The 44,269-nt window shown below is 70.7% G+C and carries 41 protein-coding genes; 11 read left to right on the forward strand and 30 right to left on the reverse strand.

Going from position 1 to position 44,269, the window contains the following annotated elements; genetic code table 11:
- The 6 genes from IF45_RS31640 to IF45_RS0127835 all read right to left on the reverse strand — a co-directional run.
- On the reverse strand, positions 1–1,557 hold a 1,557-nt coding region (locus IF45_RS31640), incomplete at its 3' end, for a hypothetical protein (RefSeq protein ID WP_037638656.1).
- Positions 1,558–1,559: 2 nt separating this feature from the next.
- Positions 1,560–2,186, reverse strand: coding sequence for a hypothetical protein (locus tag IF45_RS31645; protein ID WP_037638659.1), 627 nt, complete (start codon positions 2,184–2,186; stop codon positions 1,560–1,562).
- A complete protein-coding gene (locus IF45_RS0127820; protein WP_030310208.1) occupies positions 2,183–4,741 on the reverse strand; it encodes an ATP-binding protein in 2,559 nt (852 codons plus the stop codon). The genes IF45_RS31645 and IF45_RS0127820 overlap by 4 nt, the downstream gene beginning before the upstream one ends.
- Positions 4,738–5,307, reverse strand: coding sequence for a hypothetical protein (locus IF45_RS0127825; protein WP_030310210.1), 570 nt, complete (start codon positions 5,305–5,307; stop codon positions 4,738–4,740). The genes IF45_RS0127820 and IF45_RS0127825 overlap by 4 nt, the downstream gene beginning before the upstream one ends.
- Positions 5,307–5,570, reverse strand: coding sequence for a hypothetical protein (locus IF45_RS0127830; protein WP_107048055.1), 264 nt, complete (start codon positions 5,568–5,570; stop codon positions 5,307–5,309). The genes IF45_RS0127825 and IF45_RS0127830 overlap by 1 nt, the downstream gene beginning before the upstream one ends.
- A gap of 83 nt (positions 5,571–5,653) precedes the next feature.
- Positions 5,654–6,760 (reverse strand): conjugal transfer protein, encoded by a 1,107-nt coding sequence (locus IF45_RS0127835; protein ID WP_078842944.1) that lies wholly within the window; start codon positions 6,758–6,760, stop codon positions 5,654–5,656.
- Positions 6,761–6,969: 209 nt separating this feature from the next.
- Here IF45_RS0127835 and IF45_RS34485 point away from each other — a divergent pair, with 209 nt between their 5' ends.
- Complete coding sequence (locus IF45_RS34485) at positions 6,970–7,545, forward strand: helix-turn-helix domain-containing protein (protein WP_370443973.1); 576 nt, start codon at positions 6,970–6,972, stop codon at positions 7,543–7,545.
- A 212-nt stretch (positions 7,546–7,757) separates the two neighbouring features.
- Here the strand turns inward: IF45_RS34485 and IF45_RS33585 are convergent, their stop codons facing one another.
- The 3 genes from IF45_RS33585 to IF45_RS31960 all read right to left on the reverse strand — a co-directional run bounded on the left by IF45_RS33585 (position 7,758) and on the right by IF45_RS31960 (position 11,215).
- Positions 7,758–9,977 carry a type IV secretory system conjugative DNA transfer family protein gene (locus IF45_RS33585; RefSeq protein WP_030310213.1) on the reverse strand — a complete coding sequence of 740 codons (2,220 nt, stop codon included), beginning with the start codon at positions 9,975–9,977 and terminating at the stop codon, positions 7,758–7,760.
- A 333-nt stretch (positions 9,978–10,310) separates the two neighbouring features.
- On the reverse strand, positions 10,311–10,781 hold the full coding sequence (locus IF45_RS0127845; protein WP_030310215.1) for a hypothetical protein: 471 nt from the start codon (positions 10,779–10,781) through the stop codon (positions 10,311–10,313).
- Positions 10,778–11,215, reverse strand: a complete 438-nt coding sequence (locus tag IF45_RS31960; protein WP_051720747.1) for a hypothetical protein — start codon at positions 11,213–11,215, stop codon at positions 10,778–10,780. The genes IF45_RS0127845 and IF45_RS31960 overlap by 4 nt, the downstream gene beginning before the upstream one ends.
- Before the next feature lie 369 nt (positions 11,216–11,584).
- Here IF45_RS31960 and IF45_RS0127855 point away from each other — a divergent pair, with 369 nt between their 5' ends.
- Positions 11,585–12,514, forward strand: a complete 930-nt coding sequence (locus IF45_RS0127855) for a helix-turn-helix domain-containing protein (RefSeq protein ID WP_256671128.1) — start codon at positions 11,585–11,587, stop codon at positions 12,512–12,514.
- Positions 12,514–12,723, forward strand: coding sequence for a DUF397 domain-containing protein (locus tag IF45_RS31655; protein WP_037638663.1), 210 nt, complete (start codon positions 12,514–12,516; stop codon positions 12,721–12,723). Before IF45_RS0127855 ends, IF45_RS31655 begins: the two co-directional genes overlap by 1 nt.
- Positions 12,724–12,811: 88 nt before the next feature.
- Here the strand turns inward: IF45_RS31655 and IF45_RS0127865 are convergent, their stop codons facing one another.
- The 15 genes from IF45_RS0127865 to IF45_RS0127940 form a co-directional block, all read right to left on the reverse strand.
- A complete protein-coding gene (locus IF45_RS0127865) occupies positions 12,812–13,357 on the reverse strand; it encodes a hypothetical protein (protein WP_129854257.1) in 546 nt (181 codons plus the stop codon).
- 160 nt (positions 13,358–13,517) lie between these two features.
- Positions 13,518–14,750: an NUDIX domain-containing protein gene (locus tag IF45_RS34490; RefSeq protein WP_340642933.1), complete on the reverse strand. Its 1,233-nt coding sequence runs from the start codon at positions 14,748–14,750 to the stop codon at positions 13,518–13,520.
- A gap of 66 nt (positions 14,751–14,816) precedes the next feature.
- The gene (locus IF45_RS0127880) at positions 14,817–15,635 is read right to left on the reverse strand and encodes a DUF4097 family beta strand repeat-containing protein (protein ID WP_030310222.1); all 819 of its coding nucleotides are present in this window, start codon (positions 15,633–15,635) and stop codon (positions 14,817–14,819) included.
- A gap of 152 nt (positions 15,636–15,787) precedes the next feature.
- A complete protein-coding gene (locus IF45_RS0127885; RefSeq protein ID WP_037638665.1) occupies positions 15,788–16,213 on the reverse strand; it encodes a hypothetical protein in 426 nt (141 codons plus the stop codon).
- 67 nt (positions 16,214–16,280) lie between these two features.
- A complete protein-coding gene (locus IF45_RS0127890; protein WP_030310224.1) occupies positions 16,281–16,538 on the reverse strand; it encodes a hypothetical protein in 258 nt (85 codons plus the stop codon).
- Between the two features lie 75 nt (positions 16,539–16,613).
- Positions 16,614–17,762, reverse strand: a complete 1,149-nt coding sequence (locus tag IF45_RS0127895; RefSeq protein WP_030310225.1) for a hypothetical protein — start codon at positions 17,760–17,762, stop codon at positions 16,614–16,616.
- A gap of 190 nt (positions 17,763–17,952) precedes the next feature.
- Positions 17,953–18,570 carry a hypothetical protein gene (locus IF45_RS0127900; RefSeq protein WP_051720748.1) on the reverse strand — a complete coding sequence of 206 codons (618 nt, stop codon included), beginning with the start codon at positions 18,568–18,570 and terminating at the stop codon, positions 17,953–17,955.
- A 12-nt stretch (positions 18,571–18,582) separates the two neighbouring features.
- Positions 18,583–19,098: a hypothetical protein gene (locus IF45_RS31965; protein WP_051720749.1), complete on the reverse strand. Its 516-nt coding sequence runs from the start codon at positions 19,096–19,098 to the stop codon at positions 18,583–18,585.
- Between the two features lie 226 nt (positions 19,099–19,324).
- A complete protein-coding gene (locus IF45_RS0127910) occupies positions 19,325–21,550 on the reverse strand; it encodes a P-loop NTPase family protein (RefSeq protein WP_030310229.1) in 2,226 nt (741 codons plus the stop codon).
- Between the two features lie 105 nt (positions 21,551–21,655).
- Positions 21,656–21,898 (reverse strand): hypothetical protein, encoded by a 243-nt coding sequence (locus IF45_RS0127915; RefSeq protein WP_030310231.1) that lies wholly within the window; start codon positions 21,896–21,898, stop codon positions 21,656–21,658.
- A complete protein-coding gene (locus IF45_RS0127920) occupies positions 21,898–23,130 on the reverse strand; it encodes a DUF2637 domain-containing protein (protein WP_030310233.1) in 1,233 nt (410 codons plus the stop codon). The genes IF45_RS0127915 and IF45_RS0127920 overlap by 1 nt, the downstream gene beginning before the upstream one ends.
- Positions 23,127–23,414, reverse strand: a complete 288-nt coding sequence (locus tag IF45_RS0127925; protein WP_030310235.1) for a hypothetical protein — start codon at positions 23,412–23,414, stop codon at positions 23,127–23,129. The genes IF45_RS0127920 and IF45_RS0127925 overlap by 4 nt, the downstream gene beginning before the upstream one ends.
- Complete coding sequence (locus tag IF45_RS0127930) at positions 23,411–23,596, reverse strand: hypothetical protein (protein WP_030310237.1); 186 nt, start codon at positions 23,594–23,596, stop codon at positions 23,411–23,413. Before IF45_RS0127930 ends, IF45_RS0127925 begins: the two co-directional genes overlap by 4 nt.
- A complete protein-coding gene (locus IF45_RS0127935) occupies positions 23,593–23,901 on the reverse strand; it encodes a hypothetical protein (protein ID WP_129854256.1) in 309 nt (102 codons plus the stop codon). The genes IF45_RS0127930 and IF45_RS0127935 overlap by 4 nt, the downstream gene beginning before the upstream one ends.
- Positions 23,898–24,263 carry a hypothetical protein gene (locus IF45_RS0127940; protein ID WP_030310240.1) on the reverse strand — a complete coding sequence of 122 codons (366 nt, stop codon included), beginning with the start codon at positions 24,261–24,263 and terminating at the stop codon, positions 23,898–23,900. The genes IF45_RS0127935 and IF45_RS0127940 overlap by 4 nt, the downstream gene beginning before the upstream one ends.
- A gap of 211 nt (positions 24,264–24,474) precedes the next feature.
- On the opposite strand from IF45_RS0127940, the gene IF45_RS31970 reads away from it, so the two are divergent.
- On the forward strand, positions 24,475–25,245 hold the full coding sequence (locus IF45_RS31970; protein WP_030310242.1) for a GntR family transcriptional regulator: 771 nt from the start codon (positions 24,475–24,477) through the stop codon (positions 25,243–25,245).
- Positions 25,246–25,302: 57 nt separating this feature from the next.
- On the opposite strand, the gene IF45_RS31975 is transcribed toward IF45_RS31970, so the two are convergent.
- Both IF45_RS31975 and IF45_RS0127955 read right to left on the reverse strand, forming a co-directional pair.
- Complete coding sequence (locus tag IF45_RS31975; protein ID WP_051720750.1) at positions 25,303–26,142, reverse strand: hypothetical protein; 840 nt, start codon at positions 26,140–26,142, stop codon at positions 25,303–25,305.
- Positions 26,139–26,465, reverse strand: a complete 327-nt coding sequence (locus IF45_RS0127955) for a hypothetical protein (RefSeq protein WP_030310246.1) — start codon at positions 26,463–26,465, stop codon at positions 26,139–26,141. The genes IF45_RS31975 and IF45_RS0127955 overlap by 4 nt, the downstream gene beginning before the upstream one ends.
- Positions 26,466–26,617: 152 nt before the next feature.
- Here IF45_RS0127955 and IF45_RS0127960 point away from each other — a divergent pair, with 152 nt between their 5' ends.
- From IF45_RS0127960 to IF45_RS0127995, 7 genes are all read left to right on the forward strand, one after another.
- Entirely contained in the window at positions 26,618–26,926 is a 309-nt protein-coding gene (locus IF45_RS0127960) for a helix-turn-helix domain-containing protein (RefSeq protein WP_030310248.1), read from the forward strand.
- A gap of 174 nt (positions 26,927–27,100) precedes the next feature.
- Complete coding sequence (locus IF45_RS0127965) at positions 27,101–28,042, forward strand: hypothetical protein (protein WP_129854255.1); 942 nt, start codon at positions 27,101–27,103, stop codon at positions 28,040–28,042.
- Between the two features lie 14 nt (positions 28,043–28,056).
- Entirely contained in the window at positions 28,057–28,608 is a 552-nt protein-coding gene (gene tpg, locus IF45_RS0127970) for a telomere-protecting terminal protein Tpg (RefSeq protein ID WP_030310252.1), read from the forward strand.
- 2 nt (positions 28,609–28,610) lie between these two features.
- Positions 28,611–30,308: a telomere-associated protein Tap gene (tap, locus tag IF45_RS0127975; RefSeq protein ID WP_030310254.1), complete on the forward strand. Its 1,698-nt coding sequence runs from the start codon at positions 28,611–28,613 to the stop codon at positions 30,306–30,308.
- Between the two features lie 429 nt (positions 30,309–30,737).
- Positions 30,738–33,056 carry a DUF6884 domain-containing protein gene (locus IF45_RS31980; RefSeq protein ID WP_051720751.1) on the forward strand — a complete coding sequence of 773 codons (2,319 nt, stop codon included), beginning with the start codon at positions 30,738–30,740 and terminating at the stop codon, positions 33,054–33,056.
- Positions 33,057–33,093: 37 nt separating this feature from the next.
- On the forward strand, positions 33,094–33,807 hold the full coding sequence (locus IF45_RS0127990) for a ParA family partition ATPase (RefSeq protein WP_129854254.1): 714 nt from the start codon (positions 33,094–33,096) through the stop codon (positions 33,805–33,807).
- Positions 33,804–34,835, forward strand: a complete 1,032-nt coding sequence (locus IF45_RS0127995) for a hypothetical protein (protein WP_030310259.1) — start codon at positions 33,804–33,806, stop codon at positions 34,833–34,835. Before IF45_RS0127990 ends, IF45_RS0127995 begins: the two co-directional genes overlap by 4 nt.
- A 156-nt stretch (positions 34,836–34,991) precedes the next feature.
- Here IF45_RS0127995 and IF45_RS0128000 read toward each other — a convergent pair whose 3' ends face one another.
- The 4 genes from IF45_RS0128000 to IF45_RS31670 form a co-directional block, all read right to left on the reverse strand.
- The gene (locus IF45_RS0128000; protein WP_030310261.1) at positions 34,992–35,534 is read right to left on the reverse strand and encodes a hypothetical protein; all 543 of its coding nucleotides are present in this window, start codon (positions 35,532–35,534) and stop codon (positions 34,992–34,994) included.
- Positions 35,535–36,153: 619 nt separating this feature from the next.
- Positions 36,154–37,062: a prolipoprotein diacylglyceryl transferase gene (locus IF45_RS0128005; RefSeq protein ID WP_030310262.1), complete on the reverse strand. Its 909-nt coding sequence runs from the start codon at positions 37,060–37,062 to the stop codon at positions 36,154–36,156.
- Positions 37,063–37,281: 219 nt separating this feature from the next.
- A complete protein-coding gene (locus IF45_RS0128010; protein WP_129854253.1) occupies positions 37,282–38,382 on the reverse strand; it encodes a TniQ family protein in 1,101 nt (366 codons plus the stop codon).
- Positions 38,379–43,331, reverse strand: coding sequence for a DNA cytosine methyltransferase (locus IF45_RS31670; RefSeq protein ID WP_037638669.1), 4,953 nt, complete (start codon positions 43,329–43,331; stop codon positions 38,379–38,381). Before IF45_RS31670 ends, IF45_RS0128010 begins: the two co-directional genes overlap by 4 nt.
- Positions 43,332–44,269: the final 938 nt, after the last annotated feature.

Raw genomic sequence — 44,269 nt, forward strand, 5'->3', positions numbered from 1 at the left:
AGCTGGGGGGGCTGGGGCAGGGGGCCTTTGACGTGGCACGCGGGTGAGGATCACGGCGGGGTCCTCATCCGAGGCGCCTCCGCCGCCGGGGAGCTGAGGCAAGCCTCCGCCTCCTCCGCCTCCTCCACCGGGCCGAGGACGCCGGCGCCCGGGGAGAGTGCGTACAGGCTGGTGATCAACGCCGCCGTCGCGGCGGCGCCCGCCGCCTCGGTTCAGCATCTTGGAGAAGAGGAGGACGCCCAGCATCCCGGACGTGGTGCCACGGACGCCGAAAATTTGGGCAATGACCGCCCGGAAGTTCATCCCGACGATGGCGGCGGCGATACTCAGGCCACTGCCAGGGAGCCACCCGTACACACCGAACATCTGCGTCGAGGCGGCCTGGACGGAGAGCACCGCGCCGAGGACCAAGGTCGCGATGAGGCTTTCAAGGGTCCGCGCAAGGAGCTGATCAAACCAGGCGAGGCCCCACTCGCGGGGGCGGCCGGGGATAACCCACAGACACGCAAAGATCACGCCCGTCAATAGCAACATGAGTGCGCCGAGGAGGCTCGCCAGTGAGGTAAAGGCGAGCATCAGGACCAGAGCCGCGAACAGAATTACTGAGATCAGGGCTGGCACGGTGACCATGATCCGGCCAATAGGGTTATGCCCCTGACGCCAATTAACGGAGTCACCCCCGACCGCTTCCTCGGTTACGGTCTCTTGCAGCCACTCTTTACGCTTGTCTACGTCGGTGCCTTGGTCAAGCAGATCCTTGCCGTACTTCTTGCAGACTTCAAATGAGCCGAATTCTGCGACGCACCATGGAGTCGCAACATACGCGCGCCACACGGCGTCACTCGACTTTCGGAGGGCGTCGTCCCGGCCGTTACCACTGAATTTCGGCTCATGGTCCAGCTTGAACGGGAAGTCGCCTGTCCCGTCGCCGAGACCTTGCGACGTCGCGTTCATGGTGACGCTCGACCCGATCTGACGGGCGCTGTCGATACCGCCAACCCAGGTCTGAGGGCTACTCAGGAGGGAAACCGAGACCACGCCGGCAATCAGCACCCAGGCGATCTGCGAGAGCCCCCCGCCTCCACCGCCCTTCCGGTGCTGAACGAACGCCACCAGGCCGCCAACGGCAAGTGCGCTCGGGAGGAGCGTCACAGTGAGGCCCTCGGCGGCCCCGCCGATACTCTTGGTGATGGCGTTTTCAAGTTCCGGAATGGTGGTCAGTTGAAAAATCCACCTAACAACAACGATGCACGCCGTACCTAGTACGGCAATCAGGCCCATGCAAATATCCGCAATGGTCTCGGCCATCGGGTCGAGAACATCCCAGGTGCCGAAATCGGAATCTAGCCGCCACAGAGACGGATTGCTATACGTCTCATATAGAGTTCCCTGCCCTTCGGGCACTTTGGAATCAGGCGACGGCATTAGGTCACCGATTCCCGTCGGGTCGATATCCTCGGCGTGCGCCTGTCCCGCAAAAACCATCAAGGTGGTGAAGGCGAACAGTAGCGGTGTCAACAGGGTCCGCAGCCGCGGCAAGTTGTAGTAGACGAGCACCGTTATCCCCCTGACAGAGCGGTGCGGACCGGCGAGCCGTGCCCCATGTCGCCCTCTTGTACGTCCTCGTGCTGGTCGATGAGCCAGGCCCCGCCCTGCTGGACCAGGCGCAGCGCGCGGCGGGTGGTGGTGGCGTCCTTGTCGGGCCACTTCACGGTGTAGGTGACGAGCACGCCGTACCCGGCCGGGTGGTCCGCGACGGCCGAGACCTCGACGACGTCCGAGGCCGAGACGGGGCCGATGTCGGCGCGGTCCGGCCCGGTGGGCGTGCGGGAGGCGACGGGTTCGGGTGTCGAGCCGTCGGCGTACGTCGGCGGGGAGAACGACGGCGAGGGGCTCGTCTCGCTCGGGTCGGGCGTGGGCTCGTCCACGGTGAGCCGGTCGGCGCACTCCTCGACCGTGCCGCCGCGCAGCCGCGAGGAGCTGAGGCCGCAAGCGGTCTTCCTGTCCTCTCGGTTGGCAGCCTCCTGGTACTGCTTGGCCACCTTCACGAGCGCGTCGTCCTTCGGGGCCTGCTGCCCGCCGGCACTCGGATTGCCGCCCTTGGTCCCGCCATCACCGTCCGAGGAGCATCCGGCAAGGGCGAGGATGCCGGCGGCCAGTACGGCGGCCGTCGCCGTGCGCTTCATGCGTCCACCTTTTCCATGCTCACGGGGGCGTCGTCGGCCGACTGGTCGGCCGCCTTGGGCGAGGTGTCGAGGAGGGCGAGGAGCTCGGCACTCGGTACGTCCCACTGGACGGTGGCGCAACTGAACCGACGGTCGCGGATCACGCAATGGCCGTGCCGGATCTCGCCGTCGGGCAGGAGGCCGACGGACTGAATCAGGGCCCGGGTGTGGGCGTCCTTGGGCAGGCTGAGGAGCTCGGCCAAGGCGTTCTGCTGCTCGCGGGTGGTGAGCTGGAACCCGGCCACGGTGGTGAGCTGTTCGAGGACGCCGACCATGGAGACGAGCGACTCGGGGTCTTGCGTGTCCAGGAGGAGCGACGTCGCCAAGGCGCGGCCCACTCGGGCGATGTACTGCAAGAAGCTTGACCCCTCCCGCGTGGCGGTGAGGACGTGGACCTCGGGGACGGCGACAACCTTGCGCAGGCCGCGCAGGTCGCGGCGGCCCGCGGTGGTGACGCCGAACGCCAGCATGGAGTGCATGAGGGCGACACTCAGGCGCTTCATGGGGGTCCAGTCGCGGCGGGCCTCCTCGGGCTGGGGCAGGGAGAGGCCCGGCATCTGCACGACGAAGATCCCCGGTTCAGGACTAATGGGCGATCCGGCGCCGGTCGGGCGGCCCATGAACGGCGCACCCAAGGCGTTCTGTGCGAGCTCGTACAGGGCCTCACCCGCCTTGCGGCCGAGCTCATCGTCCATCTGTCGCAGGTACTCGATCACCTTCCAGGTGGCGGGGTCACCCTGGCTGATCACCTCGTTCACCGCGCGGGTGATGGGAGTCTCGGCCCCGAGCTCGCGCAGCCACTCGGGGATGGCGACGGAGAGTTGCGCCGGCACTTCGCCTCGGGCGACGTCGACACCCTCGGACGCCAGGAGCGTGAACAGGTCGACGGCCCCGGCGAACTTGGGGCCGGTCTCGATGAGGTGAGCGTTCAGACCGTAGCGGCGAGCCGCGGTCACCAGGCCGCCAAGGTCACCCTTGAAGTCCAGCGCGAGGGCGTAGGAGCCGCGAAATCCGGCGTCGAGGAGGCTCAACATCATGGCCGTCGTCTTACCTCGGCCACTCCTGCCGACGAACGCCGTCGTCGTCGCGTCGCCCCTGTCGCTGCCCGCGGTCACATCGTTGCGGAAGACACCGGGCGTGCTGCCGGTCAGGTACCCGACGATGGGGCCGCGATCGTCGCCGACCTTGGCGCCGCCCCACCACCAGGAGCCGGACAGGGCCGTGACGTCGCGGACGTGGCCGAGGTCGGGCACCCGCAGTTGGTCGCCCGGCTGCATTTCGAGCCAGAGCTCGCGCTGTTCCTCCTCGCCGACGGTGACCTCGATCCCGAACCCGCCGTAATGCGTGGTCACCGCGTCGATGCGTGCGCGGAGGTCTTCGAGGGACGTCTCGCTCGTCACGATCACCCGGGGGTGATCGTCGACGAGGGTCACGTCCTCACGCCGCATGTCGCGGGTGAGCTCAGCCATAACGTCTTCGGTCTCCTCGATGTCCCGGCCGGGGTCCTCAGCCGACGCCTTCGAGGCACTGCGGCGCTGTTCCTTGGCCGACCGGCGGGCCTCATCCACCTTCTTGAGGGCGTCGCGCTTGGGCATCACGCGGAACCGTACGGACGCCTCAGGGCTCACGGGCTGGATGAGCGCGGCCGGGTCGAGGTCCGGGTCGAGGTGGGCCTCGTCGATTTCCGGCACGTAGTTGATCTCGGAGAGGACGCGCAGCCACTCGCCGTTTCCGGGACTCTCCATCTGCTCGGGGAAGCCGCTCATCGTCAGCACCGACACCCAGGCCGTCACGTCGCCGTGGGCGTCGACCACCCGCAGGTGATCGGGGTGGGGCAGGATGCGCCCGCGCGTGAGGGCGGCGAGCTTGGCGCCCGCGATGACGCCGGCACGCGGGGCGGGGAGCGGCGTGCCGCGGTGCTGCTCACGGCTGATCATCCATGCGAGCATCTCGACGGATGCGGGCTGCGCCTTCCACGGGGAGGACTCTAGGCGGCGGCCAAGGCGGCGCATCTGCGCGTCGAGGCGGGCGAGTTCACGGGAACCGATGGTCGAGGAGTTGAGGCCGAGGCCGCCCTCGACACCCCGGCGGCCGAGCTTCTGCGCCTGCCCGGCGCGCTCGGTGAGGCGCACGCCGAGGAGGAGGTGACGCGTCGGCAAGGCGATCTGTTCGAGGCGGCCGACACGGATCTGTGCCCACTCCTGCCAGTCCCCTGCGGTGAACATCTCGGCAGCCTCGGCGGCGTAGTCCTCGGCGTGCAGCGGAGACCACAGCACCCGAAGGTGACATTCGTGCCCGGCGAGGGTGCGGGCGAGGGCCGAGTTCGCGGCGTCGAGTTCGCCGTCGCGGGCCGTCTCAGACATGAGGTCGGTGTTCGAGGAGGCGAGGACGTACCACGCTTCCGTGTGGCTGTCGGTGATGACGAGGCCGTCGGACAGGGCGACGTACTGCGGCGGCATCGCCGAGCGGTCACCGCCCACCCCCAGGAACGTCCCAACCTTCTGTAGAACCTTCACGACATGTTCCCCCTGTACTGCTGCGTTGCCTTGCGGCCGTACGCCTTGCCGACGGCGTCAGGGCCGTACAGGCGAGGGCGCGCGGAGAGTCGGACCGGGGCGCCGGCACCGGGCGGGACGGACTCCTCCTCGCCGAGCCAGCGCTCGACGAGCGGGCCGAGCGGCGACTCGGCGAGGAGCTCGGTCTTACCCGCCCACCGGGCGCGGCGGCTGATCCACTCGCTCCGGTTGGCGGCGCGGCGCCCGGCGCTGATGATGGGCCGGTGTCCGATGACGAGGTACCGGACACCGATCGACCACCGGGTGATGTTCCATCGGCGCTCGACTATCCGGGATCGCTGCGTGCCGTAGACGACGGTGATCAGCGGGGGCAGGAAGTAGAGCGTAAACGTGATCTTGGAGGGGAGGCCGAAGAGAAGCACCAGGGGGCCGGTCCACAGGGCGTAGAGCACGAGCCCCAGGACCAGGGCGCGGCGGGGCGCCCCTTCCCCCAAGTCCATGCCGAGCAACTCGTGCTGCTTGGTCTCCAGGTCAAAATGCCTGGTGTACGTGTGCCCTACGCGCATCAGGCAGACCCCGAGACCTTGCCCCATACACCCGTGAGGAAGCCCTGTACAGCGTCGGGGGCCCAGATGATCGCGCCGACGAACACGGCGGCCACCCCGAGGGTGACCATCTCTCCCCACTCCTTCTTAAGGAAGTGCCCGAGGGCCCTCACCGCGAGGAACGCGGCGAAGAGGTTCCCGACCACAATCAAGATCCAGTCTTTGAGCTCCGCCCCGGTGGTGAGTGGCGCGGCGAGCTCGACGAGGCGGTGCACAGGTTCCACGGGTTCCCCCTTGTACGTGAACGGTCAGGTGCATCATGAGGTATGACGGTTGCTCATGATTTGTGAGCTGGGGGCATGGCGGGTCAGGTGGACCCGCCCCGGACGTCGTCGACCTGCCACCGGTGGGCGTCCGACGTCGACACCCGCGTGATGGTCACGCGGTAGACCTGCTCGACTGAGGCCCCCGCGAGGGACCAGGAGACGAGAGCGGTACCGGTACGAGTGTCACCGCCCCCGGAGTCCGCGGACCAGGAGACGAGGCCCTTGTACTCGACCCCAGCCGGGAGCGCCGGCACGCTCGCACCCGGCGCTGTAACGGCGTCGGTGTCGCCCGCAGCGTACGCGGCAAAGAACTTGTCGACTGCCCCCTCGGTCTGCGTGCTCAACTCGGGGTCGGTCTGCGTCGTGGGCGTGTCCGGGGCCTTGGGCCCGTGCTCGGGGATACCCACGAGGCCCGGCCGCCCAGTGACGGCGATCTGCCCGGAGCTCTCGACGACCGGCACGTCGAGGCCGACCCACCGGGCCGGTTGCTCCGCAGGGGCGGGCGCCTTCTTCTTGCCCTTGGCGGGTTCAGCCTCGATCACGGGGCGGAGGAGAACCTCGACCCGTACACGCGCCTGGCCGTTCTTGGCCTCGGTGACCGCGCCCGGCTGGACAGCTAGCACATCTTGGTGGCCGCGCCCGTCCCATCCCATCGTGGCGTCGGCGTCCGGGGGGAGAACCGAAGCGAGGAGCTGCTCGCGCTCCTCGGCCTTGCCCTCGTCCCACCCGAGGTAGGCACGGGCGAATCGCGCGGCGACGGCCTGCGCGGCCTCGTCGGGGTAGGCCGCCTCGGCCTTCGCGGCGGGCGCCTTGGGCGCTGGCGCCTTGGGCGGGATGACCCAGGCTCGCACTCCGGTGATGGCGGCCAGGACGACGACGAACCAGACCAAGCCGCGGCCAAAGCGCCTCGCGAACACGGCTCCTGACCGTTCGTCCTGCGGCGTCCACGGGGTGCCCGAGGGAGGTCTCGACGGCGCGGGACGGGTGCCGCTTTCCGCGCCGCCGGTGGCGGTCTGCTGCCGCAGCTCGGCACCCGCAGACTCCCACGGGTTCACTGGCCGGGGTGGCGCAGCCTCGGCCTGTTGGGGCGCACCCGTCGTCGACTTCTCGCCGGCCTCGCCTTTGCCGCTCGGCTCCGGCAGGCCCATAACCTTTCGGGCAATTCCACCGAGTGATCCCACTTTCAACCTCCCCCGTGCTTGGCCCACTTGGGCACTTCTAAGCACATGATGAGCGACCTTATGCCGTTCCCGATCACAGCGTCAAAGAACTTGGTAACGCTCCGTGCACGCTCCCCTGAGTCGACGTCGGGGCGGCTACAGTCCCGGCAACACATCAACGACACTGGGGGCGATCGGTGCGCATCCGCAGCAAGGTGCTTAGGAAACTTCGCCAGGATTGCGGGATGACTCAGGATCAGTTGGCTTCGGCCTTGGGGTGCTCACGGTCTGCGGTATCGGTTTGGGAAACAACCGGACGACTCCCCCGGCCTGACCGGCTGCACCTCCTTGCCAATACACTCGGCGTATCAGTAGCCGATCTAATCGAGACCACCGAATCAATTTCACTGGTATCTCTACGCCTTACTGCTGGAATGCTCGCAAAAGATGTTGCCCACGCACTTAAAGTCTCGCAGTCGACGTATTGTCATGTCGAGCGCGGCCGACAGAGAGTCCCCTCGCGCTGGTTCCCGATTCTTTCCCAAGCCTTTGAAGTACCGGAGGAATTGCTCGCACCTTTAAGAGAGGAAACACCCACCACGGACGCGAACAGGGGCGCCAAGCAAATATTTGCACCCCCGTACACGTCTCCTTTTTCACTCTTAAGCGCAGCTCCTTCGAATGGCGTCGATTGCAGTCCAGGCCCTGCCGTCCAGAATCACGCCGCGGGGGCCGGAGTCACTCCACAAGGAGATCACGCTCCATACTCCTAGCATGCTCATCGCTGCATCAGCGATTATCGCTCGCACCCACTCTCAAATATCCGATAGGCGGGATGGGTGAACGTCTTTCGCCATCCGCCGCGAAGAGGGCGGGGGGGGCAGCCTGCCCATCGCCGCATTGGCGCAGATTCACCCGTATACCAGCTCGACCGAGAGGAAATCAGCCCCCCTCTATCAGGCCGGTGCTCTCATTAGCGAGATCGTCACGGGCGATCTCCTCCACAAGCACTAGGAGCCTCCGCAGCTCCCTTGTTCGCCTCGACGTTTTTTCGCGGCGGCGGCGCGGGATTGTTCTTTTCCTGCCACGCCTGCCATTCCGCAAGCCACGCCTTGAGCTCCTCCTCGCTGTAAAAGGAGGTCTGCCCGTCGGTGATTCCTGCCGGCGCCTTGATGCCGCGCTTTTCGCCGCGCTTGAAATAGGTCCGAATGGTGCTCGGCTTGTGTGGGATGATGCCGCGCTCAAATGCCTGGGCGAGGCTGTACGTCTCGACGACGTCCTCGGCCTGGTCCTCGGTCTCGGCCGGGACGAGCTCGGCGCCGGCACCTGTCGCGCCGCCTGTCGTGCCCCCTGTCGTGAGGGCTGCTGTCGCCTCCTGTGAGCTGGGAGAACCCCCAGTGATCCCCCTCGCTCCCGTGGTGCCGACAGGGGGGAACGCCGCAGGCCCGTACTTGCCGCCGGGGAGAAACGCGGCCGTCGCCGCGGTCGCGTTGACCTCGTCGAGGACGTCGGGGGTAATCCACGGGGCCATGGCGCCGGCATCGAACCATGCAGGGGCCTGCCCGCACGCCGAAAGGAACTTCCCAACCTCCGGAGTGATGTAGCTCGGCTGAATCTCCCGTACATACAGGTAATCGGCGCCGGGGTCCTTCTTCTGGTCCGAGTAGGCCCCGCGCCCCTTGACTTCGGTGTCGTATCCGAGAACAGGGGTGCTTTGCCCGAATGCCACACCCCACGAGACGCGGTCCTGCTGTCCGACAGCAATTTTCGTGCCGATCTGGGCACGCTCCATCGTGCCGCCGAAGAAGGCGTTGGCGAATTGCTGCGTCCCGACCACGACGCGGTGATTCGAGGATCTTCCTTGCAGGAGGATGATGGAGAGCCAGTCAAGGAAGGGCGGGGTCCCCTTTCCCTTCAGGCCGTACCGCCACCACGTATATGCGAGCTTGATCAAGGTCGGCAGCTCGTCGACCACAAGCGTGCGGGGTACGAGCTGGGCGCGTAGCGCCGGATCGGCACCCTTCTCCATTGCAGCTTCGGCGGCCATCATCGACGTAAGAAACTCGGCGAATGCCGAGATACATTCGCGCACCGTCTTGTGAATGCGGACGCCTGAATACCCTTCCGCCTCGGCAAGGGAATTGCGCTTTGTATCGAGAATATCGATCATCTCGCCATTCATGCGCCCATGCACGACCGGGATGTAAAGCACGGTCGATTTACCGGAGCCGGTAGCACCGGCCACACCCCAATGCGGCGTAGCGGACTGCGTCTGAATGATCGCGTCGACAATCGAATCTCCCTCGATTGTGAGGCCGACAAAAACGCGGCGCGGGTCTCCGGTCGACTTCCAAGGGACATATTCGGGGAGAACGGGTTTCGGTGCAGGCTTAGGTGCGGGGGTCCACTGGACGTAATGCTCCTTGCCAGTGCGCTCCCAGCGGGGAACCCATTCACCGGGAACCCTCTCCTCGATAATTCGCTCGATTGCCCCGGTGGCCTCGGGGCCGCCGATCCACCTCGCCGGAATGCGCAGCACGATTCGAGCGCCATCCGCGCGCATGTCGTCCGGCACGGAAAGCCACCGAGAGCGCGGTTCCGCGTCCTCCATTCGGAGGACCTGACGCACAGCCACCCACACGCCGGGACCGTAGATTTGTCCATCTGTCCACGTGGGGCGGACGCGCCACCAGCCCAGTCCGGCCGGGCTGGTGAGTGCTGCAACCAAGACCGTCAAAGCGATTACGTAAAGGGCGAGTTCAGTCTCGGCGGGGAATCGCCACCAGCCCCAGCCGAGCGGGATCGGGGCAAGGCGAGCCGTCGAGCGGGCGGCGTACGGCCACCGGGACCACGCACGCAGGACACGCCAGATGCCCGCGAAGGTGCCTCCGAGGAGGTGCACCGGGGCGGTGACCGCGCGGGCGGCGCGGCGGGCCTTGGACTTGTCGTACGTAACGGCGGCCGGGGCGCCGGGGCCGGCGCCGAGCTGCTCGACCGGGGTCTCGGCAGCCTTGTCGTCAGGCAGGGGCGCGCCAGCCCGCCACCACGTCGCCTCGCTGCGGGCCTCGCCCGTGAGCTCGCGGCCGGTGATGTACCGGCCGATGCCAGCGGCAGCGGCGCCGAAGACCTTTTCAACGCTGCGATTGAACTTCTCGCGGTCCGCCGGGGTTCCTTGGTTGGCGAGTACCGCGACGACGACCAGCACAGCGAAGAGACCGCCTCCGCCAAGGCCGAGCGCGCCGCCTGGTAGTCCGTCGACGAGGTCCCTCGGGTCCGGTAGGGCTTTCACGCCTCCCCCTCTCTGTCCGCACGCCCGGCAGGCGTGCCCTGGTGATCCTCGCGTACTGCCGCACCGGAGCACCGTCGAGGTTTAGGTCGAGGCCGTCCTCCAGGAGGAGCACTACCTCGGCCGCCGCCGACCCGCCGTCGCTCCTCGGTCGGGCCGGGGACACGAGTCCGCCCCCGGCCCGGCCGAGGAGCGACGGCGGGTCGGGGGCGGAACGGAGAGCGGCAGCCGTGGGGGCGGCGCGCGCCGCCCTCACCCGGGCTCGCTCTGGGGCGGGGGGAGCGGGCCAGGGGTCGGGAGGCCGATGACGGCATAGACGAGGGGGCCGGCGGGCAGGGGGAGGTGCCCGGCCCGGCGGGAGAGGGCCTGGACGACGGGCTCCTCGGAGGGGGCGAGCCGGCCGTGGATGCGGCCTCGGAGCGCCGTAACGCTGATGGCGGCGTGCTCGCGGTCGAGGGAAGCGGTCACGATGTAGCGGTGGGTGGCCACTGTCGCCATGGTGTGGGCGGTGAGGTGGTATGCGAGGCTGCTGCCCCACTCGGGAAGGTAGGGGTCGGTGGACCAGGTGCCCAGGGCGATGCCGGCGCTCCAGGCCGACAGCGTGTGCTGCTCCTCGTCGTAGGCGTCGACCGCCCACGTCCGGTGCCGTGGGACGGCGATGTAGCGGGCGAGGATGCGCCGGGTGATCTCCCGGAGGTAGCTGGGCGGGGCGGGGTGCGTCATGAGGCAGCCTCAGAACTGGCAAGAAGGGCGGCGCGGAGCGCGGCCGGGTCGGCGAGGGTGGGGTGTGCGGTGGGCGGGGTGTGCCAGCGGGCACAAACGGGCTGGTGGGCGTGCGCGGGGTTGGCGACGCCAAGCCAGAAGCCAAGGCCAAGGCAAGTGGTGCCGGGGACGTCCCAGGTGGCGGCGGTACCGGGCGGCATCAGGATGTAGGCGCGCTCAACAGGGGTGTCGACGAGGACGGGCGCGGTGCGCCAGGGGGCCTCGTCACCGGTGACGTCCAGGAGGCGCGCGGCGGGGAGCGACACGGCGTCCCACCGGTGCCCGGCGGGGATCAGGGCGATACGCCGGGGCGTGCTCCACTCCTGCCAGACCTGGGCGGCGGAGGGGTGGGCGGCGGCGAGCCACCATGCGCCGGCGCTGGTGCCCGGGGTCACTGGTGGCCCCAGGCGGGGCACGCCCCGCAGACCCGGACCGGCCACCCGAGCAGACCGCCCTCGCGGCAGAGGGTGTACGCGTATCCGCCCGGGCGGAGGCCGGTGGTGCTTCCGCAGCGGGCGCACGCCAGCCCGTGCAGGGCGGCGTCATATGTCGGGCGCAGGTTGGCCGAGTTCAGGACTCGGCCTCGGATGTCCCGGGTGGTGAGGCATGCAGGCATCGGCTCGATCCCGTCGCAGGCAGAGGGTGGGGACCGCGATCACGCGGAGCGCTGGCACGTCACGGCCCGTGTCTACCGCATAGGCTGCCATTGAATTTCAATCAGAGGTACCCGAATGAATGAACTTCACTGAAAAGGGGACGCGGGGATGAGCGCGCTGACCGGGCACGTACGCTTCGCTCAACCGAAGTACGAGGAGGGGCACGCCGTGGCGCAACAGGTCGGGCCAGCGGGCCGCATGCAGATCGGCCGGGCACTCTTCACCCTGCGGAACCGGGCCGGGCTCACACAGACTCAGGTTGCCGCGGCGGCCGGGGTGAGCGTCGGCACCGTCAATCGCTACGAAGGGTGGCAGGACCGCTCGAAACTGCGCGTGCCGACGGTGCGGGCCATCGCGGACGCCTGCGGCGCCACGGCCGAGGAGCGCGACAGCCTCACGCGTCTGGTCTCCAGCCAGGAGGACGGCTGGTGGCTCGATCACCCGGCGTTGCCGGACATCTTGAGCCCCCTGGTGAGTTTTGAAGCGTACGCAGCGTACGAGCACGTGTGGGCAAACCGGCTGGTTCCAGGCTTGCTCCAGACTCCCGCGTACGCGCTCGCGCTACACCGGGCAGCTCAGCCACGGACGGATGAGGAGACCATCCGGGCCACGGTCGATGCCCGGATGCGGCGACAGAAGATCCTGACGGAGCGCTCGCCGCGCTTGCATCTGTGGGTGGTGCTGGCGGAGTCGGTTCTTACCGATGTGGTGGGGGACGGCGGCGTGATGAGGGACCAGCTCGACCACCTGGCCACGATGGCGGAGACGCCGGCGGTCGACCTTCAAATTCTGCCGCGCGGCAGAGGACATGTGGCCGGTAGCGGAGGGCATTTCGTTCTCTTGGGGCGGGATGATGAAGCGACTCCCTCAGCCTCCATGACGGTTGTCTACGTGGAGCTCCACCGCAGGGGCTTGTACCTGGACGCTCCCGGCGACGTGAGCGAGTACAAGATGATGATGGATTATTTGCGCTCGGCTGCGGCCGACACCGAGACCAGTAGAGACCTGCTGGCGCGTGCACGACAGGAGTACAGCTGATGACCACCCGCCCCACCCTCGCCCAGCTCGCGAACGCCCAGTGGCGGACGAGCACCTACTCGGCGGCCAACAACGAGTGCGTCGAGGTCGCGCTCGGGGCCGCGTGGGTCGGAGTGCGCGACACCAAGACCCCTGACGGCCCCGCGCTCCTGCTCTCCGGCCGGACGTGGACGACGGCCCTTCACGCAGTGAGCACGGGCACGATCTGAACCAAGCTGCCGGCCACGTAGCCGCCGAGCACGGAAGCGCCGCCCCCACATGTGGGGGCGGCGCTTCCGTGCTCGGCGTCGCTCGGCGTCAGTCCTCTTCCCCCGGGCCCGGGGGCTGGTACCAGGGGCGGTCGCGATCAGGATGGAGCGGGGGCTGGTCCGCCATGTGCGGGACGTCGTCCACTGGGCTGACGGCGCATGGCTTGCCGAAGTAGTAGCCCTCGGCCCACCGGACCGCCTCCCGGCGCGACCACTCGCGGCGCAGGAGGACGCTCTCCTCCGGTAGCCAGACGATCCAGTCGCCCGCGCCGGTGCGGCGCCGGTACCACAGGAGCGCGAGGACCAGGGCGACGACGGCCTCGACCGAGGCGCAGACCACCAACGCCGGGCGGGTTGTCGGCATGGCCCAGGCGAAGAGCAAGGCCAGCGCCGCGCCGACCATCCAGGCGGGCCAATAGGCGTACGGGCGCCGAGGCATCGCCCGCCGGAGGTATGCCAGGGAGCCAGCCAGCAATCCGGCGGCGACCCACACAGGGCCGGTGCTGCCGGTGCCGGCAGCGAGCACGACGCACACCACGGCCCCGGTGAAGAACCCGCCCGTCGCCCGGCGGTACTGGTCAAGGTTGTGCGTCATCCGGTTCCCCATTCACTCATCGCCGGTAAGACTGCCACGCCCCGGTGACAGGCAGGCACGGGCGGGCGAGGGCCTCCTCGTCCCCGCGTCTCCCACTGCCCACGCGGAATCGCCCGACCCCGCGGTGAAGGGTCGGGCGATTCCGCGTGGGCGCCTACGTTCAGGCGACGCCGTCCGGGAGCGGACCGCCCCGCTCGCCGCTCTGGTCGACCATGAGCATGTCGGCCGTGCCCGGAGCCTCGGGTGCGGCGGTGACCCGGTCGAGGATCTCGGCGTGATCGAAGGCCAGCGGCGGCAGGTTGGAGGCGGGCCACCAACGAGCCGTGCGGGCATCGTCCCCTGCGGCGAACGGAGTGCCGGCGGGGACCAGGGCGAGATAGGCCGTGGTGACGTACCGGCCACGGGGGTCACGGCCGGGCCGGTCGAAGACTCCGATCTCCCGCAGTTCAGCGGCCGGGACCTGGATGCCGGTTTCCTCGGCCAGCTCCCGGGCCGCCGCCGCGCGGCTCGTCTCGCCCTGATCCACATGGCCGCCGGGCAGCGCCCACGCCCCCTCATACGGCGGCCATCCTCGCTCGATGAGCAACACCTCGCCGGACGGTGTCATTGCGGCCACATCAGCGGTGTAGCGGATGTTCTCGGGCTCGGGTTCCTCGCTTCCCTCGGGCTGGGCGGCCTGTCGCGCGGGGGTCTGCTGCGGGGTCCACGGGAGCGGGTAGCCGTCCTCGACGGCACGAGGCACTAGGTGAAGATGCAGGTGGTACACGGTCTGCGTCGCGGGCTCACCCTTGCTCGTAATGATGTTGGCGCTCGGCTCCTCAGCCATCAGTTCCGAGGCGCACTCCATGACGCGACCCGAAACGCTCTTGTCGACGCCAGCGTCCTCGACGTGGTAGCGGGGGATGACGAGGGCATGCCCCGTGTTCACCCCGCCGCGTGGGCGGATAGCGAGGACGTCCCCCCAGTCCCGTAGAACGGTGGCCGGTGCGATCCCGGCCGCGATGGAACAGAACACGCACCCGGCGGCCTCGACCTTGCGCAGCTCCTCGGCGAGCTCGGCCTCGGCCTCGGCGATGCCCTCGACGGCCTCCTCGATCCCGGCCTCGGCGAGACGCCCGAGCACCTCGATCCGGCGGCGGGCGTGGGCGATCAGTTCGGCCGTGGAGACCGGCAGCGGGACCGGCCTGCGGCCACTGAGGTACTCGGTCGCCTCCTGTCGGATCGCGTCTGCCTTGTGCGGGTCGACGCCCTCTTGCCACCCGATCTCATTGCGTCGGGCGACGACGTCCTCGAACGTCATGCGCGCCGCAACGGCGACGCGCAGCCGGTCGGACTCGCGCTGCACGTCGGCGAGTTGGCGGTACAGGGTACCGGGGCCGGTGTCGGCGTTCATGGTGAAACCCTCCTTGGGATGCGAACAGCCGGGGCGGAGTCCCGCCCCGGCTGGGGTGTCGTACGGTCAGAACTTCTTGACGGTGCCGTTGCCGGCCGTGGCGCGAACGTCGAGGTCGGACCGGCCGCGCACGCCGTAGAGCTTGACGGTGCCATTGCCCGCCTTGATGTCGATGCGGCCGGTCGCCGCGGCGCCGACTACGAAGCCGACCGAGCCGTTCCCGGCGCGGACGCGGGCGGCGTTGCCGATGTGGTTCTCGACCTTGACCGAGCCGTTGCTCGCGTCGGCGTCGATCCACTCGGTGACGGTGCCGACCTTGATCGACCCGTTGCCCGCCTCGGCCTCGATGCGGCCGACAGTCTCTGCCTTGATGCTGCCGTTGCTGGACTCGGCCCGGATGGCAGCGACGGTGCCGTACGTGTGAAGGCTGCCGTTCTCACCGCTGTACTGGACACCAGACCCGGCGGGCAGGGTGACATGAACCTCGACACCGCGCGTGAAGCCCTGTGCGCCACCCCCGATGACCTGCCCGTTGACCACGGTCACGTTGCCGCTGTACCGCACGCCGTTGAAGTAGGTCGTGCCGCCGCCGAACGACTGGAAGGTGTTGCCCCCGAAGTTCGCGCCGTTCTGCTTGACCTTGGGGACGACGATGACCAGGCGTTCGGCGTTCTGCTGGATGCGCGCGCCGCGGGCGGCATCGGCGGCCGGGGAGTCGGGGCCGTCCTCGGTGAAGACGCGGACGCGGGCGACGGTCGCGGCGGGGTCGACGGTGACGGTAACCGTGCCGTGAGGGAGGGTGACGTCGGCGAGGACGGGGCCGGCGCCCGCTGCGGTGAACGTCTTCTCGGGGGTCATGTCGCGGGTGGTGATCTGGTTGTTCATGCGGGGCGATCCCTTCCTTCGGTGTGGTGCGGCGGGTCAACCATGGCACGACTTGCATCCCAAGTGCAAGTACAACTGTGAGTTGACTTGAAAGTGCGGTTTGGTGTTCGAGGGGCGGGCGGCGCCGCCGCCCGGCGGTCGAGCGGGTCGAGTCAGTCGCGGACGGCGAGGTACGCGGCGAATCCCTCGGCGAGGTGGTGTGCCGCCTGGTCCAGCCGGTAGGCGCCCCCGAGGGGGCCGCCGAGCTCGTAGAACGCGCCTTTCCCGGTGGCCTCGGCTGCCTTGCGGACCGGCCAACGGCGGTCGATCAGGTAGTGCGTGCTCGCGGACAGGGCAAGCGCGGCGGCCATACTGCGGGGGCGCAGGCCGAGGCCGAGGACGCGGTCCCCGACGAGAAGCGCCGCGGCCTGCGTGGCGGCGTACGAGGCCACGTGTCCCGCGAGGGCCTTGTGCCCCTCGACGCCGGGCTTGGCCTTGCGCTGCGCCTGGTGGTCGCTCTGCACCCAGTGGTCGGCGACGTCGGCGGCGATGCGCAGGAGAGCGTACACAGCAGGGAAGGCGGCGCGGTTGGCGGTCATGCCGGTTGTTTCCTTTCGACGTTGAGCGGGTCGGGGGCCCAGGTGGAGCCCCCGACGTTTCAGCGAGTCAGCTGTCCGCGGGGTCGGTGCGGTCAGTCGCGGCGACAGGGGCCGGGGTGCCCTCCTCCTCGGCGGGGAAGTCACGCAGCCTGTCGGCGCGACGCTTGAGCGCGTTCGTGGCAGCCGGGCGGAAGCGGAGCCAGGAGCGGCCGACGTTCCCGTGCTCGTCCTCGGTGTAGACGACGAGGACGGCACCCTTGGCGTCGGATTCGAGGTTGAAGAGGGTCACGGTGCCGGTGATCTCGACGTTCGGGTTCGGCTTCATGTGCGCTGGTCCTTCGGTTTGTTGGGGGCTGGCGGTCCGGGCCGGGGCCCCGAGTGGGCCCCGGCGGCGGCGCAGTCAGGAGGACTTGACGAGGTCCGAGGTCCACAGGGGGCGGGAGGCGAGGCCGCCGTCGCGGTGGGCGGCGGCGCGGACGGCCGGGATCTTGCGGGCCTCGGCGAGGGCCTCCTCGCGGGTCTGGCCGGGGACGTGGGCGAGGGTGGCGCCGGTCTTGTCGGTGATGAGCCACTGACCCTCGATCAGCTCGCCCATGTCGGGGAGCTCGGGGAGCGGCCCGAGGTCGTCGGCGAGGATGGAGCCGGTCGGCCCGCCGACGAGCTCGACGTCGGCGGCGGCCTTGCCGCCCGCACGGCGGTAGACCGACTGCACGATGCCGACGGAGGTCTTTCCCGTGGCGGGGTGGGTCCAGATGACGCACTGGCCGGGCCGCATGTGCTCGCCGTACTCGGTGGCGATCTCGTCCTCGGTCGCGCGGAGCGCGGCGGCGAGTCGGTCCTCGTAGGCGGCCTGCCGGTCGGCGCGCTCTTGGTCGACGGCCGCCTCGGTAGCGACGACGGCGGCGGGGGGCCGGGGGCCGATCTGCTCGGCGCAGTCGTCGCAGTGCGGGGCGTCGGTCCAGGGGCGGACGCCGTGGCCGGCGGGGAGCCAGGGGCGGACGCCGTGGCGTGCGAGGAGGTCGAGGAGTTCGGCGGCGCCGCGGCTGCGGGCGGCGCGGGTGGCGTGGTGGGCGTCGGATTCCTCGGCGAGGTCCGCCAGGAGCGCGGCGACGTCGGCGAGGTGGCCGAGGAGCCAGCGGGGGGTGGCGGTGCGTCCGCTGGTGACGTGCTGCCAGACCTGCCGGTACGGGGCGCTGTCGGCGTCGGCGTGAATTTCGCCGAGCTCGGCCTCGTAGGCGTCGCAGAAGCGCTTGGGCAGCGGGAGGAGGACCTCCTCGTCGATGGCCGGGGCCTCCTTGGTGGTGGCCGGGGCGTCGACACCGAGGGCCTCGTATCCGGCGGCGGTGAGCCGCAGGACGGGAACCTCCAAGCCGCCGTCGGCGGGAACCGTCTCAATGAGGTTGAGCGCGGCGAGGCGGGCCTCGGTGCGGTGGTGCAGGACGCGGAATCCGATCCAGCAACCGGAGGACCCGTTGACGCGGGCGGCGACGCGGCGGGGGGTCTCGTGGATGACCTGGAGGGCGGCGAGCTGGGGGGCGGTGAGCTTCAAGAGGGGTTCTCCTTCGGTGCGGTGTGTCGTGCTGTGGGTCGACAATGACACACTCACACATCACCTGCAAGTTGCACTCACAGTTGAATTCATTTTCGAATCACGAAGGGTACGCGGTGCCCCTCTCCGGGGTCCGTGACGGCCCCCCTCGGAGGGGGCATCGCGGACCCCGAAGAGGGGCGCGATCTGATCAGTCCTCAGCGGCGCCGGCGCCCTGCATCTTGCGCTCGTGCCGTCGCTCTCCGTAGGCGCCCGCCTCGCGGATGCCGTCACGGGCGACGCCGATCCCCTCGCGTCCGAGGCTCGATGCCGACTCGACGGCCGAGGCGCCGGCGGTGGCGATCTGTCCAGCGGCGCCCGCCACGGCAGCGAGGGCGCCGAACGCGGCCGTCATCGCGCCGCCCGTGGCCCGACCGGCAGGCTTGGGCGGCCCGGCCTTGGCGGCCTTCCCGTTCTTTGCGTCCGCGGCTGCGGCGGCGCGGGCGGCGGTCGAGTTGGCCGCGGCTGCGCCGACGGCGGCGAGGATGCCCTCAACCTTGGTCCCGTCACCGAGGGTGAGGCGGAAGCGGCCGGGCTTGCCCTGGGCGAGGATGCCGAGGTTCGCGGCGGTGAGCTGCTCGACGGGGAAGAAGCACTGCGCGCGGCGCCCGCCGCCCTCGCCGCGGTGCTTCTGCCCGCACGTCGCGGTGACGGTCTTCCCGTTCGCCATGAGGGTGAGCTCGCGCGGGGTGTCGCGTTCGCTGCGGCCGGGGCACCGGACGGTGCCGTCTCCGATCTTGAGGGGTCCACGGACCTTGATCGCGGTCATGGGTGGGGCTCCTTACTTCTTGGTGATGGCGGTTGCGGTGGCGGTGGCCTTGGCGAACAGGCCCCGGGCGGTGCTGGTGGCGGTGGCGGTGGCGGTGGCGCTTCCCCCGCCGGCGCATCGCTTGACCACGACGACGAACAGGCCGAGAACGACCGCCAGGACGAGCGCGAACTTGGCCAGGAGGACGAGAGAGGCAACGAGGGCGGCGAGGCCCTCGGCGAACAGGCCGAGGGCGTATGCGCCGAGGACCGAGGACCCGGAGAGGGACAGGGCCAGGAGCGCCGTCGTCTTGGCCCAGGCGGGGACGGGCGCGGCCGGGGCGGTCTCGGGGGCGGCGGCGGGGCCGGTGGACTCCATCTTGGAGACCAGGAGCCAGACCCGGGCGCCGTTGGGGGTAAGGGCCTCGACGGCGCCCGGGATGGGCACCGGGGACAGGTACGGGAGGGTCGTCGCCGGTACGGCCGCCTCGACGGGCTCGGGGCGGTAGAGGACCGGCTCGGCGGGAGCGGTGCGGGCGGTGACGTCCATCGGGGCTCGACTCCTTGCGCGCGGGGTTTCTGGGTGTCGGGGCGGTGTCCCGGGGAGTGGCTTTGCCCCTATTTGTGCAGGTCTGGGCGGTGTCTATGGGGGTGTCGGGCCCCTGGGCGGGGTGTCCGCTGGGGACACCCCGACCGGGGGGCCGACACGTCCGGGACACGTCCCCACCTGCGGTTTTGCGGCGGGGACACCTTCCCGGACACGTCGGTTCGTCCCGTTATGCACCGAGTACGAGCGTCAGGTCCGTGCGGCGGAATCCGCGGCCCTCGGCGCCCGCGAGGGTGCGCACCTTGACGCGGTCGAGGCTGCGGCCCGATCCGTCGAGGGCCTCCTCGATCTCGCGGCCGAGGCGAGCGCCGACGCGGCTCGACCACTGCTTGTCGCTCTCGCCGTCGCGCTGGCCCCAGTCGGCCGCCGGGTCCTGCTGGTGCAGGAGCCGGGCAATATCGATGCTGCCGAGCTCCTCGACCCCGGCCTCGTCGAACGCGGCCCGCATCTGGGCGAGGATGCCGGACACCGTCAGGAGGCCCGACGCGGCGTAGCCGGTGAGGGTGCCGGCCTCGATGCGCAGGGCCCGACCACGAGCGCAGATGACCTCGAACTCTCGCGGGGTGATCAGGTCGACTTGGAGCTTCTCAGAACCGGCCTCCTCGGCAAGGATGCCGACGCCGATCCGGCCCAGTCCGGCCGCAGTGTGCCCGCGCTTGGCCTGTCCGTCGCCGAGGATCATGTCGGACGACGTGTCGTCCACGGTGTGCACGCTGTACCGCTTGAGGATGACGTCGCGGAAGTCCGTCGGGACCGACTTCGCACTCGGACGCTGCGCCGCGGCCACGATGATGAGGCCGCAGGCCCGGCCGCGCCGGATCAGGCGGGCGAGCTTCTCGACGAGGGCGGCGAACTCCTTCACGCCGTCCTTACGGGCGAGGACCACGCCGAACGCTTCCTGAATCTCGTCGATCAGGAACATCAACACTGGCATCCCGTGCGCCTCGGCCATGGCGGGCGTCAGGCGCATGTCGGGGCGCTCGGCCTTGGGCATGCGCCGGATCTTGGCAAAGCGGGTGTCCATTTCCTCGATCAGCTCGTCGACGAGCTCAATGAACTCGTCGACGCTCCCGGGGTCGGCGCCGATGATCACGCGGTGCGCGATGTTTTCGAGCTCCTCCCAGTCCGCGCCGCCCTTGAAGTCGGCGAGGAGCATCCGGCACTGAGGGTCGAGGGCGCCCGCGGCGGCCGGTACTCGCATTGCCGAGGTCTTGCCGTAGCCCTGCGCGCCGCCGAACAGCATGGAGGACCAAAGGAGTTGGAGCGTCTTCCGCAGGCCCTTTCGGTTCGAGCCGTAGGGGACGCCGTCCCAGATGGACCAGCGGTCGGCGTCGACCAGGGGCGACGCCGGGGCGTCTCCGGCGAACGGCACGGTTGCCGCCACCCAGAGGATGACGTCGTTCGGGGTCTCCCCTTGCGTCAGGTCGATGCGTTCAAGCGACAGGCCCAGAGCTCCGGCGAACGCCTCGGCCTTGTTCTTGATCGCCTTGCAGACCAGACCGGCCGGGGTCTTGAACGCGACGGTGGTGTTCCCGAGGTCGTCCCGGGTGGTGAGGCCCACGGGCTTGATCGTCTGCTCGGACGACAGGAGCTTGATGTCCCGCAGGGCGTTGGTGATCCGCTCGTCAGTCACCGGGCCGTCATGGTCGGCGGCGGCGGTGCTGTCGAGGAGCGCGAACGCCCCATCGGGCGCCCGGCGGGCGAGCTCGCGGTGTCCCAGGACGTACAGGAGGCCAAAGAACGGGATCAGGGCCGGAGCGGTGAGGACCAGGCCCCAGGTCTCCCCAAGCGCAACGACGGCGGCGGCGTAGGAGGTGCAGCCGGTCAGGGCGTAGACGGTGACCGGCTCGCGGCGCCTCTGCTTGGCCTCCTTGCGCCGGTCGGCCCGCAGGTCGGCGATGTGCTCGGCACCGGCCTTGGCACGGCGGACCTTGTCGGCGAGCTCGCCGTACTCGGTGGCGAACAGGTACGACCAGGCGTCCCGGGCGCCGACGCGGGCGCCGATGGCGCTCGTCTTGATGAACCGCCACAGGTAGACGGGGCTGCGGGTGGCGTGGAAGGCGGCCGAGTTGAGCCACACCGCGCGGCGCTGCCGCCACACGCCCGGGTCGAGGAACGTCTCGGGGATGATCGGGCGCAGGCCGAGGGATGCGCGCTCGTCCTCGTCGAGCTCCTCCTCGTCGAGCTGCTCGAAGGTGCCGGCCTCGGCCGGGGCCTCCTCGACCTTGTCCAGCCGCACCGTGCCGGTGAAGACGTCGGCGACGCCGTTCTCGGTCTGCTGTGCGGCGGCCCGGGAGAGCTCGCCGAGGCGGAGGAGGGTCTCGGGGTCCTGAAAGGCGGCGAGGTCGACGAGCTGCGCCTCGCGCTCGGCGTGCTCGGTCTTGGTGGTGCTCATGCGGTGGTTCCTTCCTCAAGTGCGGGGGACCGTCGGCCCGGCCGCCGAGCGGGGGAGGGGCGGCCGGGCCGGGGGTGGATCAGTGGGCCGCGTGCTCGCGGGCGATCACTTCTTGCCCGCCTTCTCCTTCTTGGCGGCGGCCTCGGCCTTCTTGGTGGCCGCGCGGACCGCCGCCGCCTTGGCGGCGGAGCGGATCAGGGCCGGGCCGAACAGGACGAGAGCGAAGATCACGGCGCCGATGGCGGCGGACCACGTCCACCCGTTCTCGGGCGAGAGGGTGATCGTCGGGTAGATGCCGGCGGGGGCCGCGAGAATCAGGCGCCGGGGCGGGGTGAACGAGGCGCTCATCAGTTCTTCCTCTCGGCCTTGACCGCGTCACGGAGCTGCATCGCGTACCGGGTGTTGCCGCCCCCGATAGCCATGCGCACGTTGCTCACGGAGAGGTCCGCAGCGCCCCCGGGGAGAACATCCGCGAGGGAGCGGACGCGGTCGAGGTGGGTCTCGTCGAGAGGCTTGTTCGGGACCTTCGGAGCGGTCCGTCCGGCGAGGCGGCCGGTTACCCGCTTCCCTTTGCGCCCAAGGGTTTTCGCGGTTCGGCCCTCCTTGCTCGGCCCCCCATTCGGGCCCTTCCCGGAGCGGCGCGCGGCTGGGCCGTCGTCGCCGCCGTCACCGCCGAACACGTCGTCGAGGAGTTGCTCGACGATGAGCGTCTCGACGCCCACGCCGTGCGCTGCGGCGAGCGCCTTGCCCGCCTGGCCGCGGCGGGCGACGACACCGGCGGTGACGGCAATGTCGGCGCCGTGCGTGTCTCGCCACGCGTCCCGCCACGCGGTCTCGGTGTCGACGGTGCCGTACGGGTGCGCGGTCAGGATGTCGGTGTACCGGGCGTAGACGTCACGGAACCGGCGGCGGCGCTTGCGGTCGTGCCGGCGGCGACGCCGGGCCTCTTTGCGCTGGGCCTTGGTGCGGGTGGCCTTGGTGCCGTGTCGGCCCCACCCGCGGACCTCCCAGAAGAACACGCCCGCGTAGCTCGCGGCGGCGAGGACCCAGGCGAGCCACCCGCCGCCGGGCGCGTGCGAGTAGTTGATGACGGCGGCGAAGCTTGCGCATGCCCACATGACGACCCGGAACCGCCCGACGGGGCGGCCCTCGCGCTTGGCGCGCTCACCGCTCACGGTGGCGACCCAGGCCCCGGCCTCCAGCATCACGGCCAGGCACAGGCTGATGATCCCGGGGAGGTCCTCCCCGTTGAGGGCGCGGAGCTGGAAGAACAGGGCCGGGACGATGCCGCACGCCATGACGACCAGGGCGCCGACGGTGTCACCCTCCTTGCCGAGCTTGGCGGCCAGCTCGGCGCGGGCCTTCTTCCGCTCGGCCTTGCGGCGGGTCTTGTCCCGCTTGCGCTCGGCGCGGACGCGACGCTCCTCCTCGGTGCGGGCCTCGCGCTCCTTGCGGCGCTCCTCGGCGAGGGCGGCGCGCTCCTGGCGGGCGGCCTCAGCCTCGGCGAGGCGGTCGAGGCGGTCCTCGGCGCGGTCCGTCGCCCGGTCCCGGCGGCGCTCCTCGTAGAACGTCTGACTCATTCGGCGATCTCCTTACGGGCGGCCCGGCGGCGAGCCGTGAAGCACAGGGGGCAGTGAGGGAAGGGGTGCAGGCGGCCGAACCGGTCGGCGCGGATGCTCTCGGCAGCGAGGAGCGTCCCGACGACGGCGGCGGTGATGGCCTGTCCGGCGTGTCCGGCGATCAGCGAGACGACGAACCAGTCAGCGAGGAGGAACAGGACCAGGGCCCCGGTGGCGATGTGGTGGACGGCGGCGGCGAGTCCGGCGGCCGAGACGACGAGGACACGGCGGGCGACGGCAGTCATCGGGCGACCTCCTGCCTCTGGTGGCGGTCGAGGGCCTCGCGGTCACTGCGGCGGCGGTTCTCGACGGCCCAGAGCTCGGCGCACCGGGCGGCCTGGTGGACGTCGGTCCGGCGGGTGAAGCCGTGGGCGGCGAGGGTCTCCTCGGAGACGGCGCCGACCAGGGCACACGCGGCGGCGGTCATCGGGCCGTGCGGGGGGTCGGAACCGCGGGCACGGCCGGGGGTGCCGACGGAGCGGTGCGGGGGCGGGGAAACGTCGCGGCCACTCGAACGGCAAGACGGACGAGGATGGCGGCCCCGGCAAGGAGCGCAGCGGCCTTGGCCCCGGTCACCAGGGCGGTGAGGAGGGTCACGACGAGCGGCGCGGCCAGCTGGGCGAGGCCCGCGAGGACCAGGACCAGGACCAGGAGGGCAGCGGGGTGCAGCCGGTCGGCGGAGCCGAGGAGGGCGCGGGCCGCGCGGGCGGCGGAGTGGCGGGTGATCGTCACGCGGCCCACCGCCCGAGGCCCTCGTCGATCCCGTCGAGGTCGTACCCGGCGGCGTCGGCGCGCTCCAGCTCGTCGGCGAGGACGAGGAGGCGGCCGTACGAGCGGGGGATGTCGATGAACCCGGTGTCGATCATGTCGACGAGGGCGGTGACGCGGGCGTACTCGTCGCCGAAGGCGTCGAGGAGGGCGGCGGCGTGGGCGGCGTCGCTCAGGTCGTCGGCGATCTTGTACTCGTGGCCGGTGATGAGGTCGACGTCGAGGCCGATCACGGCGGAGAGGTCGAGGCGGGCCGCCTGGTCGAGGTGGCGGGCGGCGGTGGCGATTCGCGGAATCCTGCCGATTTCAGGCATGGTGGTGCTCATGCGGTCAACTCCCTTACTGAGTTCCCGCCAGCGGTCCCGTTGCGTCTAGCCACGCGCGGGGCCGCGCCCTTTCGGGCTTGCGGTGTACGTATCAGGTCGAACGCCATTCCTAGGATTGGCGACGCGAGATGACCATGACACTTCCACCGAGGGACTGTCAAGCATTCCTAGGAATGTGCTTCACTGATCCCACCCGACAGGAGGAGCGAAGATGCCGCCTAAGTGGAAGGTGCTCGCCGACGAGCTCGCGGAGGAGATCACCACGGGGCGCCGCCCCGTCGGCTCACCCCTCCCGCACATCACGGACCTGGTCACAGAGGGCCGAGGGTCCAAGGCCACGGTGAGCCGCGCGTACGGCGAGCTGCACGCGCGAGGGTTGGTGACCTCTCGACGCGGGCACGGCACGGTCGTGCGGGACCGCACCCGCGTACGCGTCCCCCTAAGCCGGTTCGACCACGTCCTCACCCCGGGCGGCGACCGCGGCCCGTGGGAGACGGCCACGGCAGCACAGGGCCTCGATGGCCGCATCGAGGTAGAAGCCCCCGCCGGCGAGCTCCTCGACGCCCCGCCGGCCGTCGAGGAGTACCTCGCCCTCCCGCCGGGCAGCTCCGCAGTCCGGCGCCGCCGCCGGGCCATGCTCGGCGTCGAGCCCGTCGCCCTCCAAGAGGCGTGGTACCCGCCCGACATCGCGCGGGCCGCAGGTCTGGACAGCCCCGAAAAGATCAAGGGCGGCGCACTCGGCGCACTCGTGGCCGCCGGCATCATCCCGGCCGAGGCGGACGAGCACGTGACCTCCGACGCCCCGACAGCCGATGAAGCCGCCCGCCTGGGCGTAGGAACTCAGGTCTCCGTCCTACGCGTCGACCGTGTCACCCGGGACGCAGCAGGCCGCCCTATCGAGCTGGTGCGGCTCGCAGCCGCAGCCGACCGCGTGAGCCTCCTTTACGCACCGCTCCCCCTCCAGGTCGACCCGACCGCCTGACGCGCACGAACCGGCGCCCGCCCCAGACTTGACGGGGCGGGCGCCGGTTCGTGCGCGTCAGGCAGTGTCCTTCGTCAGGGGGATTCGGGCCGTGGTCTCGACGGCAGCGACGGCCTGTTTGGGCAGCGTGAGGATGCCGCCGAGCAGAGTGCGCGCCTTGGCGTAGGCGGCGCGGCGCTCGTGCTCGCCGCCGGCGCCGTCGAGGGCGATCTCCAGGAGGGCGCGAGCGCGGGTGACGGTGGCACGCTCCTGGGGCGGCAGGTGACGCAGGCCGGCCTTCCGGGCGTGCTCGTCGGCAGCGCGCCACGCGGCTTTCAGATTGCTGACAGCCGGCCGGTAGATGTCGAGTTCGCCGCTCCTGCGGGCGTCGGCGGCCACATCCATGGCCGCGAGGAAGGCCACGGTCTGCGGCGTGGTGACATCGTCGAGCGCCGGGCGATCGAGGACGGCAAGGGGGTCGCAGAGGTAGGCGGCGTACGCGTCGAGCACCTTCTCGTGCTCCGCCTCGATAGCGGCCCGTCGCTCCTGCGCGACGGCATGGGCTGCGCGCTTGCGCAGCTTTCGACCGCGGCGCCTCCGGATGACCGCCCACAAGCCGACGATCCCGAAGGCCGCGACGGGAGCGCCGACCCCGAGGCCGAGGGGGAGCCAGAGGCCGGAATCGTCATGCGGCTCACCGTCGGTGGGCGCCGCGCCACCTTCCTCGGCCCCGCGCAAATCACCCAGCACCGCGTCTCGAAAATCGCCGCCGTTCGTAAGGACGAGGAGGGCCAGGCCGGAGAGCAGCACCACGCCACCGAGCGAGCGCCAGTCGCGAGCGAGCGTCGCCCTCAGTACGCCCACCATGGTCATCGCCATGATGATCAGCGTGAGGATGCGGGTCAGCCATTCACTCACGCTGCCGCGCTCCGGCCACCGCTTCGCCCAGTCTTCGCACCACCACGCCGCTTGGCCTTGACCGCTGCGGCCTTGGCCGCCCTGCGCTCCTCGGCGGCCTGTTCGAGCCACCCGGGGTGCGCCGCCTCGATCAGGGTCCGGAGGTACTGGTTCGCGATGCCGGCCTCGTGGGCGACTGCCGAAACGTGGCCGTACGCGGTCGACGTCATGGCGGCCTTAACTGCGGCGTTCAGCAGGGCCGTTTTGTCCTCCCGCGCTTTAGCCTCGGACTTCTCGGCCGCCGCGCGCAGCTCCTCGATCGTCTTCTTTGGTGTGTCAGCCATGCCCCGAGGATGACACGACCCCAGACCGACTACAAGTCTCACTTGTAGTCGAGTTGATTCTCTGGAAGAGTGTCCACCCGTTGGGCCCGGATCACCGGACCCTGCTAGCTGCCGTTATGAGCCCAGCTCACAAATAGTGAGGTCACCGCATCATGGGGAAGTTCGCCGCCACTCCGAGTACCAGCGAAGGCACGCTCCGGGTCACGGTCGCAGCTCTGATGCGCGCCTGCGGCGAGAATCAGACGTCGCTCGCCGCGGGCCTGCGGATCACTCAGGGGCAGGTCTCGCGCAAGCAGACCGGCACCGCCGCTTGGTCCCTCGGGGACATCGACCGCCTGTCCGCGCACTACGGCATCCCGGTCCCGGACCTCCTGTGCGGCCCGACGCACGCCGTGGGAAAGCTCTCCCACCGGCGGCTCGCCTCCGTGGTCGGCGGCTCACAGGAGGTCATCGCGATCTGACCGACACGTTCCGCACCTGATTTCACTTCCACACATGCGAAAAGCCCCGCCGGGGTCATAGGAGGTGGCTCTCCTGCCCGCCAAGGCTTCCGCATGGACCCTGCTCTAGGTCTACTGCGAGTGTACCCACGGTCTCCATGGCGAGACAGCGCAGAGGCCGGAAAGGCCGAAAGAGTGGCACCCCACCGCGATATCAGTCCGGATGACTGCCCCAATTGCCGCAAGGTGTTTGCGGCGCTCGAAGATCACCAAATCGCAGCATCCGAGATTTGGCTCACAACAGAAGAAATCGGGAAGATCGTCGGACTCAAGAAGAGGGCGACACAGGATCACCTTGCCCACCTCTTCGGGCAGGGCCGCATTGACGCGGACCGCCGCACGCCCCTCGTGAGCGGCATCGGGCAGCCACTGCTGACGGGCGCCCAGGAATGGGCCACGAACATCGTCACTCCCGACCCGACATGCGCACGCTGCCTCGTCGCGCTCGCCGGCATCGGGTGGGAAGGGCAGATCAAGATGGAGGATCTCGCCAAGGCTGCGGGAGTCTCCCTGCGCACCGCCGAGCGTCATCGCCCCCACCTCGTGAACGCGGATCTTGTCGCGTTCGCCCCGGTGCCAGTGCAGACGCACGACGGGAAAACCTACGGGCGCCGCCCCGATCGCTTCACCCTGATGAGCGCCATTCCCGCGCCGCGCCTTGAGGGCGCCGCGTGGGAGGCAGCCCCCGCGCGAGCCGAGGCCATCCTCGACCGCGTCCGCTGGTTCGTGAACGTCGAGCCCGAGGAGCGCGCCCTCGCGGTTCGTTCCGTGGCCTGGTGCCTGCGGAACGGATGGCCCGAGGAACCTCTCCTCAAGGCGTTGGACGCGTCACTCAACCGGCGGGCCTACCGTCCGGGTGGCTACCTGTCCAAGCTCCTGCGGAAGCTCCCGACGGAGTACATCGTCCCGGCCCGCGAGATGCACACCGGCCGGTCGGCGCCGCGCGTGGTCGACTGCCCCGTCTGCCGGAACGCCTTCCGCACCACACTGCCCGGTACCCCGCTGTGCGGCGGCGGGTTCTGCCACGAAGCCGGTAGGGGTTCCGCCCCGGCCGCCCCCGTCTTCAAGATCGCCTGAAAGGAGTCGTCACCATGGGGAAGATCCTCGACGCCATCAAGTCGCGGTTCCAGACTCGCGACATCCCCAAGACCACCTCGGGCCGCTTCAACGCGTTGATGCGGAAGGAGAAGGGCAACACGCAACGGGTGGCCGAACGCCTCGGCGTCTCGCGCCGCACCGTTCAGCGGTACATCAAGGGCGAGCGGAAGATCGACAACAGCCCGAAGGTCGTTGCACGCCTCGAAAAGGAGGTGTCCAAGGACCATCAGCCGAAAGTCCGCGCCAAGGCCCAGAAGGAGGCCAAGGAACGCGGTTTGACGGTGGAGACGCGCGCCCGGTTCGGGTTCAACGCCGCCGGCGGGAGCACGGACGACGCCCGGTTGAGGCGGCTCACCGAGGACGTGCCCGACCACCTCGTTGACGGGATCTTCGAAGCCCTGCGCAACGGCGACGAGGCCGAGGCACAACGGCTGATCGCCGAGGGTCTCGCGGAGGAGTATTTCCGCACCCCCGGCACCGATGCCGAGAGCCTGGGCGTCGAGTTCACGGACGTTGATTACATCGAGCTGGATTGGCGGAACTGACCATGCGCGAAACTCCTTACACCGCCCCGCTCGCCGTGCTCGACGCGGCCGAGGGTCGCCTCGTCGCCCACCTCCCCAACGTCCAGAGCTGCGCCGTACCGGCGGAGGTCACCGACCTGTCGTCGGCCGCCGAGTGGGCCCTCGCGTCCAAGTTCGGCGCCCCCGCCCTCTCGCAGTACGGGGAGGACGTCGGCCCGCTCCTGGTCCTCACCGAGTCCGCGGTCGAGGCCCTCGACCTGCCGACGGGGATGGACGACCGTAAGCGGCTGCGCGTGCCGGACGATCACCCCGCCGTCAAAGAGCTGGACGAGGCCGGGTGGACTCTGTCGCGGGCGGGCCTCGGGCCGTGGACGTTCCTTTTCAAGGGCCGCACCGAGGTTCACGTCGCCGTCATCCCCTGGGGCGCGTTCGACGAACAGATGCGGTGGGCCGTCCCCACGAACGACCCGGGGGCGCTCGCCTACACCCTGGGCCTGTACGCCGAGCGGGTCGTGAGTCCCGTCGGCTCGACCGCCGGTTGCAGCCTCGCCCTGATGACCGCCGTCCGGCCGCCCACCCGGGTCCAGTTCGACCGGGGCACCGGCCGGATGCGCCGCACCCCGGTTCCCGGCTCCCTGTCCGTGGCGATCGACCCGGCGCCGCCCGAGGCCCCGGACGAGCACCCGCTCGCCGCCGAGCGAACGCGCGAGGAGAGCAAGGACCCCGGACACGTCCTCGTCGAGGAGGCCCTCACTTGGTACCGGGAGCCCACCGAGGCCGAGGCCGCCGCCCCCTACGTCGTCGGCCTCGACGTGAACGTTGCGTTCCTCGCGGCTGCAAGTCGCTTGACGGTGGGCCTCGGTGAGGCCGTCTACACCGACGGCCCGGCTTTCGACAAGAAGATCCCGGGCGCGTGGCTCGTCGACTTTTCCGGCGCCGAGCTCCGCACCAAAGACCTGACCACGAAGCAGTGGAAGCGCCTTCCCGACGAGTTCCCCTCTCCGTTCAGCCCGGACGGAAAGCGGCCGACGGGCCCGGCCTGGTACGCGACGCCGACCGTGTCGTACGCGGTCGAGCTCGGGATCGAGGTCCGGCCGCTCGCAGCGTGGCTGCGGCCCGACGCCGGCGGATACCTCGACCTGTGGCACAACAGGTTGCGGGACGCCTACATGGACACCCTCGCTGATCTCGGCATCGTGGACGGCATGGACGAGGAGGCGTTCCTCGCGGGCATGGCGACGGTGAAGGAGCGCGACCCCGAGGCCGTCGCGCTCCTGTCCGCGATCAAGCAGACCGCAAAGGGCGGCATCGGCAAGATGCGCGAGCGGCCCCAGGGCAAGCGCCCCGGCAAACACGCGCCGTGGCCCGCGCTCAAGCGGCCGACGTGGCGGCCGGACATTCGCGCGGCGGTGATCAGCGCGGCCCGCGTCGGCGCCCACCGGAAGATGGTCAAGACGTGGAACCGGTCCGGCCTCGTCCCGCTCGCCGTCCTGTCCGACTGCGTGGTGTACCCGTCGGCGTACCCGACCGCGCGCGCCGTAGTCCCGCGCAAGGATGACGGAACGCCGCTTCCCGGCGGATGGCGCATCGGCCCGAACCCGGGCTACGTCAAGGAGGAGGGCGTCCGCTCGATGGACTGGTACCGGGAGATGACCGCCAAGAAGGCGAACGCGGCCCGGTTCATCAAGGAAGGTCGGGACGCCGCCCGCGAGGGCGAGTAGGCCCCTGCCCATCATCATCCGAGTGTCGACAGAAAGGGAAGATCATGACGGAAGAGGCCGCAGTCGAGAGCGCTCGGGGAGTCTGGCCAGAGGCGGAGGGATTCGAGTCCGCTCCCGGTGGTTGGACGTTCCGCGTTGGAGGCGGGTAGCTCGACGGCGTGGCGGAGGACGAGGACGTTTCCGAAGCTGATTCCCTCCGCGCTCAGGTGGCCGTCTTCTACGCCCTGGGGATCGAGCCCGAGGACGTGCAGAGCAACACCGCTCCCTAACCTGCGGGCGGACAGGCGGAGGGGCCCCGGCGTCTGCCGGGGCCCCTCCGCCTGCCTGCGGCTCGAATCGTGAGCGCAACTCACAGTACAACTTGTAGTTGACTTGTGTCTGTGGGAGGGTGGTCGGACGCCACCACCCCGCAGACAGGAGCCGCGTCGAATGCGCACCGAGTACGTCACCCGCACCCGAATCGCCGTAGATGGTCGAGGCGACGCCGAGGCTCGTCTCGACTTCCCCCGGGCCTCCGGGAAGGGCAAGGCCCGCGCTCGCGCCGTCCGGCGCCTCGCCGTGATTTACAAGATCGACGCCCGTCACCCGTGGCGGACCATGCACTACAACCCCGCCTCTCCGGACGCCCCGGCGCCGACGCCCGACGAGCTGACCCTCGAACTCAGCGGAACCCCCGAGCGGGTCGCCCGGTACCTGTCCGCCGTCCCGCGCTACCTCGCCGCCGTCGAGGCCCTCGCCACCAGGGCGGTGCGTGTCTACGGACAGTGGGCCCGCAGCGTGGCCGCAGAGGAGGCGCTCGAATACGTCGATGCCGGCGGCCGTCGCGCCTACGCTGCCCAGTTCCGCGCCGCAGCGTTCGCGGCCGGGGCCGACTATCTCGGGATCGCTTCCCTTCCTCCCCGAGATCTCGACCCGTCCCGTCCCATGTGGGACCAGGCCGCCCGCATCGTGTGGGACCTCGTCAAGGTCGAGACGCCGGTCAACCTGTACGCCATGCACGACGAGGCCGAGGCCGAGGAGCTCCTCGCCAGCGCGGACCGAGCCCCGGCACCGACCCCGGCCGGCGTCGCGTTCGAGCGCGAGCTCGCCGAGCTGCGCACCGCGCAGGGCCGCCGGTCCGTGGCTCTGTTCGCCGCGCTCGACGGCGAGGAACTCCCGAGCGTGGCCGGCCTCCCCGCCGTCGAGGAGGCCCCGGCCGAGGACGTCGTCGAGGGCCAGGAGGACGAGGAGCTCCCCGCGGTTCCGCTCACCCGCGTACAGCGGCGTTGGCTGCACACCGCCGCCGCGCACCCCGAGGGCCACCTCCCGGAGGAGGTCAACCTCCGCACGGTGCGCGCGCTCGGCCTCGCCGGATACGCCGAGTGGTCATCACCCGGCCCCTACTCCGGGCACCTCTCCGAGGCCGAGTGGAAGCCGCGCGGCGGCGAGGTTCGGATCACCGCAGCGGGGCGGCGGCGTGCCGAGCGCGAGGAGCGCGAGCTCGTCGTAATCGTGGCGTGCGGGGGTCGTAAGGCCGTGTACACCGAGGGGCTCCGCAAGGGCGAGCCGGTGATCGGCGCGCGGGCCGGTGAGCTCTACGTAGGGAGCTACCACCGTGCAGCGCGCCGGGCGGCCGACGTCCTCACCCGGGACGGCCGAGCCGGACGGGTGCTGATCCTTTCGGCAAAGTACGGGCTCGTCGAGTTGGACGAGTACCTCTCGACCTACAACCTTCGGGCCGGTGACCCGGGCACGGTCGACGGCGAGACGCTCCGCCGGCAGGCTCACGCACTCGGAATCTCGGGGGCGGCCGTGACGGTCCTCGGCGGCCGGGCGTACAGCGAGCTCGCGCGGGAGGTCTGGGAGGACGTCGTCGAGCCGCTCGCCGGGTCTCGGGGGATCGGTGAACAGCTCGGCCGCCTCGCCGACATCTACGCACCCGACCGCCACCAGGCCGCCGCCGAGGTCGAGCTCGTCGAGGACCAGGCCGAGGAGCTCGGCCTCGACGAGGAGCCTGTCGCCCGTCCCGCCGCAGTGCGGGCGGCCGAGGTCCGGGTCGAGACTGCGTCCGCCGCCCCTGCCCGCGTACGGCGTCACCGTGCGGGGTCCGGGCACCTGTCGCACCACCTGTCGCGCGGGGCCCTGTCGCGGCGTGTGAGCTGCGCAGACTCCCCCTTTCCCCTCCCTGCGGTCCGAACGCGACAAGGCGACGCCCTCCCGGCCTGTCACCCGTACCGGTGGACGTCCGCGCGTCCCGAGGGCAGGCTCTCGGTGATGCGGGACGGTAGGCGGATGCGCCCCATGATCGCCGCCGCCTCCGTCGCCCTGGTCCTCCTGACGGCCGGATGCGTGTCCGTCAATCCCCACGGGCCGACCCCCCGCCTCTCTCCCGCCGCCGCTCCTCGACCCGCCCACTCCCCGGAGCCCATCACTCAGGCACCGGCGCGCGAGGAGCTCGTCCGGGTGGGACCGGACCCGAGCTCGCCGCCGGCGCCCAAGCGGGCGGCGGCCTCCCCGCCCAGGAAGTCGGCGGCGGCGCCCGGTTCACCGAGGCGCTCGGCCGTCACACCTGCCGTGCCGCGCCGTACGTACCGGCCCGAGCCTCCTCGGCGCGTCCGGCCGGCGGCGCCTCCTCGTCGCGAGGTCCGCCCCCCGGTGCGCCGTCCGTCGACCGGCGGGTACGGCATGGCCGACGTCTGCCGGTCCGCGCACGGAGTGGCCGATCCGTCCCTCGTAGCTCTGTGCGGAAGCGCCTACGGCGGTAAATGAACGCTGCGGGCGGCCTCGCGGCAGATAGCCTTCCGCCATGCCAACAACTACGCACAAGCTCCCCACCGAGGGGGCACGAGTCGTGTTCATCGGCAAGGGCGGGTCGACCAAGACTCACACCCTCGCACACGTCCTCGGCCACTGGTCCCGTATGGGTATCCCCGTGGCGGCCGTCGACTCCGACGAGCCGGGAGAGGACGAGGACGGCTCGCTCGTCACCTGGAACCAGATGACGGGCGGGCGGATGGTCCCGACCAAGCACGCGGACGACGAGAGCCCTCTCACGGTCAAGGCGCAGTACAGCGCCCTGCGTCTGCCCGGCACGATCATTGAGGAGACGCCCGCGGAGGGCATCCTCGGTATCGACACCGGGTCGTGGGCGAACCGGCCGGGCGGGACGCATCACTCGGCGCTCGCGATGGCGTCCCTGGCCGTCCTGTGCCTCCAGCCGCACGAGGGCGAGCTCCACCGGTCCGCGTCGGTCTGGGCCGCACTCAAGCACCTTGAGGACACCGGCTCGCGGCGCCCCGAGCTCGTCGTCCTGTTCACCCGCGTACACCACAACGCGAAGTCGAGCGGGGAGGTGCGGGGGACGATGGAGCGGAGCGGGATCACGGTCCTGGACAACGCCGTACCGAACCAGATGGGTGAGGACGGGTACTCGCGGGCGTTCGGCAAGCCGCTGGAGCTCGTCGAGGACGACCCCATGCACAAGATCGCCGTTGAGATCCTGGGACGGGTGTCCCTGTGAGCCAGCCGAACGCCATGGATGCGATGTTCGGCAACGCCCTTGCCACGCGCGGCAAGGGGGCGGGGACGGGGACAGGCGCCCCTACGGCCGCGCCTGCGACGTTCACCGAGCCGGGCATCCCGGCGCAGTCGGCAGAGTCCGAGGCCGCGCCCCCCGCCATAGAGACACCGCCCTCGACCGAACCCGCCACCGAACCCGCCAAGGGTGCCGAGGTAGCGGTCCCGCCAATTGGCGGGAAAGCGTTCGATAAGAAATCGAACAAGGGGAAGGAGCGCGGACCACTCAACCCGGCCGAGGTCCTGCGCCTGAATCAGGCCGAAAGCCAGATCCGCGCGTTCGGCAAGGCCGCCGCCGCCGCCGGCGAGGCGTTCGACATGATCAAGAAGGACGGGCTCCACCATCACTACGGGCTCACCTGGGCCCAGTACACCTTGACTCATTGGGGACTGTCCGCCTCGCAGGCCGACCGGCTCATTGCCGCCGCGCCCGTCATGCGCGAGCTGTCCATCGCGAACGAGGGCACCGCCCGCGAATTCGTCTCGATCTACCGCGAGTGGGGGGCGACCTCGGCCCGCGCCATCTGGTCGGGTGCCAAGGAAGGCGCAGACGGCAAGCCAACGGCGAAGATCGCCAACATTGCCGTCAAGGGTGTTCTGGAGAGCACCCAGGGCGCCAAGAAGGCACCGGCCGCCGACAAGCTGTCGAGCCTGGCAAGGAAGGCCGTCACCCGGGCCGCCAAGGAGGCGGCGGCGGCAAAGGCGCTCAAGGCGCAGCAGGCCGCCGCCAAGCCTGCGGCCGAGGCCGTCACCCAGGACGCCGAGGACATCGTCGATGCCGAGCTCGTCGACGAGGAGGCGCCGGCGGGGGACGGGACGCCGTGGCGGATGGGCGAGGCCGCCGTCCGACGCTTCTCGGATTTCTTCGTAGCGCAGGCAGCGAAGACCGGACAGGAGCCTCACGAGGTCATGCTCGCCACACTCGGCCGACTCCAGAAGGAAGCGGAAGCGGCCGAGGCCGTCGGGGAGTAGCTCCTCACCGAACCCGCCACCCAACGCCGACGGCCCCGGATTCCTCCGGGGCCGTCGGCGTTCTGCGAGCGGGGCCGCTTGGCGGGTTCGGTCACGTCGTGCACCCCCTCGACCGAATCCGCCACGGGTCGAGCGTCGAGGAGCTGCCCCGCGGATTCAGCCTCGCGGCACCGGGCGCCCGATGTCGACGAGGAGGCCGTCGGGTAGTCCGTCCCTCATCCATCGTTCGGCGGTGGTGGAGATGAGGCCCTCGGCCCGGTACAGGAGAGGCCCGCTCGTCTCGCTCATGATGTGCTGCGCGGCGTCCGCACGGACAGGAAGACCGAGGTAAGCCCGTCCCGGCCGGGGCCACGTGAGATCCAGCGCCGCCCCGTCCGGCCCTGCACACCAGGCGTGCGGCTCCTCGCGTGCCCACTCGTCCAGCGCCACCCCCTCGACGTACGCGAGAGCGCCGTCCGATGCCCAGGCCCAGGACACGGCCTCGGTGAAGCACCGCCCGAGCTCACCCGGGGGATTGGCGCCGCCGGGCCACGGGGTCGGGGTAAACAGGCGCCCGTGCGCGAGGAACAAGGCGTTAAGGGTGCCGTACGCCCACCCCTCCCGCTTTCGGGCCGCCATGCGCACGGAGGCGAGGAGATACTCCTCCTCGGCCGTGCGCTCGGCCTCGGTGGCGCTCGCCGGACGGGCGGTGTCGGTCATGGGGGTGTCCTCCTGGGATCGCTGCGACGAGGAGAGTCTCCCCCTCACCGTGCACCCCGAGGAAGGCCGAACCCGCCACGGTGCGCACCGCCGCCGGCCGCGCGACGGGGCCGAGGGGGGAAACCACAGGTCGACCGAACCCGCCATCCCGTGCACCCCCCTGGGACCGAACCCGCCAAACCGTGCACCCCCTCACCAACTGCGGGTATGAGCAACACTCACAAGATGTGACCTGGGGACATAAGGAAGCCGCGCCCGGCCTCGTCGAGGTCGGGCGCGGCTGTCGTGGCCTACTCGCCGTAGAAATCAGGCAGCACGTCCCATAGGAATGGCTCCCCGTGGTAGCACTCGCAGCACGAACGACACGAGCGGCACAGTCGTGCCCGGCCGCCGCCGGGCACACTCCAAATGCTCTCCCCCTTGCAGTCCCGGCAATCGGGATGCCCGGTCGTGCCCGGGGGAAGGTGGTCCGCCGTGGACTCCCTCGGGGTGTTTGCTCGCCGCGCCTCGGGCACCTCGACTACGGACGGACTCCTCGCCTCGTCATCGCATCCGCAGATTGCGCCCTCGTCGTACATCAGGACGTCGCATTCCTCGTCGTGGTCGAGGGGATCGCGCCTCACCATGCGGAGGGCGGCGCGTTGTCGAGGTCGAAAGCCGGGGACCAGTCGGCGGCCGTGGGTTGCCGGTCGAGGTCGGTTGCCGGGATGCCGGGTGGTGTACTCGGTTCCTCCTCGGCTGAGTCGTCGTAGTCCTCGGCCGGGTCGACGTCGCCCTCGGGGACGTCGTCGAGGTGGTCGAGCTCCTCCTCCTGGCCCTCCTCGGCGAGCGGTCCCTCGTCGTCCTGGTCCTCGTCGCCGTAGAAGTCATCCTCGGGGGTCGGGTACTCGTGGGGATCGAGCTCGGCCTCGTCCTGGTCCTCGTCGAAGTCGGGGAAGTTCGGATGCCTGATGCCTTCGTACACCACGGTCGTGGTCCCGCCGGCATCCCTGGGGCGCCGCTCACCCCAGGGGATCGCGGGGAGCTCGACACCCGCCTCGGCCCGCTCGCCGCACTCCGTGCATTCGTAGATGTCCCACCACTCCGTCAGACCCCAGAGCGATCCCGGGTGGCGGTCGACGTGGACAAGGTGGCCTGTGCACTGTTGGTCGACGCCGTACGCCGTCCCCTCGCCCACGGGGCAGCGCTTCCCGTGGTGGCATCCGGTCCCTGAGCACCGGCACGGCCGGGCGGGGTCGACCTCGGGCCGCCACACGGCCTCGGCGTGAGCTCGCCGCCCGGGGGTGGCGTCGGCGGGGAGTGCGCGGACGCCGAGCTCCTCGGCGGTGATGCCGGGCGCGGCCTTGAGCTCGGCCGCGGTGGGCTGGAGTACGTACGCCACGGCGGGCGGTTGGGGCGCCGGCGGTTCGGTGGCGGCCGGTCCGGCTGCGGTCTCGGCCCTCACGCGCCTGAGTGCGTCCTGATACCCGAGGCCCTCGGCGAGCTGGAGCTCGCGCGCGGCTTTCTGTTCGGCGTTGCGCTTGGGCATACGACACCTTCCCGACCCGGGCCTCGGTCCCCACGCCACCCGCCCGGGGTACGGAACGGATCGCAGCTTGTTGACTCACGACCGGAATCCCGGGGGACCTTCGTACCGTCGGTGCCTCGGCGGCGTGGGCGCGCGGGCGGCGGTAGGGGCGGCGGTGTCTGCCCTCGGAATCACGGTATCGGACCGCGTCCGAGGGCGAGCACGGAACCGAACGGCGACCTACTTACGAGGCACCCCGGCGCACCCCGCGTAGGGCACCCATCGGCAGCTCGCCGCGCGTCCGTCGCACTGTGGGCAGACGGCCGAGGTCTCGGTGAGCGGAAGGCCGTAAACCCACATGAGGCAGGACGGCGCCCGCAGGAGGCCCGACTCGGTGGGGCGTTGGTGAAGGTCCGGAAGCCGGTTCCATCGGCGATCCGCGGTGGTGCGTCCTACCGGCTTGCTCGCCGGTTCGGTTCGGTGCTGCTCCAGCCAGTAGGTAAGCGGCGCCCGCTCGCGTCGGGAGATGACACCGGTCGGGGCGAGTTGTCGTCCCAGGCCCTCGACCCACTCCTCGGCCGAGGCGCCCGGCCGCCGGCGCTTCTCCTCCCATGCCCACATGGCCTCGGCCAGAGTGACCGCCTCGGGGTACACCACGACCGGGGCGGCCCGCCGGCGGTGCCGGGTGAGGCGGAGGGTGTCCTCGCGCTCGCGCCAGACCTTGGCGCCGACCTGTCCGGAGACCCACCACCACAGCGCGACTTGGTGAGCGTCGGCGAGGAGGGCGTCACCGGTCGGCCCCAACCGGTGCGCCAAGGCCCGGTGCCGTTTGAGTGCGCGGCCGAGCTCGGGGAGCGGCCCGGTGTCGACGAGGTACCCGCCGTCATCGCCTGCCATCCACCGGCGCCCGCACCCGCACGGCCGCCACCGGTGCCCGTGCGCCACCAGCCACGCCCCGGGTTCCATGCACAGGGGGCAGGCAGGCAGGGGGGCCGCGCCGGGTTCCTGCGGCCAAGGAGTGATGCGCCCCGCCTCGGTCTCGGCGATCCGGTCGGGCGTCAGCCCCGGCAGGACGCGGGCGAGTTGGTCGGCGTCGCGGTCCACCAGGAGCACCAGGCGCGCGAGCGCCTCGGCGGGGAGGTCGACCTCCTCGCGCCCCGGAGAGAGGCCGTCGTCGGGGAGTTCGTACCCATCGCCGAGCTCGTCGAGGAGCGCCGGGAGCGGTAGGCCGTTGGCCGTGGCCGTGCGCGCGAGGAACGATCCGGTGGTCTCGCCGTGGATGAGCGGGACGCGGATCGGGAGATCGTCCACGGTGAGGTGGGCGGGTGCCGGGTCGGTCATGTCGGCACCGTGCCACACCCCGGGTGCGCGGCGTGCGACGAGTCCCGAAGCGACCGAGGAGGGTTGTCTCTTCCTGATGTGCTCCTGTCAAATCCCCGGGAAGATGCCCACGGACGGGCCGGGGCCACCCCCGGGCCGAGGGGGGGCCCTCGGCTCCCGGCCCCGGGCGCCGTGGGCTGTCGTGCGCCCTGTCGCGTGGGTTGCCGCGTGGTCCCCTGTCGCGTGCTGTGACCTGCGCGAACACCCCCGAACCCCCCTGCGTCCGCGCGGCGCGACAGGGGGCAGGGGACAGGAGCCCCCGCAGCCGGCGCCGGTCCCCCGGTGGCCGCCGGGAGCGGCACCCGGGCCGAGGTGGCGGACGTCGTCGAGGCGGCGGCCGGTGCCTCGGCGGCGGCCGGGACGGCGGGGCGCGGTCGAGGCACGATGGCGACGTGCGGCGCCTCCGGGCGGAGGGTGCGGCGGTACAGGGCTTCCGCGTACGCCCGTGCCCGGAGCTCCCACTCCTCGACGTTGAGCGCGCGGCCGATGATGGCGGCGGCCACCATGGGGCACACGGCGTCGGCCGCCTGCTGCGCCCGGTTGCGGATACCGGCGCCGCGGCCCACGTGCTTCCACGGGTAGTCACCCGGGAACCCGACGAGTCGGCCGATGGTGGCCTGTGTAACCTTCTCGCCGCTCTCGTCGTCCTTCCATCCGTAGGCCGTGGCCGTGACGCAGGTCGACGGGCGGTCGGCGCTGAACGCGTTCCCACCCTTCGGCCGTCCGGTCTTGGGGTCGATGCCTCGTTGTCCCCGGGTGTTGACCGACCGGCCGCGCTCCCACCCGGCGCACTCGGCGAACGTCGTCACGGGGAACGCCTCGGTGGGGTGCACGCTCACGAACGGCGAGCGGGTGCGGTGCGCGGTGAGGAAACGGCGCTTCCGGTGGGAGGCCGCGCCGTAGCGGACGGCGTCGAGGGTCTCGGCCTCGACGGTGCCCCAACCTGCCTGTACGAACTCGTTGATCAAGCCGCGCTCGATCTCGGAGGGGAGCGCGCTGGACTGCTCGACGGCGACCCACTCGACCGACCCGCCCCGGGCGAGCATTGCCAGGGGCCAGACGACGACCTCGGCCATGAGACCGGCGCGCGGGTCCTCCAGCTCGGCGAGGGGTGCGCGGACTTCCTCCCACGTCTCCCCGGAGCGGGGCGCGTTGCCCGCGTCCCGGCCCTCGGCGTCCACCAGGGCGAGGAACCCGGCCGCCGCGCCCACGCCACGGACCACCGAGACGATGAGCTCGATTGCCGACGCGTACCGGCCCATGCGGAGACCGGCCGGGCTGAATGCCTGGCACGGGGGCGAAAGGATGATGCCGGTTACCCACTGGAGCGCCGAGCACTCCGGGTCGAGGTCTGTCACGCTCGCGCGGATCATTTCGAACCCTGCGGCCTCGGCCGTGGCCACCGCGCCGGGGTCGAGGTCCACGCCGACCATGTCCACGGTGGCACCCAGGACGTCACGGATGCCGACCGACCAACCGCCGGGGCCGTGGAACAGGTTGATCACGCGGGGCGCGTCCTTCTCCGGGGGCCAGAGCCACCGCACCGGCCACGGTCCCGCGTACCACCGGAGGAGCGCGAGCGTGTCGGCGTCGAGGGCGGCGAGACGCTCCGGGGTCATCGGGCCTGCCTCGTCGAGCCGACCGAGCGTGAGGGCCGCGCGTTCCCCTTTCGCCGCACGGGCGTACTCGCCTGCCCTCTCCTCGTCCTCCTCCTCGACGGCCCACGCGCACATGGCGACCCGCTCGACCGCCTCGAACGCCCACCCCTCGGCCGCCTCGTCGAGGGGGTGCTCCTCGGCGTACGCAACGAGGAGATCGGCCGCCGCCTGGCACTCGACGAGCGCCGGGTGACCGGCCGCCGCGTCCAGGGGGGCGACGTCCTCGGCCTCCTCCTCGGCAATCTCCTCGTAACTCACCGAGTCGCCCCACTCGGCCAGGACGTCAGCGGGGGACCAGTCCGCACGCGGGGCCTTGCGCGGCTTGATGATGCTGGGAGCCGGGGTCCACTTCGGGGCCGGACCTTCGGCCGCGGCCTTGATGATCCCGCGCACTTCGGCCTCACGGCCGCGCCGCTCCTCTACCCGGGCGATCATCAGCGCTTCCGCCTCTACCCGGCTCCGGATCGGACGCCGGTCCGCGTGCCGGACCTGCTCACCCTTGCGCCACTGCTTCGGGTTCTTGCTCAGGTCCGCCGGGTGCATCTGCTCGCGGGTGATGAACCACTCGCCCTTGTGCTGCGCCACCCGGAAGCCGTGGCCGCGCCATGAGGCCGTGACCTCCCACCGGTCCAGAGCCCCGGCGCCGGCTGCGCCCCAGCACAGCACCACCCGCGCGGAGTCGTCAGGGTTGCCCGTCCCGAGGACCAGCTTCGGGGCCTCCTCGATTGACGCGTCCGCGTCAAGTTCCCGGGAAAAACCCCCTACCCCAGCGGGGGCCTGTCGTGTTGTTGTCGTGCTCTCGTCAAATCCCTCGGAAAGCGCCGGTCCCTTGACCGACGGCGCGTCGTCCTGCCCCGGGTTGGTGATGGTCCGGCCGTCCCGCGTCCTCGAAAGGACCTGGTCGTACCGGCCCTTGACGTCGTCGATCGTGTGCGTGTTCCGAAGCGTCAGCGTCTTCGCGTTCGCGCGGACCACCACGTACGAGGCCGTATAGATCTTGCGGACCTCGACGACGTCCCCCCGCTGGAAGTCGGCCCGCTCCCACGGGCGGGACCGGCCGTTCACGGTCTCGGCGAGCTCGGCCTCCTGCCGCGCCTTCCGCGCGGCACGCTCCGCGCGCTCCGCCTCGGCCGTTGCCTCGATGGCCTTACGCGTCGCAGCGTCCCCCCGCGCACGGTCCCGCAGTGCGCCCCGCGCCGAGTGATGCCCCATCAAAATCGGCTGACCGCCAGCAAACCGGCCATAGTGCACCCCGGCCGCAGCGTCGAGACCCTCGGCCCGTCGCCGCGCCTCCGCCGCCTTTTCCTCCGCCTCCTCGACGCGTCGCCGCGCCCGTCGCACCGCCGCCGCCGCAGCCTCCTCGGCCGCGCGCTCCTCGTTCCGCCGCGCGGCGTCGCTCTCCGCCGCGGCGCCCCCCTCGATCTCCTCCGCCGGAACGGTCGACGTCGTGCCGCTACCGGTCGGAGCGTCACCGGCCGGAGACTCGGCCGCCTCGCCCGGCCCCTCCCACCCCGGGCGGGTGATGCGCAGCAGGAACATCGAGGGCTGAGGCCGCGCCCGCCCAGCAACCGCGCGCGCTTCCGGCGCGCGCTCCGCGCACTCCTGAGCCGACGGCGCGTCAAGTCCGAACCAACGCGCTACGGCGAGAGCGTCACGCGCGGCCCAACGAGCCGCATAAACGTCCCCACGCCCGTACGCGGACTCTGCGCGCTCTGCGTGCTGCTCGGCCTCACGGACCGCGCCCCGGGCACTGTCGTACTGCTCATCCGTCAACCCGTCCCACTCAATGCGCTGAGCGAACGCACGGACCGTGTCCAGAGCAGCGCGAGCCATGCCAACCGACACGGCCGTCCGCGCGTTCTCCTCTGCCCGCTCCGCCGCCTGCTCCGCATGGATGCCGTACACGCGCGCCATCTCGTCCGCCGCCCGCAGTACCGTCGCCGGACGCTCCTCGATCACGTACGCGATAGCGGCCCCCGTGACCTCACCCCACGTGCCGCACACGTCCCCCGTCGGAAGCGTCACGGTGTGTCCGCCGCCCGACTTGAAATGGAAGCGGAACGGGAACCGCTCACCACACACGGACAGTTCCGACAGCAAGTCGGAGCGTCGGAACTCTCCTTCGTAGCGGTCATCCAGCGACCGCGCTTCCATCGCTTCCGGCCACTCCTCCGCCGCCTTACGCGCACGCTCGACGTCCGCCGCACCGTGCGGAGCGACCGGCGCAGTGTCCGCCGTCTCTGCCTCCTCGCGCTCCGCCGGCTGCGCCTCCTCGCGCTCCTCCTCGGCCGGTCCGTCCGCCTCGGCGAGCGCGTCCTCGGCCGGTCCGTCCGCCTCGGCGAGCGCGTCCTCGGCCGCGTCCCAGTCACCGGCCAACATGAGCTGACCCGCGTCGACCCGCGCGGCATCCTCGGATTCCAGCAGGTACCCGACGCGCACCGCCTCGGCGTCGACCGTGCGCGCCACGGTCGACCCCGCGCGGTCGAGGGTGGCGAGCATGACCGCGCGGCACCCGCACTGACCAACCACGCACGCGCCACACCCGACGGACCGCGCGTGCGTCGCGCACCCCGTACGGCGCATGAAGCACCGGCACAGCGGGCAGACCCGACCGGCCGTTTCGCGCGCGGCCTCGGCCCAGTTCTGCGCCTCCTCGGCCGCCCCCTCCGCCTCGCCGAGGAGTTCACGCGCGGTGTCCTCGGCCTCGACCGCAGTGCGCCGGTAACCCTCGTCGAGACCCAGCTCTTCGACCGCGCGTGCCGCCGCCTGGATCGCGCGACGCTGCGCCTGCACCCGACGGAGCGCGGACTTAGCGCGCTTGACGCACTCGGGCGCGCGTCCGGCCGCGTCCTCCGCCTCCTCGGCCCAGTCCTCCGCCTCGCGCGTCGTGCGCGCGGCCTCGGCCGCTTCCCCTGCCTCGCACGCCTCGGCGTGGCACGCCTCGGCCTCCTGTACAGCCTTACGTGCCTCGGCGACCGCGTCCGTGATCTTGCTGGACGCGTCACGCAGCGTGGCGAGCCCGGCAGCCTCGACGTCCGTCGACGGGGTGACCTTCTCGACCGCGTCCGCGGCCTCGGACACCGCCTCGGCACCGGGCACAGCGTCCGGGGCGGACCGGTACCACGCCACGGTGTCCCGGTAGCCGCGTCCGGCCGTCGCCCACTTGCCCGCGCGCCACGTGTAGCGGCCCGTACGGGAGTCGGACGGCGTCGAGACAACAAGCGTCCACGCGTCCCCGTTCCGCTCGACCATGGCGCCCCACCCACGGGCGGTAGCGGTAGAGGCGAGCGCTCCCAGATTCCGGGGCGCACCGTTCGCAAGAGCCTCGGCAACTGGCATCGGGAGTGCGTTCGTGCTGGTCAAGGTGGGTTCCTTCCGGTCGGTCCGCCGTGCTCGGCGCGGCGTGTTTCGTTGTGGCCCCCACCCTAGATGAGTCGCAGGTGAACTACAAGTTCAACTGTGAGTCGTGTTGCGTGTTGGGCGGCCAAGGTGCCGACCCCGCCACGGGCGCACCGGCCCGACGGCGCATCCGCCCCCGCGCCCCTCGAACACCTCCCGCCACGCCAGCGGGTCACCCTGCGCCACGCGACCGTTAAGGGGCCTGCGCGCCACTCTCCCGGCCGTTCGGCACCCTGACCGACCGGGGAGGCGCCGGACGGGGCGCCAAAGCCGCTACGAGGCGCACGGGATGTTTCCCCTGGTAGCGGTAGCTGTGGACAACGCTGGGGAAAAGGGGTGCACTAGATGACGGTTTCGGTGTCTACCTGCGGCAACTCCCTGGAAACGGGGTCGAGTTGCCGAACCCGCCATACCGTGCATCAGATGCGGTAAGGGCTGAAACTTTGGTGTCGATCCTTACTCGAACAGCTACTTGGAAACCGTTGCCAGTAAGAGGAGTGCGGAAGTGATTGTTTCCGCTGGTCGGACCCGAACCCGCCAATCCGTGCACCTCCCCTCCTCTGTTCGATTTCCGCACTGTGGAAAAAGTGCGCACGGTTTGGCGGTTTCGGTGCTCAGTTCAGGGGGGTATCAGGGCTTGAGTGTGGTCGAAAATGGCATCTGACCTGCGGAAACGATCAAGATTGGTGGGGTGCACCGATTGGCGGTTTCCACCTAGTTCCCCACACTCAACAGAGAGCCGACGTCGCTGTCTCTTATACACATCTCCGAGCCCACGAGACCAGAGAGGA

The organism is Streptomyces albidoflavus (assembly GCF_000719955.1).
Taxonomy (GTDB): domain Bacteria; phylum Actinomycetota; class Actinomycetes; order Streptomycetales; family Streptomycetaceae; genus Streptomyces; species Streptomyces albidoflavus.

Coding starts and splice junctions, on each gene's coding strand:
- IF45_RS31645 (WP_037638659.1), bottom strand. CDS start 2,186: ATGAAGCGCACGGCGACGGCCGCCGTACTGGCCGCCGGCATCCTCGCC.
- IF45_RS0127825 (WP_030310210.1), bottom strand. CDS start 5,307: ATGCGCGTAGGGCACACGTACACCAGGCATTTTGACCTGGAGACCAAG.
- IF45_RS0127835 (WP_078842944.1), bottom strand. CDS start 6,760: ATGGGCCTGCCGGAGCCGAGCGGCAAAGGCGAGGCCGGCGAGAAGTCG.
- IF45_RS0127845 (WP_030310215.1), bottom strand. CDS start 10,781: ATGACGCACCCCGCCCCGCCCAGCTACCTCCGGGAGATCACCCGGCGC.
- IF45_RS0127855 (WP_256671128.1), top strand. CDS start 11,585: ATGAGCGCGCTGACCGGGCACGTACGCTTCGCTCAACCGAAGTACGAG.
- IF45_RS31655 (WP_037638663.1), top strand. CDS start 12,514: ATGACCACCCGCCCCACCCTCGCCCAGCTCGCGAACGCCCAGTGGCGG.
- IF45_RS0127865 (WP_129854257.1), bottom strand. CDS start 13,357: ATGACGCACAACCTTGACCAGTACCGCCGGGCGACGGGCGGGTTCTTC.
- IF45_RS34490 (WP_340642933.1), bottom strand. CDS start 14,750: ATGAACGCCGACACCGGCCCCGGTACCCTGTACCGCCAACTCGCCGAC.
- IF45_RS0127880 (WP_030310222.1), bottom strand. CDS start 15,635: ATGAACAACCAGATCACCACCCGCGACATGACCCCCGAGAAGACGTTC.
- IF45_RS0127885 (WP_037638665.1), bottom strand. CDS start 16,213: ATGACCGCCAACCGCGCCGCCTTCCCTGCTGTGTACGCTCTCCTGCGC.
- IF45_RS0127890 (WP_030310224.1), bottom strand. CDS start 16,538: ATGAAGCCGAACCCGAACGTCGAGATCACCGGCACCGTGACCCTCTTC.
- IF45_RS0127900 (WP_051720748.1), bottom strand. CDS start 18,570: ATGACCGCGATCAAGGTCCGTGGACCCCTCAAGATCGGAGACGGCACC.
- IF45_RS31965 (WP_051720749.1), bottom strand. CDS start 19,098: ATGGACGTCACCGCCCGCACCGCTCCCGCCGAGCCGGTCCTCTACCGC.
- IF45_RS0127910 (WP_030310229.1), bottom strand. CDS start 21,550: ATGAGCACCACCAAGACCGAGCACGCCGAGCGCGAGGCGCAGCTCGTC.
- IF45_RS0127915 (WP_030310231.1), bottom strand. CDS start 21,898: ATGAGCGCCTCGTTCACCCCGCCCCGGCGCCTGATTCTCGCGGCCCCC.
- IF45_RS0127920 (WP_030310233.1), bottom strand. CDS start 23,130: ATGAGTCAGACGTTCTACGAGGAGCGCCGCCGGGACCGGGCGACGGAC.
- IF45_RS0127925 (WP_030310235.1), bottom strand. CDS start 23,414: ATGACTGCCGTCGCCCGCCGTGTCCTCGTCGTCTCGGCCGCCGGACTC.
- IF45_RS0127930 (WP_030310237.1), bottom strand. CDS start 23,596: ATGACCGCCGCCGCGTGTGCCCTGGTCGGCGCCGTCTCCGAGGAGACC.
- IF45_RS0127940 (WP_030310240.1), bottom strand. CDS start 24,263: ATGAGCACCACCATGCCTGAAATCGGCAGGATTCCGCGAATCGCCACC.
- IF45_RS31970 (WP_030310242.1), top strand. CDS start 24,475: ATGCCGCCTAAGTGGAAGGTGCTCGCCGACGAGCTCGCGGAGGAGATC.
- IF45_RS0127955 (WP_030310246.1), bottom strand. CDS start 26,465: ATGGCTGACACACCAAAGAAGACGATCGAGGAGCTGCGCGCGGCGGCC.
- IF45_RS0127960 (WP_030310248.1), top strand. CDS start 26,618: ATGGGGAAGTTCGCCGCCACTCCGAGTACCAGCGAAGGCACGCTCCGG.
- tpg (WP_030310252.1), top strand. CDS start 28,057: ATGGGGAAGATCCTCGACGCCATCAAGTCGCGGTTCCAGACTCGCGAC.
- tap (WP_030310254.1), top strand. CDS start 28,611: ATGCGCGAAACTCCTTACACCGCCCCGCTCGCCGTGCTCGACGCGGCC.
- IF45_RS31980 (WP_051720751.1), top strand. CDS start 30,738: ATGCGCACCGAGTACGTCACCCGCACCCGAATCGCCGTAGATGGTCGA.
- IF45_RS0127990 (WP_129854254.1), top strand. CDS start 33,094: ATGCCAACAACTACGCACAAGCTCCCCACCGAGGGGGCACGAGTCGTG.
- IF45_RS0128000 (WP_030310261.1), bottom strand. CDS start 35,534: ATGACCGACACCGCCCGTCCGGCGAGCGCCACCGAGGCCGAGCGCACG.
- IF45_RS0128005 (WP_030310262.1), bottom strand. CDS start 37,062: ATGCCCAAGCGCAACGCCGAACAGAAAGCCGCGCGCGAGCTCCAGCTC.
- IF45_RS0128010 (WP_129854253.1), bottom strand. CDS start 38,382: ATGACCGACCCGGCACCCGCCCACCTCACCGTGGACGATCTCCCGATC.
- IF45_RS31670 (WP_037638669.1), bottom strand. CDS start 43,331: ATGGTCGAGCGGAACGGGGACGCGTGGACGCTTGTTGTCTCGACGCCG.